Here is a 57,671-nt window from a genome sequence, read left to right as displayed (position 1 = left end):
TTCTGCTAGTAAGGAAGTAATTTCATTTAAGGTATATACAGCGACATCTAAAAACCCAAGATTAACCTCTTGTGCTTTAATAACATTATTGGCATTAATCACTCGCTCTATAGTATATAAGTTCCATACAGAGGTTCTCATCGCTGGCTGTAAACAGTGCCGTATTAGCCAATTGTCTAATACTAGCAAAAAAAAGTCTTCGGTTCGATCAATCTTCTTCAGCGCTTCTTTCAATTCGGCTTCAGAAGAATTCTCATTTATTTTAACACGTCTAACTTGTTTTTGTTGTTTCTCGAACTGAAGTTTAATATCCAAAAAATGTCTATACTGTTCTCTCATAATTTCCTTTAGCCGTTGCTTCTCAAGAGGATAGTTCGGTATTTCTTGTAAAACTTCTGGCATAGGTTTTATCTTATCGTTACAGTACCTCTTCCCAACTTCTTCTAAGCTTAACTGTTCAGTATACGCAATTTTGGCTCCACCTTCTGTGGAATTAATGACATGTAACTTCTTGTTCGTAATTTCTAATTCAAACCACGTTCGAAATGTATTCCAAATTTCTGTAGTAGCAACTCTCCCTCCGTAATAACCCTCCGTTTCCAAGAGGTCAAATGAGGAGTACATGCTACTTGTTAAATCTTTGTCATCATAGATCGTGCCTCCAGCATGCGTCTCTCCAACCGTATCCCCGTAAGCCAAATCCTGCCCCAGCAATATAATTGGAGAAGCTCCAATGTGCTCAGCGACACCAAAAGCTACATGAGCACAAGATAGACCGATACTTATAGAGCTATCGTCCCCTAACCCTAAGACTTCTTTCAACCATATAAACTCTCCTACATTTTCACGCATAGGTATAACAAGTTTACCAGGGAACTCTTCCAATATGTTGGGGTACAGAACTAGGGGACCAACAAGTGTTGATTCAACAGGATACTTCTTGCCTTCATAGAAATAAGTGTAGGTCTCTATTCCTCGTTCTACCGAACAAATAAAGTCAGGAATAATCCCTTCATCACAAAGACGTTGAGCAATGGTATCCACAGCAATAATAACGACTTTATCTTTCAAGTCATGTAATTGATTGATATTTTTATTTAAAGACGGACCGGCAGCCACGACTACAGCTGGCACGTTACGCATTGTATTCTTGAGTAGTGAAACATCTTTCGAACGAGTAAGATGCTTGAGGTTTTTCATATGATTTTTAAATCCTATCAAACTATCTTCTACAGAGTTACCGTACAACATTGTTTTATAGCTTACGGACTCTTTAATTATTTTAACCACAGCCAAACTGGACTGAAGATCTTGTTCACGATACATATGAGTAAAATAAAATTTGATCGTCTTCACATAGAAAATAGCATTAGTTAATAGATATTTATCTAAAAATCGAGATAGATTACTTATTTTATCAGCGAACAAAACCGCTCCCGGTCTTTGAAGGAATGAAAGATCCTTTTCTTGCAACGAATAGCTAAACAAGGGGAGATTAGGTTCAATGATGACTAACAAAGACTCGTCGCCCATCAATGTAATAAGTTTTTGAATTTCTTCTATAGAATAAATTCCTAGAACAAAAATCAGTTCCCGTTTTAAAGGGTTGGGCTGATTGGAATCATCGAATTCATTTTTTAAAAAAAACGACTGCTCTCCATTGATGAATATTTCATTCCCGTTACTATCCACTTCAAAGGAGATTTGCTCTAACTCACTTTCATCAGGCATTCCAATCCAGTGATCGGCGTTAGCTGATAGAATCTCAATATTCCGATCCATTAACTCCATTCTGCTTGCTCCCTTATGCATAATTTTCTTAATAATCAGAGATTCACTACAGCACCTAGTATAGCAAGAAAGCCCCACCAAGTGGGGCTTTCTTGAACTGATCAGAAATCATCTTAGTACAGACTTCTGTTAAAGCTTCAATTATCTCAACAATTGCAGTACGCCTTGTGGTTGTTGATTTGCTTGAGCCAACATAGCTTGAGCTGCTTGAGCCAAGATGTTGTTCTTCGTTTGGCTCATCATTTCTTTTGCCATGTCAACGTCACGGATACGGGATTCAGCAGCAGTCAGGTTCTCGGAAGCTGTTCCCAAGTTGTTGATTGTGTGCTCCAGACGGTTTTGTACAGCACCCAGTTTAGCACGTTCGCTGGAAACCAGGGAAGTCGCTTTGTCCAGAACTGCGATTGCTTTAGAAGCATCTTCACGAGTGGAGATGTTCAGAGCAGCTTCGCCTTTAATATCGTTAGAGCCGTTAGTAACGTTGTTATCTTTCGTGAAACCAGCTTGTCCAGCATTTCCTGTGATACCCAGTGCTGCTGCACGAACATCGTTAATTTGCAAGGACATCGATTGGCCTGTATTTGCACCAATTTGGAACTTCGTGGAGAAGCCTACTCCTTGTGCTCCAGCACCTACCACTTGTTGAACGTTACCGATTGTTGCAGTGCTCGCAATACCCAGACCTAATGCAGTAGTACCAGCGCCCACTTTAATATCTTTACCTGTCTCGGACAGGAACTGAAGTTTGTTATCTTTAGACAAGGAAGCTGTAACTTTGCTGTCCATGCCAGCTGCTTGCAAAGATGCATTCAAATCTTTAACGAGTGATTCCATAGCAGCTTTAGCTACGTTAGCATCAGCATTTGTAGTATCATATGTTTTTGGAGTAGTGCCTGTGTTCAGGTTAACAGTCACTTCACTCTCAGAACCAATTGTGAATTTGATTGTTGAACCAGAAGCAATGGAAACAGCTGCAGCAGTAAGGGCAGTAGCACCTTGGAGTCCTGCACGTTCTACTGTTGAAGGGTCTCCTTTAACTTTAATCGAAGTCGCAACACTCGCTCCCAAAGCTGTAGCATTTACGAACTCCATTTTGCTTGTTGCGCCTGAAGACTTAGCAGTGAACTCAAGTGTATTACCAGCACCTACTTTAATGTCTACCAGATCAGACAATTTAACTCCACCAGATGTAGTAGCATCCAACGCAGTTTTCAATGCTTTAGCGTTTTCTGCCGCAGTGGAAGTTCCTACGCCAGCAGTCACAGCGGAAAGTGCAAATGTTTTATCATCAATCGTAATTTTTGCACCCGCACCAAATGTAATAGCACCAGTAGCGATTGCAGTACCCATTGCTTTTTTAGCGTTTGTAGCTTGAGTCAGTTTCTCGCTGTCACTTGAACCAATACCACCGTTAAGCAACTTTTGAGTATTGAACTCAGTAGTGTTACCGATACGGTTAACTTCGGAAGTCAATTGGTTCATCTCGTCTTGCAGTGCTTGACGGTCGGAATCTGTGTTTGTTCCGTTCGCGGATTGGTTAGAAATCTCACGCATACGTTGCAGGATGGAGTGAGTTTCGTTCAATGCACCCTCAGCTGTTTGGATCAAAGAGATACCATCTTGAGCGTTACGGGAAGCTTGGTCCAAACCACGGATTTGGCCGCGCATTTTTTCGGAAATTGCCAAACCGGCAGCATCGTCACCAGCACGGTTGATGCGAAGACCCGAAGACAATTTTTCGATGTTTTTGTTAGTGTTGCTAGTGTTGATGGACAATTGGCGGTGAGTGTTCAACGCCGGAATATTGTGGTTGATAATCATTGAGTGTTTCCTCCCTGAAATAAGTTAGTTCCACATCCTTGTGGTAAACGCCGCGACATTAAGGTCGGCCGCCCTGCCGAAGCAGCGTCTAAATTATATATCGACGGGAGGTGAGCAACTGTTTATAGCAAATGGGAAATTTTTAATCTTTTTTTAATCCATTATTTCGAAGACGTTCCATGAATGCTTCAACATCGGCAGCCAGCGGTGTAGCAGACTCCCGGTTTGCGTCCTGAATTGCGGCATAAATCTCTTGGCGAAAGATATCAATATGCTTTGGTGCGGATATGCCGATTCTTACGGTATCCCCTTCCACAGCAAGTACCGTGACTTCGATCTGATCCTGGATGACAATGGACTCACCCTTTTTCCTGGACAAAACGAGCATATTACACTCCACCTTTCACGGATCTCGCATCTTCTTCCTCTTCGGCCCAGATCAGATGTCGTGTATCGTATCCGGACTGATGAAGTACAACTTGTTTGCCCAGTTGTTTTTCCGGATTAAGTACGACTGGTGCCAGGAGATTCATTGTCGATTTATTGGCTTGCGAATGGATGGTAACCAGAGAGAATACGGCGACTTGTTCGTCAATCTGCAACTCTTCTTTATCCACTTCACTCAACTCAAAGCTGTAGTCAGGCGCAAACGTAAAAGGACTCACTAACAAGAAAGACAACTCCTTCTCACGCACAGATTGCAAATAACTAAACGGTGTGTCTTCCCACGGGATTAGTGCAAATTCTGTTTCTTCTTCAAATCCAGGTAATCCTTTGGGAAATTGATAGATTTCTTTCTCCTGAACTTCAACTTCTCCCCACATGCTTGTCTGAATAAAAATAATAAACGCCTCCTTGGCGATGATTTTGTACAAAAAAAGCCATAGAGGGCTTCGTCCGAGACCGTCTATAGCTCACATTATAACTTATAACGCCATATCGATGGCTGGCGGTGTGTATTTAACGGATGCATATTGCTTCACATAGATGTCCAGCTTGCCTCGTTGATACTCAATCTCCGGTTTGTTTACCGTCACATTCAGCTCAGAAACCGCCGGATCATAACTAATATCGGGTGGCCTTGTATTGATGCGGATCTCCACGTTATCAAAAGAAGCAGGAGTTCGCGTCTCTGGAAACGGCTGAGGCATCCAATCGCTGCCCACAATGTTCGCAATCGTATTGCCTGGTTTGTGAATAGCAGCGAGCTGGTTCCCTTGTTCTACTCGCGCAGCGAGATTTTGAAGGAAATTTTGCTGAATTCCCGAGTAGATTCGGGCATTCATATCAATCATATTACCGCCTGTATAGGCGGCGAATGCTTGGCTTTGATCTACATTAAGCTCAATCGGATGACTCTGAACCGTAAGTTTAGCCGGCTTAGTCTGAAGCTGTACATCGGCTTTGGGCTGACGGATAGAATATTTTCCAGGGTCGGCATCAATATTTAATATAGAAGGGGTTGTCTGAATCTGTACCACAGGAAGGATCTTCATACTGCACCCACTCCTCTTATCTCAGGAAATCCACCAGAGAAGGTGATATGATTTTTGCGCCAACAGACAACGAGGCGTTATAGATATTTTCCTGGATTTTAGATTTCAAAGACAGTTCTGCAATATCGGCATCCTCGACTTTGGCTTGCAGATCCGTCAGGTTAATACCCAGATCATCCAAACGCCCCATCATCAGATCAACACGGTTTGTTTTTGCTCCAATTTCGGATCGGATCGACAATATTTTCCCCATACGAGAATCCATGATGTCCAGTTGATTAGACAATTCCTTTTGGTCGCCATCTTGTAATGCTTGCATAACGGTATTCATGATCACAAATAGATTGTCTTGTTCTGTAGCTGTACCGAAAACTTCATTCCCGCTTACATTGATAGGCAGTTGCACACTTTCACCTACAATGAAATTGATCTTCCCTTGGTCCGTCACTACCGAAGCAGCATTGGTCGTATCTAGCGTACCATCCGCATTAGAAGGAAAATCATAAGGTTTGACATCATAGGTCTCCCCATTAAAAATGTATTTCCCATTAAGCTTACTATTCGAAATATCAATAAGCTGTTCCTTCAGCTGTTTTACCTCTTCATTAATGCTATCGAGTGCGGTCTGAGGATTAGTTCCTGTTGTCGCTTGAACCGTCAATTCACGCAAACGCTGAACAACGTTACCAGCCTGATTCAGCACGGTATCATTAAATTCCAACCAGGAAACGGCACTATCCACGTTTTTCTGATATTGCTCATTAGATGATAATTCAGCACGGTAACGAAGGGAGTACGTGATCCCTACCGGATCATCCGAAGGCTTGTTGATTTTACGCCCCGTAGCCAGTTGAGTCTGAGTGTTGTTCATCTGTTGTGCATTCCTGTTGAGGTTCATTAGCAGTTGCGCACCCAACATATTATTTGTAATTCTCATGGTCTGTCATGTCACTCCCTTCGATTATCTGCCTACCATACCCGTAGAGTTAATCAATTTATCTAACAGTTGATCGTATGTGGTCATAAAACGTGCTGATGCACTGTACGCATGCTGGAACTTGATCATGTTCCCCATCTCTTCATCCAGTGATACACCACTGACGGATTGACGCCGTGTATCCACTTGCTGTACCAAAAACTCGGAGTTGGAAGTCTGACGTGCGGCTTCCTGCGATTGAACACCTAACTGTCCCACAATGGCACTAAATTGAGCACCAATCGTTGCACTACTTAGACCATCTGCCGATTTCATCGGCGTATCCTTAAGGTTTGCGATCAAGTTCGCAAGAGTGTTGTTCCCCTTAATCACCGTTTCCGTGCCGGAAGCCGTTGTCGTCCGCAGGGATGTTGCAATTTTACTTGGATCAGCCAATATTGCAGCATTCAAGGAGATATTTCCGGCAGTAATTGCAGTTCCGCCTCCAGCCGCAGTAAAGAACGGTAATCCTCCATTATTCGTTCCATCCATGCTGTAACCCAGTTGATGCAATCCGTTCAGCCCTTTTACTGTAACCTTCATGTCACTGGTCAGTGTCCGCGCTGCGCCCGTAAGGCCCAACGAATTGTTTTCCGGCAACACGGAGCCCGCAGGTATGGTGATATCAATATCTCCATTGGCCAGCGTATTCGCTAAGTCATCCATCTGTTTACGATAATCACTCACCAGCGTATCTCTGGATCTGATCATACCGTGAACTTCACCGTTGGTGAGCGTACCCGCTGTATAGGCATTATTCAAAAACGCTGAATCTACAGTAGCTTGAACAGCCCCACCCGTTACAAGCTCCTGTCCATTCATCTGAATCTGGTAGCCCTGTGGTGTATCGGTAACGGTAATATTCATAATTTTGGACAGCTTGTCTGCCATTAAGTCACGTTGGTCACGCAAATCGTTTGCGTTATCGCCAAGGGATTCAACCTTTACGATTGCACTATTCAGGTTTGCAATGTTACCCAGATAACCCTGAATTTCATTACTTTTCACCGCAATATTACTATCCAAATCCTGACTTAGAGAGTCTAATTGGCGACTAATCTGGTTCATCGCGTCGGTAAGAGCCAGAGTGGTCTCTTTAACAATTCGGCGAGCCGTAACGTCTTCCGGGTTTTTACTTAGATCTGACCAGGATTTATAGAAATTATCCATAACCGTACGAAAACCAGTTTTGGAAGGTTCGTTGACAATTGCCTCAAGTTTCTCCAGTGTATCCCGTTGAATGGACCAACTCCCGAAGTTGGTATTTTCGTTGCGATATTGGTCATCCAGAAATTTCTCGCGAACACGGGTGATCGAGTCGAACTCTACCCCCGTTCCGAGTTGCCCTGGTGATGTACTATGCAAAAATGCAAACGGCTCCATAGGAATGGATGCTTGCATATTTACTTTCTGACGTGAGTACCCCTCCGTGTTGGCGTTGGCTACGTTATGACCTGTTGTGCTAAGAGCGGTCGTCTGTGCAAACAAACTGCGTTTAGCCGTTTCGATTGAATGAAATGTAGATGTCACCTGGTTTCCCCCTATTTAATCAGGCACGCGTGTCGAACAGACCGATTCGTCCTGGATTGCCGTGCTTATCAGCAGGATGCTGATAAGTTGCATCCTGTTCAGGCCTCGAAGCAAAGATGTCCATCGATAGATCAATAAACATTAACGATTGTTCAATTAACTTTTGATTGAGTTGATTGATATCTTTCAATTCTTGTAATGTTCCCGCCAGCTTCTTCTGAACTTCAAACAATCGCTGTTTGTCAGCCGGATCAAAGATCAGCTTGGAAATCTCGGTAATATTCAGGTTCAGCATGGACTTAATGCCACGCTCCTGAAGCAGTTCGTGGACAGCGTGTAGTCGTTCTGTTTCAAGCGGCTCCTGCTGTTTCATAAACTTGGATTCCTTATTCATGATAGCAATAAGCTGGTCTACATCATTTTTGACGATAACTTCTCGTTTAACCTGACTGAGTGCCAGCATATCACGGTGACTTTGCTCCATCTGCTCTAAAACTGCAATTAATCTGTCCAGTGCTGCCATTACATAATCACCTATTCCTTATCAAAAGACTTGAAATACGGTAGCAGCTTGTCAGCAAGCTTGCTACTGTCCACCTGGTATGTTCCCGAGCTTACCTGCTCTTTCAACTCCTGAATTCGTTGCAGCCGTCCTGCATCTTGCGTACGTCCTTGTTCTTCGAGCATCTTCATCGCCTCCGGAGAAATGGATACTTCATCCTTACGGCGGCTTTTCTTGGTCTCAGCCTGCTGATTGGATTCAACATTCCTCTGATATGAATTGATGGCTCCAATTCGACTTGGTTCATTGATTTTCATTCGAAGTGCACTTCCTTTCACCTGAATTTTTTTCGTTGATATACGTATTTCTTTCTTTATCTTTATGTGTTCGAAATGAGTAGGATAATAAAAAAAACCGATAATCTTTAATAAGTTTATCGGTACGTTCCAAAACATTTGTTATAGCATTATTCGTATTTAAGACCACGTTCCTATGAATTGCGCAGTTTGTCGACGGCATTGTAGGTTCGTCCGCCTACTTGGTTGTTATCCTTCTGGCCTACTTCACGAGCTGCCCCAGCCAAGTCTTTCGTTAGTCGAGTACGGCAGGAATCGCACATATGGCCTTCACGAATCAGCATTCCGCACACTTCACAAGGATACATCATATTCGGGGCGTTTTCGATGGAAATCCGTCCCTCTCGAATAAACTTCGTGATGGTTTTGATTGAAACTTCTGTCGCATCCGACAGTTCCTGTATGTTGGCGCCTTTATTCTCGCGCAAATAGTCTACACAGATCTGGTATTCCTGCTCCATTTCCTTGATACAGTTCGAGCACACATCACGAAAATTCAATGCATACAATTTGCCGCAACGAGGACAATTCCCTAAATTCATCGCTAAAACTCCCCTCTCAAACTTCCTTTTCCGACTAGATAATATCTATACATTACCTTATTTTCTCATATGAAGTCCATAGCTTATTTACGAAATAAAAACGAAGACAGGATGCACGTTTACGCAAACCCGTCTCCGGAATTGTAATTATTATATATCATTAATTCAAGGTTCTAATACTCACAATTGAAGACCATACACTCGTATTCTGATCATTAAATGCCCGAACACGGTATCTATGCACACTTGCAGGTAATAAATCCAGATGTATAAATGCTGGATCACTAACAATCGCAGCAATCTGTCCGTCTGCTTCAATCTCATAGGATGTGGCACCCGCTACATTGTCCCATGTAATTGTAATGCTTGTCCGATCTACTGTTCCCTTAGGTACCGCTGCACTCAATTGAGTTACTCCCGTAATCATTTCGCTCCATGCTCCGACACCGGAAGCATTCTTCGCTCGAATACGGAAAGAATGCTCTGAATTGGGTGCAAACCCACTCTTCGTGTAGGCAACAGCATTGATCGCCACGATTGTACCGTCAATCTCCAGATCATAGCCGGTTGCTCCGATTACTGCATTCCATTTTAGCGCAATTGCTGCGGTTGTTGCAGAATTCACAGTTAGACCGGGTACACTTCCTGGCAGTGTTGTTTGGGAGACCACGGCTGTCCATGCACTCACATTGGTATCGGTCAGCGCTCGTACGCGATACTTGTGTGCAGTTCCTCCGAGCAGCTCGCTGTGAGTGTAAAAAGGGTCACTCACGGTTGCTACGCTGTTTCCGTCTGCCTCAATTTCATATTTGGTTGCCCCAGCAACTCCAGTCCATGTCAAAAGAATCGAAGTTTCTTCTGGCACCCCTTTCAAAGCGGTTGGCAGATTTAATTGCGTAGAGGCATTCAGCATTTCACTCCAGCTACCGATTCCGGCTGCATTTTTGGCGCGGATGCGGAAAGTGTGATCGGTGTTCGCCGCGAGGCCGCTCTTCGTATATGCTGTCCCGGTTACCGCCACAACGGTGCCATCGATCTCCAAATCATAGCCGGTAGCTCCAGTGACAGCTGTCCATTTCAATGCAATAGCTGCATTGGTCACGGTGTTAATCGCCAGACCACTGACGGATGCTGGAATAGTACTTTGCGTCAGAACCGTTGTCCATGCACTTGTATTTGTTTCCGTTAACGCACGAATACGATATTTATGCGCTGTACCTGGCAACAGGGAGGTATGGCTATAGCTTGGTTCTTCCACCGTCGCTACGACTGCGCCATCCGCTTCGATCTCGTATTTCGTTGCATCGGCAATCGCTGCCCATGTCAGGTTGATCGCTGTTTCTTCCGACACAGCTTTCAGAACAGGCGTATTCAACTGTGTTGTTGAACGGATCAGGTCGCTCCACGCACCTGCACCTGCGGCATTCTTCGAACGAATGCGGAAGGTGTGATCGGTGTTCGCCGCAAGGCCACTCTTCGTATAGGCTGTGCCGGTAACCGCTACAACAGTGCCATCGATCTCCAGATCATAGCCGGTAGCTCCTGTCACAGCTGTCCATTTTAACGCTATAGCTGCATTGGTTACCGAGTTAATGGCCAGACCACTGACGGATGCAGGTATCGTGCTTTGCGTCAGTACCGTTGTCCACGCGCTTGTATTTGTTTCCGTTAACGCACGAATACGATATTTATGCGCTGTACCTGGCAACAGGGAGGTATGGCTATAGCTTGGTTCTTCCACCGTCGCTACGACTGCGCCATCCGCTTCAATCTCGTATTTCGTTGCATCGGCAATCGCTGCCCACGTCAGGTTGATCGCTGTTTCTTCCGACGCAGCTTTCAGAACAGGGGTATTCAACTGTGTTGTTGCACGGATCAGGTCACTCCATACGCCTACACCTGCGGTGTTCTTCGAACGGATGCGGAAAGTGTGATCGGTGTTCGCCGCGAGGCCACTCTTCGTATATGCTGTGCCCGTGACTGCTACAACAGTGCCATCGATCTCCAGATCATAGCCTGTTGCTCCTGTCACAGCTGTCCATTTTAACGCTATCGCTGCATTGGTTACCGAGTTAATGGCCAGACCACTGACAGATGCAGGAATCGTGCTCTGTGTTAGAACGACTGTCCACGCGCTTGTATTCGTTTCCGTTAACGCACGAACACGATATTTATGCGCTGTACCTGGCAACAGAGAGGTGTGGCTATAGCTTGGTTCTTCCACCGTCGCTACGACTGCGCCATCCGCTTCAATCTCATATTTCGTTGCATCGGCAATCGCTGCCCATGTCAGGTTGATCGCTGTTTCTTCCGACGCAGCCTTCAAAACAGGCGTGTTCAACTGTGTTGTTGCACGGATCAGGTCGCTCCATACGCCTACACCCGCGGTGTTCTTCGAACGGATGCGGAAGGTGTGATCGGTGTTCGCCGCGAGGCCACTCTTCGTATATGCTGTCCCGGTTACCGCCACAACGGTGCCATCGATCTCCAGATCATAGCCCGTTGCTCCTGTCACAGCTGTCCATTTTAACGCTATCGCTGCATTGGTTACCGAGTTAATGGCCAGACCACTGACGGAGTCAGGCAGTGTAGTTTGTGATTTTACTGCAGTCCAAGCACTGATATTGTTGCTATTAATGGCACGCACACGGTATTTGTGCACTGTTCCCGGTTTAAGCGCTGTATGCGTGTAGATCGGTTCCGTTACCCCTCCGATAATCACTCCATCTGCCTCAACTTCATAGGAAGTAGCTCCTTCAATTGCTGGCCATACAAGGATAACTTCTTCTTGTGTTGCATTCGTTTGAATAACCGGTGTGCTCATCTGTGTCGTTCCTGTGATGGCCTCACTCCAGCTTCCAGGTCCACCTGCATTTTTAGGTCTGATTCTAAATGTATATTCGGTATTCGGTGTCAAACCTGTTTTATTGTATGTGGTGCCAGTGACAGCAACGATTGTACCGTCAATCTCCACGTCATAGCCTGTAGCCCCTTTTACTGCACTCCAAGATAATGACAGTTTGTTTAACGTAGCATCCGTTATCTTCAATCCATCTGCACGATCAGGTACGGTCAACTGTTTTACAGTTGCGCTCCAATCGCTCTCATTCGTAGCCGAATAAGCTTTGAGCGTATACGTATGCGTAGAGTTGGCTTCAAGCCCTCCATGCTCATAGGAAGTAACATTACCAAGCTCAAGCGGTGTTCCGCCGTCGATCTGTAATTGGTAACGGTCAGCGTACTCGACCGCATCCCATTGAATTATATTCTTGCCTTCCTCTGCTGTTACTGTCAGAACAGGTTTCTTCAGCAGTGTGGTCAGCGTATAAGGTTCACTCCATTCACCTGTTCCAAGTTTATTCACCCCGCGTACTCTGTAGGTATATGAAGTGTTTGGGGATAGTTGAGTGCCGGCATAACCAATACCATAAAATGGCCCTTTAACGGTCCCATTCTCTTCAATCTCATATTGGACAGCCTGTTTAGCAGCACCCCATCCAAGATTGGCCGCAACATCACTAGCGGCGGCACTTAAGTTCAACGGAATTTCCGGGATAGATGTAATTGGAGGATTGGTAGCCGATTCCTTCACAAAACTATAGGATTCTGCTTTGCGGGTGTAATACGGGTTAAGGTTGGAGACAAAATCGACAACAACACCTGTATCCGCATTAACAACCAGACTAAGCTGAGTCGCTTCGAAGTTTTGCACATATCGTGGCGTTTCATATCCAAAGACATCCACATGAGATATATCCCACTGCCCCACGCTTGTACCGGATTGTCTATATTCCATCACCGTGTAATAGTGCCAGATTTCTGAAAAATCGATCATGATCGCCTTTTCTACTTTTCCAGCATAAGTAGATGTGTATGTACCGAATGCTACGTTCGTCATTTTTGGAACTGTTGCCGTAACGGCCTGTCTTCGAGAAAATGAATATCCGGACGCATTCAATTTATATTCTCTTGCCCATCGGAGATCAATTGCTTTTTGATTGACACGAAGATTTCCATCTTGCTCTGTAAGGACATAATGGTAGTCGTAACTGCTGGAAACTACCCTGTTACTCGTTGCGGCATGTGCCTGGTTCCCCCCGTACACACCAAAATGTCCGAATACCAGCATCAATACTAGTAAACGGACAGTCCATAAATAAACACCTTTTTTTCTTGTCCCTGCAACCAATGTTGTTCTCCCCTTCAAAAGATATGTTTGCCCCACTCCTACAATCACCTGTGGTGAACGGCAGAACTATCTATTCTACGAAGTAACATCAATTCCTCTTTTTAACATGTAAATTTTTTCTTGTAACACTTTCAATCGAAATATCATCAAACAACTGGACTAATAAAGCTCAAATATACAAAAGGACAGTTTTACAAGTAAAAAGTTATTAATATTAGAATAAACGTTCTTATAGTACGTACTTCTCCTTATAAGGAGAGGCTACGATCTGGCTAAAGTGAGTGTATAAATTTCCAACGTTACGCTCGCTTTACTTGCGGCATGTAAAATGACATGCCCACAAGCATCTAACGTACTTCCAGTCGTGTAGATGTCATCAATTAAAAGTAATTTAAACGGCTTGCTGTAATTCCTGAGCAGGCTGAAATCAAATTCATCAAGCTTGATAGAAAAGGCATGTTTCATCGTCTCGAACCGCTCCGCGCGAGACTTGAAGCTTTGTTTCCCTGTGTTGATCTGGCGTTGCAACAGATCAACACAGGGCAAACCAGCGGTGATGGCAAGCCCTGCTGCCAGCCGCTCCGCCTGATTAAAGCCGCGTTCGGCCAAGCGCTCGTCGCTCACGGGCACATACGTGACCGCATCCGGTCGCCATAGCGGCTTCCTGGTTTCTTTTTCACATATAAGAGTCAGTTCTTCACTCATCGCTTGAAAAGCTTGAGTTAACATAGCAGTTAGCAGCGGGGCGTAGCGCTCATAGCCTCGAAATTTGTAATGCTTATCCAATCTTTCATGAGATCGTTATACTGAACGGCGCTACGATTGCAGAAGAAAGAGCGATTCTGCATATGCGGGCGCACACAGTCAGGGCATCCTACACCACGCCCACAGCGCTGGCAACGGATCGAACGAATCCATGGAATCTGCTGTACACAACGCGGGCATATCCCCGGATAACGTGAAGACAACACCGCACGGGTTCCACAGGTCAAACATGGTGAACCCGGCGGGCCAAGTAACTTATGGAGTTGTCCTCTTAAACGCTGAACACGCTCAAAGAGATGAGAAATATAACTGAACATGAGGTGCTTCTCCTTTCTTAACGAAATAACGAGACCGTATCGAGCATAAAGTATGTAATACACGTTCGGTTAGCATGTGCGAAGAGCACTAGTGCTCTTGTGAAGCAGTGTAATGGTTTTGATTGGAAGCTGGACACTGAAGTAAATCATTGTTCGCATAAACGATTAGTCTACAGTGATCCTTTTCAAGCTAAGATGATTATGTTGATGTAATGATGACTATGATCTTGGAACCGGCGGACGCAGGTAACCTTTGCGGCGGGCGATGGCGTTCATTTTGCGGATCTGGGATACAGCTTTCACTTGGGAACGGGTACGGCGGGATGCAGCAAATACGACACGGCCTGCCGGATCATCCAAGGAACGCCCTGCCCGGCCTGCCATCTGTACTAACGAAGCCTCGTCGAAAAGTCCGTTGTCTGCATCCAGAATAAACACATCGCTACGCGGGATCGTCACGCCCCGCTCCAAGATGGTGGTTGTCACGAGCAGTCGGATGGAGCGTTCCCGAAACGCAATGACTTTGGCCGCCCGCTCCGCATCCTGTGATGAAGTTCCTTCAATCGAGATCGTAGGAAAAGTCCGGCGCATCAGTTGCACAAAGGCCTCAATCTGGGCGATACGCGTTACAAAAACAAACACCTGAGCATCACGTTGTAAGGAAGTTCGAATACTCCTCACAATGGTGGGTGGAAGTTGTTTGCGCCTGATGCATTGCGCCACAGCAGGCATGTTGATCAGCTTCGGTACAGGCAGCGGATGTCGATGGAAGCGGACAGGCACTTTGGCATGAGCAAGCTTGCCCAAAGCGACCTCACGTTGCAAACGGGTTGGCGGCGTAGCGGACAAATAAATGAAATGCCCCTCCGGTTTGCAGCAAGATGTAGCGGCGTGGGCCAGCATGGGATCGTTATGATAAGGAAACGCATCAAGTTCGTCGATAATCACCAGATCAAAACCTTGGTAAAAACGCATGAGCTGGTGTGTAGTCGCCAGGGTGAGCTGGGCATCTTTCCAGCGCTCCGAGCTTCCGCCATAGAGCGTTGCGAGCGAGGTGTCTGGGAATGCTTTGGCAAGGCGCGGAGCCAGCTCCAGCACGACATCCCTGCGCGGTGTAGCGACCAGCGCTCGTCCCCCTTGATCCAGGGTGTGCTGGATTAAGGGGAAAATCATCTCGGTCTTGCCGGCCCCGGTCACGGCCCAGAGCAAGAACCGCCCCGGCCCATCCTCTGCGGGCGGCCGGGCCAAAAACGCGAGCGCCGCGGCAGCAGCCGCGCTCTGCGCTGCGCTTAGCCCCCACCGGGCGAGTCCGCCGCCGGTGGGGGCCAGGGCCGTGCCACGCGATGCTTCGCCGCGTGCGGGCACGGCCCCTTGCGCTGCACTGCGTAGCAGCAGCGCACAAGCACGGCTGCGCCCTAGCGCGAGGCATGCCTCGCAGTAGGCGCACGCCGTCAGGCCGCAGGCAGCGCAGGGCACGCGCTGCCTGGCTTCGCTGCCACAGCGGTGGCAGCGGGGCGCGCTTCGCGCGCGGCCGGGCCACGCGAGCCGGCGGCGCGTGGTAGGCCCTTCGAGGGCGGCTGTCATCTGCAGCCGCCCATGCAAGCGTGCGAGCTGCGCAGCCGCGCGCCAGCCCCCAGGCGGCATGGCGGACTCCGCCGCCAGCAGCGCCTCGGCCTCGGCCGCCAGTAATTGGCGGCCGCTCATCCGCTCAGCCAGCAGAGCTGCGCACTGCTCCAGCTGAGCCCAATACTCGGCGGGATATGGCTTCGGCATCCCGCCAACCCTAGCTTCAAGCGTAGCAGCAGTCCCTCTGCGCGCCCCTAATCCAATTCCTGTTCCCGTACTTGTCCCTTTCCCCCTCCCTTCTTCTAGTCCCGAATACGCTCCCGCCGCCATTCCTATCCCTGGCCCTGCACCCGCTCCCGTACCTATTCCTGTCCCTCGCCCACCATCCCTGCCAATCCCTTTTCCCCTTTTATCGTCTGCCCCTCTGTCCAATCCACTTCCATTCTTCCATCTTCGCACTTCCACCTGTTCGGCTAACGCTCGCCTTGCCTCTATTTCACCCGAGAGATGCTCATACAAGTCCAGCTTTGTATTCAAGTAGCTTTGCCACGCCTCCATACGCCACATATTCATGCTGCGCTCGGGTACGAATTGATCTACCAGCCACGAAGCCTGACTTAACGGAAGTTGCATGCTTAACACCAGCCATTGTTGCACACGCCATCCACTCATGCCCTCCAGCCACCACATGACATCCACCTGGATGTCGAGAGACATGACCATACCCCACTTTTCCCCCACCCGGTACACGTAAAGCCCAACCTGCATCGGTTCTTCCCTCCCCTGTTCGTATCCGAAAAAAAGCACACGCTGACCGACGACTTCGCCGGAGCATGTGCTTCATGTCCATTCTTCATATCACAGTATTTCTACTTCCCTAATTTACAAGGATTTCGCCTAAGAACAATCCCTAGTTCCCAATCCCACTTTGGTAACCCTTTTGTGCTAGATTGAATATAAATCAATTCTCCTGATTGTAGTGCCTGTCCATTCACTTCAGAAGTAAACGTTGTTTCCGGCGAATTGCCATATACACCAGCAATCTCAACGTATCACGTTCCTTCAGTTGCTGCTTTATCCACACTTCTGATCACTGCACACGCCAAAACACAACAGCAATAACTTTCAAATATGTACTTGATTCATGATCTGTTGCCATTTCCTGAATCATCTTCGAAATGAATACTTCTTCAAGAGTTCGACTCTATCATCCTGAATATTCATATAAAGCAAGTATATGGTTTTACTTTCTGCCCGTCAATACAACCTTAACGTCACGTAGGCTCTCCCTTAAAAATTCGGAATTTTTCCTTTGTATATGCGCAACTTTTTCCAGTTTTATTAGTCTATACTTTTAAGTTAAGACTTCTGACTTCAAAATGCTTCTTCAGCGTCATCCGAAGTAATAAATCCAGTCTTTAACCATAGATTGCAATAAAACCCATATTCAATTTAAAGGCAGACTTGGCTACAATTACAAAAAAAGATTACAGCACCAAGCTGTAATCTTTCTCATCTCGAATCGGCATATCAACATCTGTAAATTGTAAAATGTGAGGATTATCTGCACCCATCTTCATCACTGGATCTACGCAGATCAATGAGGCGATAGCCGCCATTCCTCTGCCCGGCATGTTCAAGCTCTGCTGGCACAGCTGGCAGATAAGACAACTCCATGCCTTGTCTTTGTAAGATCTTTTCAATAATCGTGATCGTCTCTTGCTCTTGTTGCTCGGCGACCACCGTTAATGTAAAGCTCTTGCCACGATATAATAATTCCAGGCAAAGTGATCGAATGATGCCCTCAATCCGTCCTACCTGATTGGAAGGAATGAGCAAAATCTGCTCGAAGCCTTCGGACTCCGGGCGGGAAGTATGGCGCTGATGCATAAGATGAACGGCCATTGCCGCCAGGAAGTATATGAGCAGAATCATAGTCAGATGAGCAACCATGGCAACTGCACCTCCTCGGAAGGTCATGTTCACCCATGGCGAACATCCCTGTATACCGCAGTATATGCTGCGTATTCCGAAGGGTTACAGCCAAACAACCCGTCGACGCTCGCCTGAACCAATGTTCAGTACATCTTTACACTTTGTCCATGTACAGTGATAAAGTCCATCAGCCCGCAAACCATTCCAGCTATTGGAAAGGACGCGAGTGAATAGATCATTAAACATTACAAGATTAGAGCGTAACCCAGCCATATTTGATAGAGTTAATAACGGCCTGTGTACGGTCGTCGACTTCCATCTTCTGCAGAATGCTGCTGACATGGTTTTTAACTGTTTTTTCACTGATGAACAAAAATTCACCAATCATCTTGTTGCTCTTACCCTCGGCCATCAAACGCAATACCTCAGCTTCACGACGTGTCAGCGGGTTATTGTCTCCAGCAACAAATTTAACGCCTGCTTCCTTCGAAGCACCTTCGCTCATCGCACCCGTTTCGTTAAGATACGTCATACGACGAAGTTGCATAATCAGTTTACCCGTTACTTTAGGATGGATAAATGCATGACCTTCATGAACGGAACGAATCGCGTTGATCAGTGACTCTGCTTCCATATCTTTCAACAAATATCCGTTTGCTCCCTTACGGAGTGTTTCGAATACATAACTTTCATCATCATGAATGGACAAAATAATAACTTTTACATCCGGGAACAGCTCGCGCAGTTTCTCAGTAGCTTCAACGCCGTTCTCAACAGGCATGTTAATGTCCATCAGAACGATATCCGGTTTATCCTGATTACAGAATTCGAGCACTTGAATGCCATCACCACATTCCCCGATGACCTCAATGTCGTCCTCCATATTTAAAATGCGTTTCAAGCCCTCTCGGAACAGCTGATGATCATCAGCCAAAAGGACTTTAATTGATGTTTTTCCAGTATCACGGTTTTCCATCCTGCTACTCCTTTCCCTTATCCACGTTTGTCGGGATATGAATGACTATTTTGGTTCCCTGGTTCTCTGCGGATTCAATCTCTATTCTTCCTTCTAACAGTTCAACCCGTTCTCTCATCCCGATCAGACCGAAGTGGTTGTGATCCTTGCTTTTCTTGGCAAGAAGCTCCGGTTTGAACCCAAGCCCATTGTCCTGTACGACAATTTTGACGAGCTGAGCCTGGTATGTAATTTCTACGACAACATATGTGGGATAAGCATGCTTGGCAGCATTGGACAGACCTTCCTGCACGAGACGATAGATCGCAGCCTCCATTGCAGAAGAGAGACGATGTTCCTTGCCTCTTGTTTCAAAAAGCGACCGAATTTTTGTTTTTACTTCAAAATCCTGCACATACTTCCGAAGCGTAGGAATCAATCCCAAATCATCCAGTGCCATAGGACGCAGATTGAATATTACTTTTCTCATTTCTTCAAGACTTGAACGAACCTGGCCTTTCAAATCTACTATTTCGGCCTGAACCATCTTAAAATCCTGCTTCATGAGCATTCTTTCAACAATTTCCGTCCTAAGCACTAGATTGGCAAGCATCTGCGCAGGCCCGTCATGAATCTCGCGGGCAATACGTTTCCTCTCTTCCTCCTGGGCCAAAATTATTTTCAAACCAATCATTTGTCGATTCTTGGCAGACTCGATAATCCGGGTCACCTGACCCAACTCTCCTGACAAGTATTCTAGCACAACACCCATCTGTGAACCAATGGTCTCGGCACGTTCTACAGAAGCTTCCACATTTTTGGCACGCTTCTGCAGATCATCCCGACGGGCTTTTAGATACATTTCCTTCTCACGATAAATCATCAGATCCAGCTGCAGCTGCGTCGCTTTTTCATACGCCTGCTTGATATCATGCTCCGAATAACGGACAAAGTCGCGGCTCACCTCTGTAAGCCGGATCCGGGAACGGCGGTAATTCAGTTCCAATTGATCTACTTTCTCGATCGTTTCCGCCGTTTCCTTCAGCACTGACTTGAGCTCCTCATTGAGCGTCTTCAGCTCATCGCGAGTGGAGTCCATGATTTCAAACATTTGATATTTGCTGTTTTCCATGACTTGTATGGCGTTTTTTATGACGCGGTCTATGGCATCGGCTTGTAAATCCACGTTTGTTCGACTCCATTTCTATCGTTTCCGGTATATATCATACCATATCACGATGAGATGGTAACGGTCTTCGTGTTCTGTTCCCATTTTACAGTCAGCCCAAGTTGCTCGGATACGAGTCTGAGAGGGACTAAAGTCCTACCCCCGCTTACGTAAGGTGCAACCGTTGCGCTCTGTCTTTTGCCATTGAGAACAAATTCTTTCTGACCTACCACCAGATCGATCAGCTTGCTGCCGCGGATTACAGTAATCCGCTGATTTTTGCTGTCCCAGTTCGCCTGTCCGCCAAAGGCATCCAGTACGTGTTTGATCGGTACATACGTTGTTCCATTTTTAAGGACCGGTGTTGCATCAATGGTCTTTGTTGTCCCGTTTACTGTCATCGACTTCTGTCCAAGTACCAATGAAGCTGTACCCGTAGGCAATCCAACTTCGCTGGATTTGGAAGGCATGGTGAATGCAATGTTGTCAAACGCAACCGTTCCTGTCATCGCACGCTCATCCTGTCCCTCTTCCACGTTCACGACATATACACGCTTCAATTTTGCCGGATAAGCCATATTTAGGCCATTCAGGTCTACGCTAACCTTCTTCCATCCGTTCCAGTCAATCGCTTTGGAAAGATCGGCATATACCGTTTTGCCTTTGGCATCTGTGAATTCCGCACGCAGCCAGTTCAGGCTCTTGTCGCCCATCACATCCATCGACATGGAGGTTGCCGTTGCTGATACATCTTTGCCTGTTGAACCGTTCAGCTGAGCATAAGCATACATTTTACCCGTTCCACCCGTCATATCGTAACTGAGTTGCAGTACCTTCGAGCCAGCCTTCTCATCGGTTCCTGCCACGACTGCGGCCGACCCTGTCACCCCTGCTGCATTTGTTGTGAAGTTAATCGGATAGTTCACGTTTTCGAAGTTTTCCCAGATGGTTTCGCTTGCTGCTGTAGAGAGTACAACAACCGTGCTGTAACCATCGTAACGGCCAATCGCATAACCAACCTGTGCTCCGTCATTAACAGAGGATACGGTTAACTGATCTCCAGCGACTTTACCTTTAAATCCGATGAATTCCCATGTCAGGGAATCGGCTGGTACAGTCACGCTTTGTCCGCTCTTTGTTGTAGCTGTCACCGGAATGGAGACGGTTGTTCCCGCTTGGAGTGAGCCAAGACCAGATCCAGCAGTTAATGAAGCCAGTTCGTTGCCACCCAGCACTGTTACTTTGATGGAAGAAGAAGCCCCGTTGCTTGTTGCCGTCAATGTAGCTGTACCTGGCTTCACACCTTTGATCGTTCCGTTGCTGACGCTGACAATGCCGTTATTGCTGGATTTCCAGGTCAATGGAATATTACCTGTGGCAATCGGGTTATAGTACGTGTCATACCCTTTCGCAGCATACTTCCCCTCCTGACCTGCGAGCAACGTCTGGTTACCGCTTACTGCAAAACCTTTCAGTTTGCCTTCAGGTGCCGTTGAGAACACACCAAGAGTATTAACTACTTGACGCTGCTCGGTACCGTACTCGGTATTAAATGTGAGGCTTGCGGACTGTTCACCTAGCGGACGTGTAACCATGGTTGTTGATCCGCCGCCGTCCAGGTTCATGCCTTTCCATACCCCGATACTGGTCATAAATGACTGCAGTTCGGTCAAAGACAAGCCGCTGCTGTTACTGTTTTTCTCGGCTGCAATAATATACACATATCGCCCATCCTGAGAGTATCCGACAGCCGTTCTGGCACGGACACCTCCGATCCCCGAAGAAGCAATATCCCTTGAAAAGGACGCCGCTTTGCCTCCGTTGACCAGAATCGTGTGACCACCAATCATCATCTCCAGATTACTTGGATCAACCGACTGTCCTGTCGTTTTGGCGACCAGCTTGTAATCTGCTCCCAGTGTCTGCCCAACAGACAAGTGGCTCATAATCCATGTGGCCGCTGTACCGTGTGCACGCAAAATATACCCGTCTGACGGTACAGTCATATTTAACGCCTTTTTATCCGAAATTTGCGTGATGACATTATTCTGTACGAGCACCTCCGTCGGCGTGGTAGAAGGATCATTCGGACGTTTGGTCGACGTCCATGCAGGTGTATAAATATACATGGAGTTCGCATGGCTGTATGTACCCGATCCCGTTTCAACCGTATAGTCCTCCTTATTTATCCCACGCAGAGCGAAGGTTGAACCATCCTGTGCCTTCACTGTGCCGTCAAATGAATATTCATCGATCATCGGCTTTCCATCTTTAGTTACCGTGAGGGCGTACATGCCCTTCAATTCCGAAGGCGTAGACACCAGTACTCCGTCAGAGACTTGACCGCCGATCGGTGACATTTCTCCAGACACGTTAAAATAATCCCCGTTCACCGCAGCGACTGCGCCGTTTTCCTTTGCCATACCACCAGTGCTTTGTTTACTGTTTAATTTATTCCCTTTGCCTGTCATTACATCTAACTTCACGTACGGATTTTGTAGATCCACCTGGATCACATCGGCAAGCACATTCACCTTCGAACCTGAACGTGTTGTCGTATATCTGTATTTCATGAGCTTCGCACCCGAAGTCAAAATCTCTTCGCTCAGCTTGCTCGTATTCGTCGATGCCGCCTCGGCTACGGATTGCCATGAAGTTCCTGACCACAGCTGTCCACCTGCACTCATCACAGGTGCAATCCAGATTACACCTGCCAGCGTTACAATTGCCCATTTCTTTGCCTTGTTGTACTTAACGTCTTCCAGCTGTTTCCCATGTTTCCCCAGCATGTTTGAAACGTCTCTCCCATCTTGTATATCAATCTTAGATATCACACAGATCCTGCCGAGTGACAGTCTCATAGCGTGATCCCTAGTATACTCTTCTATTAATAGACTGTTTTTTGTAGAAAAAGTTACGTTAATCATGAATATTAAGGGCTTTTCTGGTAAAAAAATACCCAGGTATCGAGTAAGTCCTCCATACCTGGGAATCATCCTGTGTATTGATATTTAAACCCAGATATTGAATAGGTTTTGAATCCAGCTCTATATGTCTACAGATAACCAATCCGATTCAACATTCGTTTTAACATCACTGCTGCTTGTTCTCTGGTCGCTTTACCCAAAGGCTTGAACGTCTTATCTTGGTTTCCTTGGATGATGCCTGTTTGCACAGCTTTGGCTACAGAATCCTTGGATCCTTTAATCTTGTCTTTATCCTTAAACACCTTCAGTGTATCCTCTGCCTTTTCCTGAAGTGCCGGAGGCTGCCCTACGTAATCCATGGCGTTGACTAGCATAATCGCCATCTGTTCACGCGTAATCGGGCTGTTTGGCTGAAACTTCCCGTTGCCTACACCCTGAATTATACGTGCCTTCACGGCAGCACCGATATATCCATTGGTCTCAGTTCTTCTACCAAGGTCAGTAAATTGTGTTGCAGAAGCATCCGGTTTGAGCCCTAATCCTTTTGCTACGAATTCAGCAAACTCGGCACGGGTGATATTGGTTTTGGTATTATACTTGTCCAGATTATCTGAAGTGATAATCCATTTGGAAGCGAGTTCCGTTAATGCTTCCCTGGACCAATCCGATGCTTTCGGGAAGCTGACCAGATGGGTAATCGGTGCGATCACGCGATTTCCATCCAACAAACCACGTGCTACGATCCCTGTCGGAGAGGTCCGGTAAGCCGTCGGTATATATGATAACGATTGTGAGTTAGGATCAATCGCTGTCAAGGTCGTTAACAGTGTGGATGTGTTTCCAGGCACCTTGGTTATATATTGACTTTTAATATTTTGCTCTACACTCTTCTCCGTGTTTCCATTAAAGAGCGTAACATAGGTTTCTGTTGCTTCTCCCAGACTCTGAGCGTTGGATCTCGATAACATGAAGTCCATGGCACCTGCTGAAAGTCTTGGTACAGGCTCCATCTGTACGTACAGGGTAGCTGTCCCTGGAGCCGTTGTGATTCCCGCACTTTGTCCCATAGATACAAACTTCAGATCTGCTAGAGGAACCATCCATACATTGTCTTTATATTTGACCCCGATCGTACCCGTACGATATTTCCCTGCCAGTTGGGAGAGCTTATGAAATGGAATACCCACATAGGCTGCTTCACTCGTTGTTGGGACCTCAAATATGATCGGTTGATTCAGCTTAAAGCTGTTCGACGCATAATTGAACGCCTGTTCAAGTTTATTTTCATCCAGAGTGTACTGCTGTGTTGTTCGGTTATAACGAGATGCTGCCGTTTTAGCTGTTGCTGCATCTGTACTCAGAATTAACATACTCTGAGCAAAACCGGAGTTATTTGCGTTACGCTCCGTAAGCCAGGCTGGGAGTCCTACCGATGTATTATCCGTTGGCGTTGTACTCGCTGTCTTCTCTTGCAACGTCAATGGTCCGAACGCGGCCACTTCTGTATTCAAAGCATCTCTAAGCTGAACACCGCCTGGGGTGTACGTCACTGTAGCAACCTGTCCGGCCTGAGTAGCTTTAGAGAGTTTAATTGTCACAACAGACCCGTTAACCGAGGCGGAGCTAACCGGAACGACTTCATTGCCAATCTGTACTCTGAATTGTGAGGGAGTTAACACCGCTTCTGATTTTAATGCGTTTCGAAAGTTAATCTGAATAGTATCCCCCTGCAGAATGCCGGACAGAATTGTACCGTTTCCGAAAGTCTGTGTCACAGGTACAAGATCCAGCAACGCGGCCTGATTGTTCCCCAGATCCGTCAAACGAGAGGCTCCCGGTACATAAGATAATGTCACCACTTGTGTACTTGTCACTGGTGTTGCCAGCGTGAGTGTCACCAGATCATCATCGATGTCCACATTGTTCACAAAGATCGCTTTGCCATCTGCCAGTACCGAATATTGATTGTTCATCGGTTTGTTTAACCGGTTTAGCGGCTCATTGTAATAAATCCACAGCTTGTTCGCGTTAACTTCAGCCTTCTGGAAGACAGGAGGCTTCGAATCATTGCTATTACGTACATAGAAACCGCTGAACCCTGCAAGCGGCTGCCCGCGACTATCTTTTACAGGCTGGTCACCTGGCTGATACGATACTCTTACCACCTCACCATTGCTGATTGAAGAACCAAGGCTCAACGTAACTTGTGAGCTAGTGTTGGTTGAAATGCTGCTTACGCCAATGTTCTTGCCATCGGCAGTAACACTGAACTGTTTATACGCATCACTCGAGTTGATATATACTGTCTCCGGATAATAGAGAACGATGCTATTTGTATATGCCATACCTTCACGAGGTTTGGACATGATGGAATCCAGCCCATTCTCCACATCTCTTGCCGAGAAGGAGGCCGCTGCATTCAGGGACAAGTCCTGAATTCTGCGTGTAGTTGTCGCCGGGGCTGTATAAGATACTTTCACAACTTGCCCCACAGCGACACCTGTATCCAGCACAACATATACGCTATCCCCTGAAACATATGCCGTACTTGCACTACGGTTTTCTCCATTGACCGTCACTGCAAAGCTGGAAGGCAGCGGGTCAAACGTAGATAACCATTCATCATACGTCAAGCGAATAATCGTGTTGCTGTACATTTTTGCCGTTTTAAGTTCTGGTGGTGTCGTGTCAGCAGACAAGGTTCTGAACGTCCACGAGGTTGTCCCGTTTAAACCTGTAAATACATTGCCGGAACGATCCCGGAAGACGTTACCCGGAATATCCACCGTATACGTCGTGTTACTCGTCAGACTGGATTGTGGAATGATACGCAGTTGACGGTTGTTCGAGCTGTTAATAATCGTTGTTGCGTTCACCGTACCCCCGTTCGAGCTTCTCAGGATGGCTTGTGCAGAATAACTCGTATCCAGCTCTTTGGTGAAGGTTACATTCAGCTCAGTGTTAAGAGCGACACCTGTTGCTCCATTCGCTGGAGACAGCGTAGCTACCGTGATAGCTGATGGATCAGAGATCACATTGAAGCCCCAGTCGATTCGCTGGATCGCGGCAATGTCATTGCCAAGCGCATCACGGAAAAAACCTTCGGGTATAGCTATGTATATGGTGCTATTATTTGCCCAGTTTCGAACAGGGTCAATCGTCACAATGGTTTGTGAACTGTTAAAACTAATTTGCGAAGAATTCGCGTCCACCTCTTCGAACACTTCATTTCCTTGATAAATTTGCAGCTTCCCCGTACCTCTAGACATCGCTTGATCAAAGGTCAATGTGAGATTTGCTGAAGGCGATACGCCCGTAGATGCCATTTGCGGTGATCGATTCAGCAGTTTGGCCGGATTTACAGCAGCTACATGGAAGGTCCACTCCTTATCCATTCCTTCAAAAAAAGTCTGACCATCCGCATATACAAAAGACCGATTGCCAATGGAAACATAGAAACTGCCACCTGGCAACGCAGAACTAGGCGTAATTGTAACGACCTTTCCCAGATCTGGATCGACAGCTACATTATCAGGTGTAATACTTACTGTTGGATCAGTGATATTGATTTCACGCACCATGGAGTTATCTGAAAGTCGGTGAATGATGATTTTCTCTTGTGTCCCAATTACCTTTCTCACCGGATTGCTGAATTCAATCTTCAGCGGCTGCGTTCCATCCACCTGTGTCGCGTTTAACAGCGGTATCGTCGCCCCGATCCCTTTCGCAGGCAGATCTCCTGCGGCATAAGCGGTATTTCCACCTGTCCAGCCGCCTAGCAAACCCTGTGTCATTAACATAACGATTAATAGTGCAATCCATCCCTTACGGGCCCAATTCTTCACAAACACCCATCCTTTCCCCTCAATCCTTAGTCCTTATGTCTGTATACAGACCTCTATATGTATGTCGGCTATAGAAGGAATAACTGTTAGTTATTTGGATGTATTTTACATTTAATTTATAACTTGTTGGGTGCAATTATCTTTCAGTATTACTGGGCTACAAAAGTCCACGATTAAAAAAGATTTTCAGAAATTCATGAAAAAAAAGCCCACGGTTCCTGAACGGAACCAAGAGCTTTATGTTTACCCGAACGTATTACAGACCCGCTTGTGCTTTCAACAGTTCTGCTTTGTCCACTTGTTCCCAAGGAACATCGAGATCTGTACGGCCGAAGTGACCGTAAGCAGCTGTTTGTCTGTAGATCGGACGACGCAGATCCAGCATACGGATGATGCCAGCCGGACGAAGGTCGAAGTTGTTGCGCACCAGTTCCACCAGCTTCTCTTCGCTGACTTTGCCTGTTCCGTATGTATCTACGTTAATAGATACCGGATTAGCTACACCAATCGCATAAGCGAGCTGGATTTCCACTTTGTCAGCCAGACCCGCAGCAACCAGGTTCTTTGCTACATAACGAGCCGCGTAAGCTGCAGAACGGTCTACTTTTGTTGGATCTTTACCTGAGAACGCACCACCGCCATGACGTGCATAACCACCATATGTATCAACAATGATTTTACGTCCAGTCAGTCCTGCATCCCCTTGTGGTCCGCCAATAACGAAACGCCCTGTCGGGTTGATAAAGTATTTCGTCTGCTCATCCAGCAACTCTGCTGGAACAACAGGCAGGATTACCTGCTCTTTGATGTCTTTCTGGATTTGTTCCAGTGTTGTTTCTTCAGCGTGCTGCGTGGAAACAACGATTGTATCCACACGTACCGGCTTGTCACCATCATATTCGATCGTCACTTGTGTTTTACCATCTGGACGAAGGTATTCCAGCGTACCGTTCTTGCGCACTTCCGCCAAGCGGCGTGCAATACGGTGAGACAATGCGATTGGCAGTGGCATAAGTTCTGGTGTTTCGTTTGTTGCAAAACCAAACATCAGACCTTGGTCACCTGCACCAATGTTCTCTGTTTCACGCGCCATTTGCTCTGGATCACGATGCTCCAGCGCAGCATTGACACCTTGTGCAATATCAGCGGACTGCTCGTTGAGTGACGTCAGTACCGCACATGTATTATAATCAAAACCGTACTTGGCACGTGTGTACCCAATTTCTTTTACTGTATTCCGTACGATTGCCGGAATGTCCACATATTCAGACGCAGAGCTAATCTCGCCAATAACAAGTACAAGACCTGTTGCTACCGAAACTTCGCACGCTACACGAGCGTTTGGATCGTTCGCAAGAAACGCGTCCAATACGGCGTCGGAGATCTGATCGCAGATTTTATCCGGATGTCCTTCGGTTACAGACTCTGATGTAAATAGATGTCGGCCTTTAATAGACATGAAGTTTCAACCTCCCATAACGATAGTATGGCGATTGCCCGAACAAAACATAACGGCGATTCGTTCACTATACCCTCGAAGAAGCTTACAGTATAATAAGGACACTGATCCGCAATAACGAAGACAAGGATTTTTCAGGTAATTGCCTTAACAAAAAATCAACCTTTCCCTAGTGGAAAAGGTTGCATACCTCAACTGCCATCTTATCGTATTTGTCAAGTGGTGTCAATTCAGGGTACGTTACGTATGAGTTCTAGAGGTGTTGCTGTGCCTGACGAATCAAGCGTTTTGTAATCTCTCCACCGACCGATCCATTCTCCCTGGATGTGAGATGTCCCCAGCCTTTATACTGCCCATATGAATGATCACTCATCGCGCCGAGTTCTCCCCCGAACTCCGTATCTACACCAGTCAGACTCCCACGCCCACCATAACCTACATTCAAACCAAACTCGGCAGCAATTTCGTACTTCATCTGATCGAGCATTTGACGACTTTCCGGTACGACCTTCTTATTATTTCTAGCCATGTTCCTGCACCTCCGTTTGTTGGTTGTCTACAAGTATAGAGTGAGCAGAGACAAGCCCGGCTAGCCGTATTAATGATTGTTAGAACTGGTTAATCTGAGCAATAATAAGTAATGAAAAAGAATAATTCCACATCAAACTGCACAACCTATTTCAACGTATATCCACCACGTACCATGACGGTCAAGCTGTATTTGTTACCATCCAGAACCGTAATGCCACGTCCGTCCCTTGGAAAAGAAAGCAGGTGATTGGTCGGTGCTGCCTGACCATTCGTCAGGTCTACCCCATCCGTCAGATCGGCTACACCATTTGTACCCTCACTGACGATCACAGCTTTACCGCTACGTACAATGAACTCCGCGCCAGATTTGCCGAGCAGCTGTTGACCCGGCTTCACGGTTACAATCTCTACAGCATCAGTTGCACCCGATACCAGCGGCGGTAATCCCTGATTGGTGCTCGATCCGCCTGTGTTGCCTGTTCCTGTCGAGCCATTGTTGCCAGTGGATGTGCCTGGACTTGTACTAGCACCTCCACCCAGCGCCTTCTGAATCTGCTGATCCACATAACTCTTCGTTACCACTGGATCATCTGCCGTTCCCGGCTGACTTGTGCCTGCGCCAATGGCTGTATCATTATATACCGCCCCGACCCACACGCCAACACCAATCGCCAGTGCAGCTAGAGATACTTTCATATAGGGTTTCATCTTTAATTTGTTCCTCCTCTGGTAATCTATTAACTTTAACTATAGAGAAAAAGGTACGATGGGACAAGTAAAACCTCGCTTCCCTGCATGGGTAAGCGAGGTTTCTGTTCTTGAATATCAAAATTGCTCGTTATCAAATCACTTCTTTTGTAACTAGAATACCAGTTTTTATCATTTCAAATCGATCTATTTATAGATCATTCTGACGCATTTGTAGGTTCTTCCTTTGGCAGCTTTGTCAGGTCATATCCGTAGGTTTGCTCCGCGAGACGTAAACGCTGTCCTTGGAACTGATCATCCAGACTCAGACGATATGAACCTCCGCGCAGCTTCTCGAAGAAGCTATCTTCAATACTCCATGTCAGGGTTTGGTTTTTGCCAACTTTAATGTCCGTTCCCAATGTCAATTCTTTCTCATACGATTTACCAGCTTGATCCGTAAGTGTGAGAATTAGTTTATGTTCATTCTCAGCCATCTCTGTCTCTTCGTTACGAGTAAGTGTATAGTTCATTTCAATCTGTACAGACGTACTGCCTGCCAGATAAGCACGCACACTATTCGCTGTCAGATTATACGGGTAGAGATCAATGTTGCTGAGGGAACCTAGTACATTAACAGAGACTGGCGGAACTTCAAATGACATAGCATTAACATAAGCTGATGCTTCTCCTTCACCCGTTACAAATTTACCATCAGCGACTCCTTCACCTACGACCAGCTTCAAGTCAGAGAATGTAATAGATTTCGGTAGTTTGGCCCAGAAGGTTACAATCGACTTCTGCCCAGGTCCAGGCAGACGTTCGGATTGTTTTGCTGTAGCTTTATAGTACTGACCATCTGCTGTTTTATAGTAAGCAACCAGCTTACCAAGGCCACTCTGACGCAATGATTTATTGGTCATCTCAAATTCGGTATACACAATATCCGACGAAGCCCCTGGATAACGGATCGTTCTGCGTGCACCCATCTCCGTTTCTTTATCGCCTGTACCAGATGTGTACGTTTTGCCTTGGGCAACAAAGGATACAGGTTGAATGAGTCCAGAGGTATTCAATGTGATCCATTCATTGGTTTCTTCTTCGCTCACTTTTTCGTTCAGACTGAGTTCCAGACGAGACATCCGTAGATCCGATGGGATTTTAGTTAACAGATAAGCTTCAGTTGTCATACCTGCGCCCAACAGTTTGCCGGATTGCGTGTAAATTAACTTTTTATCTCCATCGATTTGAGCTGAATCGATTGTAAACATTGCCTCCAGTTCAGGAAGTTGTACCGTTTTGGTTGATGCGTTACGGATCGTTACCTTAGCTGCAACAATATCACTATCCAACCATGGCAGACGTTGTAACGAACCGATTGATACGCCAAATGTTCCTTTGTTATTTTTGATGACCGTTTCTGTAGTCAGAGCATCTCCGCTGGATGGTGATTCAGGCAAAGTATAGACCCCAACAGGATAAGAGAAGACCAATCCGTTCGCCGGAGTTGCCGTTGTCGTATCCGTGCCCTCGGTCTTATCCTTAGGGCTCATCACATACAACTTCATCTTGCTCGTGTCTCCATCCCCTTGGAATGTTCCACTCAGCTTAATCGTTTTGATATCGCCTGGGTTCAATTTCAAGTTGTCCAACGCTTTCGTTTCAATTGGATTAACCGTTCCATCTTCAGTACGGATCTCGAATGAATACGTCGGCACTTTTATGACCTTTTTTCCTTCGTTTTTCAGCACCATCTGCATATTTAACGTATATTCCTCATCTTCAATCCGAACTCTGGATGAGGTTAGCAAAGTAGACAGAGGCTGTCCATCAATCGAAATAATATTAGGCTGGTTTGCTACTACATTGACATTGCTTTTACTTGCTTCTGGAAGCTGCATCGCCGCTACAGGAAGCACACTTTTCTCTTCACCCTGTTCCTCTACGAGTAATAACTCGGATTTCTGAAAATTCACGGACGTAGGAAGCGAAGCCATCAGAACAAGAGACTTGTTAGCCTGGGCCTGAATGCTCACTGTTGCACTTTCTTTGTCCGGAGTTAATGGATAGTTCACACCACCCGGTGTACGCATAATCCATTTGATATTTGGATTTTCCAGCAATTTATAACTAATGTTGTTTAAATTCACACCAATTTTCACATACTGATTCTTATCTTCACCTGGATAGACTTTGATGCCAGAGACTTTAACCTTCACCGCAGAGTCACTCAGCCGAACCGTCTTTGGCTTACCCACAGGTGTAGTAATGCTATAGGAGGCAGGCACATTAAACTTTCCCAGTGTTCGCTCATAGTTAGCTTGACTAAAATCCCATTTCACGATGAGGAAGTTCAGATCACTGATCTTCACTTCACGTCCCGCCTTCATGACATAAGTCAGTTCTACCGTGGAACCAGGGGATATCGATTTCTTTTCCTGATCCTTGGCAATCAGTTTAGGGGAAAACACTGTGCCTCCACTTGTCTTTACCTTACTCCAATAATCAATCATCATCAGAGGTTTACTGTCATTATTCTGATACGACAGCGTATATGTCACGACGTTACCATCATCCTGAGCCAGAATGTTCACATCCGTTAATCTTACAGTACTGCGTGCAGTCACTTTAACAGGGGCCAGGTTCCCCAGAGTATGTACAACCTGTTTTTTCGGTGTTGTTGTTTTCTTCGTTGCACTACTACTACTTGCGGCAGATGATTTCGTTGTTGTATTTGCAGCCATCGCTACACCAGCCGTTGAACTGATCAACATCGCACTTGCGAGCAAGCTCACAACCATTTTCTTTTGATCCACTTCCAAACCTCCCATAAGTTGCTTGTTGCTATATAGTATAAACGTTTGAAGAGGAAAGAAAGTTACGATGTTGTTGTGAAATATCAATAACTACCTAAAATAATAAAAAGTGGCCTAGAGAAAAATCTCTAGACCACTCTTCATATTGTGCGATAGATTATTGAGTTCTAACTGCACCTTTAGCTTTGATTACATTACCTTGAGTATCTTGGATATACTTAGCGTTATCTTTGATCTCAATGGAGTAACCAGCTGGGCTACCGTTAGCGTCAACGATTTTCACGATGAAGTAAGGAGCAGCCGGAGTAGTACCTGCTACTGCATCAGTAACATCCACAACTTCATAGTAGAAGTCATTTTGAGTAGACAAAGCTGGTACAACTTTGTTATCAGACAGACGAGTTACAACCAGATCTTGTGCATAAAGATTAACAAGTGCAGCATCTTTTTTCAAGTTCTCTGTAACGTTAACTTTTGCACTGTAAGTTGAACCAGTAACAGTTGTAGCATAAATGTTTTGGTTATCTGCTACTTCAGGTGCAACTTCATCTTTAATGTTGGAGTTGATTGTTACAGCACCAACGAACGTGATTTCGTTTTGAGCAGCACCGATGAATTTAGTATTAGCATCGAATGCAACAGTCAAGCCTGCTGGTGAGTAGATATCACGATCAACTTTGATTGTGATTGTATCTGTATCGTTAGCAACAACATCAGTTACATTGTAACCAGATACTTTTACAGCATCTTTGTTAACAACACGAGATACGGATTGATTCAATTTAACTTTGATATCACGTTTTCCTGTCAGGGAAGCAGTGTTACCGTCAGTGTTGTAATTAACAGTTGCAATGTTAGCATAATCACTCAATACCAACTCTTTGTTGAAGTTAGCAATGTAGTTACCTGCTACATCTTTAACGCCTTGTACTCTGATTTTAGTCAAACGATCTTTAGTAACGTCTTTGTTGCTGATTGTTACTGGCAATTCGATTACAACTGCTTTGCCGTCTTGTGTTACAGACAGATAAGCATCGCTAGGCAGACCAATTTCAGTGCCATCGAATGTCAGAGAGTAATTAGCACGATTCAACAAGGATTCTGGATCCATTTTCTCGTCGAATACGATTACTGCACGACGTGTGTTGTCAGAAACGTTGAAGGATACCGAAGCAACCTTAGGAGCTGTAGTGTCACCTACATTAAATGTAGTGTTGTAATCCAGCATTACGTTACCAAGAACAGTAGCGTCTTTAACTCCAGCAATATTCAAAGTGTTAGTTCCTTCTGGAAGATCCGAGAAGAAGTCAACCAAGAGAATATTTTTAGTTGAAGAATCTTTGAAAGATACGTTAGAGATTTGACGAACTTTACCGTCTTTATCTTTAACAGTGATCAATTTCAAGAAATCTTGATTTGCAAGTGGCTTGCTGAAAGTCAAAGCCAATTGTTTTTTGTTTCCAGTCGTTACACGTGCATCCAGAACTTGTGGACGCTCTGTATCGATTTCAGCTTTAACCAGCTTGGATGTTTGAGTAATTTCGTTACCAGAGAAGTCTTTTACTTTCTCTACGAAAATTGTAGTTTCGTAAGAAGGCAATGCTTTATCAGTATCGAAGTAGAACTCATATTTGTTAGCAGACAATCTTACGATTCTGCTAGGGTTGATTTTGGAATCACCACGTTTGTGATAAACGTTAGCTTTGTCCAGTGTAGAATCATCGATATCCTCACTGAATGTTACAGTCAGTTTTTCCAAAGTTGCAGTAGCTTCTGCGATTGTTGGAGCAGTGTTATCTTCAACAACGGAGAACTTGTGGTCGGATTTCAAAGATTTGAAACCTGCGAAATCTTCAACGCCAGTTACTGTCAGAGTGTGCTCACCAACAGTCAAAGCAGAGCTGGATTTCAGAATAACCTCGCGACCTTCAACATTTGGAGAGCTGTAGAAACCTTGACCATCAACTTGGAAGTTGTTAGTGTAGGATTGTTTTACAGGCTCGCTGAAGATGATTTTGATTGCTTTAGTTCCCAAACCAGTTACACTTACAACTTCAGGAAGCTTGTTGTCTACTGGAGTAAACTCAACATTGCTTGCTTCAATTGTTTTAGTACCAGCTTTAACGCCAGTAACTGTTACAGTGTATTTTTGTTGGTTTCTGAAAGCTTGGTCTTGATCCAAAGTCAATACCACTTGGTTTCCAGAAGCACTTAACACTGCAGATTTAACTGTCAGGTTACCATTCAATCTGTAGTTGTCTTTCAACTCAGAAGTAGACTTATCAACTTTACCGTCGAATGTAAGTGTTACTTCTTTCAAGTTGTCAGCAGTTACGGATTGCAATTTAGTTGCTTCAGTTACTACATAAGTAACTTTCTCAGTGAATTGCTTTTCTTTGTAAGTGAATTTCACTTCAGTTTCTTTGTTAGCTTCGAGAGCTTTATCCAAAGTTACTTTAACGGATTCACCATCACTGATTTTGAAAGTAACAACTTTACCAGCTTCGCTTACTTCGTAAGAAGTAACTTTAATGCTTTGAGCTTGATCCACTGCATAAGCTGCACCTACCAACAATTGGCGGGAAGCGTTAGCTGTGAAGTTAGCGTTAGCATCTACCAGACCAGCGTTGATTGCTGCTTGAACGTCTTTTTTAGCCCATTCTGGAGCGTTGTTGTTTGTTTCAGCTGGAACTTCCAGGTCAAGCGCACGAGTAAGGATAGTCGCCATTTCAGCGATTGTCACTTTACCGTTGAAGTCAAAGATTTTTTTAGTTGTGTCTTTACCTTGCATGATACCCGCAGCAGTTACCGCTTCGATGTAAGGTACAGCCCAGTTTTTAGCTGTGTAGTTTTTGTCTTTGTAAGACAATTGACCAGTTACTTCTTTCAAACCAAGCAATTTAGTGATAACTTTTGCGAATTGACCGCGAGTCATCTCTTGATCCAATCCAGCTGTACCGTTAGGGAAGCCTTCGAAGATACCTTTTGCTTTCAATGCATCAAATTGTTGTTGCGGGGAAACTGCTGTATCACCGAATGCTACAGAAGCAAACATTGAGAATGCCATTGCTGTAGACAATGCTACGGATAAAATTTTCTTCATAACCTTTTTTTCTCCTCCTTGGGTGTTCATAACATTTAAATTTTCTTTAATAGGGTCGCTCGTGTTCCTCATATATTGTTGCACCCCCTTTCCAGAGTTCTGAGCAAGTTAATATAAATGATGTCTGTGAGCATATCACAGAAACTTGTTACCTAGAATAATAATAGAATCACACGTAAATAGAGTAGTTTCCTAATCCTACCTTACGTATTATACAATGGGTCTCTCGTGCCGTAAAGCAATTTTTTCTAATAAATAGACAAGATTCTTCACGAGGTCATTCTTGGTAAGTTCCCCAATGTTTTTGACTCTACATCTTAAACGCAGTAGATTTCAAAAAGTTGCGCATTCTTCAAAAAAAGTTTTGAACTTATTTATGTATTGATGCAATGCGGGTTTCTAGCGCGTTCAAAACCAGTCGTAACGCCACTTTGCTGATTCATTCCTTGCAACATGAAGGAGTCAGAAATGCAATGGACGTTTATTTATACCCTCTATTTTTGACAATGAAGCGACAAATTCCACAAAATTCTAGAGTAAAGGGCTGGTATGACCCAGCCCCTCCTCATCAAACCGTACGTGAGGTTTTCCCTCATACGGCTTTCCGATGTTTTTCATCCATGGGCATGCAAATTACAACATCGTTTTTAATCCATATTAAGCAGCGATATATTTGACCTCTGCTATTGAACCCATCCATTTTCTGCGTTGCCTGTTCTTCGCGTACCATCGGGTTAACCGTTGCAATATATACCAGTCCAGCTTCGCTAATCTTTTCTGGCTGTAATTCGTGTAGTAGTAATTTCTCCATCCTTGGATCTTCGGATTGAGCCATTTCACCTGTTCCTCAAACGATTTGGATCGCATACTTGGCGGGCATAATCGCTCTTTAACCACTCCACGAATACGTTCTTCTGCCTTTTTGCTTAACCATTGTTGCGTGGTGTAATATCCCTTCCCTTGCAACGTTTCTGCTTTTGTTTTTCGGTGGTGCATCCCTAAGAAATCGAATCCTTCCTCTCCTGTCCATAGGCCTACCATGCGGGTTTTAGTCGGGTGCAGGGTGAGTTCCAGACGCTCCATGATTCTGCGTATAAGTTCATACGCATGTTCCGCGTCCTTTTTCGTTTTGCACACCACCACAAAATCATCTGCATACCTTGTCAATTCTCCCACTCCACTTCCGTGTTTCTCCCACAATCGGTCAAGGTAGTTCAAATAGATATTCGCAAGCAGTGGAGAGATGCCCCCCTTGCGGTGTCCCTACATCAGCGCGCCGTACGTTTCCTTCTTCCATGATTCCCGTTCCAAGCCACTTCCGGATTAACTTCAAGATCCTCCGATGACTGATGCGCATCTGCACCAATTTCATCAGCTTCTCTTGATTTATGTTATCGAAGTACCCTTGGATATCGACATCGACTACCCAATTCCCTTTGCGGTTACAGGCTTTCCGTATTCGTTCCAGCGCTCCTTTCGCACTCCGTTTCGGACGAAATCCAAAGGATACATCCTCAAAATCCGCTTCAAAGATGGGCTCAATCACAAGTTTTGTTGCCATCTGGATCACTCGGTCACGCACAGTGGGTATGCCCAGCGGTCTTTGCTTCCCATCTTTCTCTGGGATATAGTGCCGCCGTACAGGCTGCGGATGGTATTTGCCTTCTTTCAACGCTCCTTCACAGTCCTTGAGAAAGGTCTGTTCTCCTTGTTCCTCTATGTCTGCCAGCGTCACCGCATCTACACCTGCCGCTCCTTTGTTCGTTTTCACTCGTCTCCAGGCTTCGTGCAAGATATCCCACCGGTAAACTTTGTCATACAACGCATGGAATTTATGCTTGCTGTTCTTCTTGGCCACATGACCTAGCTTTTCTTGGAGTTGTTGAACTTTTTCCTTTGGTGTTGTTAGCCGTTTGGCACTCACTCACTCGTATTTCCTCCAAAAGCATAAACAAAGCAGGCTCCTTCCCTCCCCAAGGTTATGTTGTCCTTGGGTTCTTCGGTACTATGAGCCCCTCGGACTCCCTTCCCACTGACGGTTCACTTCGTCTTTTTGACTTTTAGAATGTCTCTTTACGAATTCCTAAAAAAAATCCGTGTGGGGGAGGATCTTCCCAGTTCACTGCATCCTCTTTCATTCCATGCTGCTCCCTATACGCCGGAGGATTCTTCGCTGCTGTTCCAAGTTCTTCGCAGCTTCCATGGCCTTCGTCCAATTTTACGAGACTCGGCTTCCTCTTGTCCCTCTTGCGAGGCCTTTTTGACGACGCGGCAAGATTCACTTCATGTTACAGCCTGGACCTGTTGCTCGCCCTGTCTCTGACAGGTACTTTCGTCGATACGCTTTTGCGCACAGATTTCGCCATACGCAAGTATCCTAGCTACGCAGAGGCTTGGCCCCTCCTGCGACCGGACTTTCACCGGCTAGAAGATGCGTGCTTAGCTGGGCACGCCAAAATAAAAAAAGAGAGCCAGTTGGCCCTCTTTCCTGTGTCGTTTTGTAGATTATCGAATTTTCATTGCCAAATCAATAATGTGTGCACGCATTTTTGGATCACTATTTAGTTTCAAATACATGTCATCAATCGCGATACGGTTCTCACGATACGTCTTCTCATGTTTCATTGTTGTATGAGACCATTCGATCAGTTCGTTTTCCGCTAGAACCAGATTATTATACGCATCATGGAAGCCGGTCGTCTGAACAAGCCCTTCCATCACTTCCTGAGATATCTCCTGTGTCTTACGTGTATCTTCCAGTTTTTTCTCCAGAAAGACTGCTTGCTTCTCAAACTGTGTCTTTGCCTTCATGTAGCCCAGTTGGGCCTTAGAATAAATCGGTTTCATAAGCTAACTTCACCCTCTAGATCATTGTGTATTTACCGCTATTGTATCTTAATCTCTAGCAAATTACAAAAATAGTTATTGGTAAAAAACCGTTTCCTTCTATTATAAATGCATTCTATACAATCTCATATTTACCCATAAAAAGAACCTGTCCCTTCTTGTTAAAGGGACAGGTTCTTCCTAAAACATTTCCATATCGGATAAATTAGCTTAGCGTTTTAGGGAAAAGTTTGGTACCTTTCTTGAACAATTCTACAGCAATTTTGCCCGCTTCAGCACGAGTCAGGTTACCTTTCGGATTAAAGAGGAATAACTTGGCATTCCCCTGCACAGGGCTGCCTTCCATGATTTTCGCCTTGGATACAGCCTGCACCGAAGGACGGGCATAGTACTCAATCTGATTAGAATCCTGGAAGGATTTAGACAATGTCCCCGCGAGTTTACTATCATTCGCAGCAAGCTTCATGCTCATCGCTCGTGCGATCATTACTGCCGCTTGCTCACGTGTAATTGGATCTTCCACACCAAAGAATCCATCACTGAGTCCTGTTATGATCCCTGCTTTGGCTGCTGTCTCAATGGAAGCATAATCCCACGTATCGCTTCTGGTTGTTGGCGAAACGTCTGAGAAGGTCTGTGTATTCGAATACTTCAATGGAATATCCAAACCTTTGACCAGCAAGGTAGCAAACTCCCCACGTGTCGTCTGATCATCTGCACCAAACGCGTTAAAGCGCAAATTGTTCATGATGCCTTTGGAATATAGGGCATTTAGAATATTTCTTGCCCACGGGTGATTCGTAATATCCGGGTAGCTCTTACTTTGCTTCATTACTTTGTAATAACCAAACTCGTCGAAAGAAACGGTAACAGTATGTTTCTTGGTATCCACAGCTCCACCAATCGGTTCCCACTGTCCGATATTGCTCTTATCGGAGTAACGGAATACGCTAATGGTCGAACCGACTTCATCTACAATCGATGGATCGTAAGCAAGAGTCAACGTACCTCGGTTAGAAGGTACCAATATCCGTTCTGTCGGGAATTGTGTAAAACTTCCTTCTAGAGAGTATGGTGTTACCCCATTTGTTCCTGGCTTATATCCGCTTGTCCCTTTATCTCCAAGTTCACCAATTCCACCGTTAATCCAGTACGTATCGGATACTGGAACAAAGTTGCTTGTCGTCAGGTTAGAGTTAAACATCTCTGTCAAAATAGTCGGAACTGTGATTGGTGAAAGTCCTCCCGTACTGCGTGGATCTGCCTGTCCAATATTAAAGCCGTAGTCATTTTTCCGTTCCAGTACGCCGTCCTTCGGATCAGCAATACCAAACAAAATTTTGTTGTCCGGGTAGAATTTGATCACACCACTGCTTGATTTGGAAGCGGATTGCAGAATGGTTCCTTTCGGGAACGACAATTCCAGCTTCTTATTAAATGCAGAATATTTGTTAGCCACTTTCGGAGCCATATACTGTGCATCTACTCCAACGGTGCTTGTATAGAACACGTTAACCGTATCGTTAATCTTGCCGCCATCTCGCGTAATCTGGATTTTGATCGCATTGTTCTTATCCGGAGACAATCCTACATAGTCGAGAATAAAACGGTTATCCATATCCGGACGTTTAACAGCCGCTTCCTTACCAATCAATACCTGTGTTGCACCTTCTGCTTCAATATCAAAATGAACATAGTTCTTGTTAACGACAATCTGTTGTCCTACTGTCGCTACAGGAGACAGAATACGATAAGAAGAGGGTTCTCTTACGATCTCCAACCGTTGTGTCGTTCTTGCTCCCGTGCTGTTGATCAGCTCTAATGTGTACACATGACTGCCTGGTGCATCAAAGATATAGTTCCGAACACGGATCATGAATTCATCCTGATTCCCGGCAAAGTCAGCAATATGCCCATCATCGGTTGTCTTATTGGGATCTTGTGTATCTGAGACTGGAATTTGATAGCTGTAGATTTTCTTGGAACCGGAATACAAATTGGCAATCGTTGCTCCACCACCTTTGTAGACCAAGTCGTACCTGTCCTTGCTCGTAACATATTTTCCATCACGAATGATGAAATCTGGTGTAACTTTGAAGATGTTGACCATCTCTTCAGGCGTGTACAGACTCACATCTGGCTTACTGAATTCCACACGACCATCGGTTGGAACAGGTACTGGCATGAATTTATCAATATTGGACACATTGCTGTCTGAAATATAGATTCTTAGTTTTTTCTCAATCACCTTAGTCTTACCTGCACCGTCTTTATCCGTGCCTGTAATGGTGATGGTATTTTCTCCATATACAAGTTCTCCCGTCCCCCCAATAGTCAACGGGAAGGAGAACTTACCGTTGGTACCTGGAAAACCAGCAGGAGTTCTGGCTACACCATTCACAAATAATTGACTTGTGAATGGAGGAGATACAAGTGTGCTGAATCCAACAAACTCACCATTGACCGTTAAGGACTGGGTCGTTTTTGAATTGAATGTGTAGTTCTGTCCATCATACAAGTTGGCTACGTAAATATAGCTTTTGGCAGCATACGATACGGTAACATCGTAATGTGGATCTGGGTTTCCGTAATAGAAACGAATTTTCTGCGTGCCATTGGCCACATTTTTTACCAAGTAGACCGCTTGATTGTTCGATAGACCGGTAGGTACATTCGTTCCCGTTGGTGCCCCTTCAATCGTCAGCTTGGTTGTTCCGGTTGGCAGGTACTCACCTTTTACCATTTCGCCTGCAATAGCTTGGCTAGACTCCACCAAAATATAAAAATCTGCTGTAGCAATCTGTGCATTGTCTAGTGGCACTTTATTGGTTACTGCACCACCACTATAATCTGGAAGATAGTACATATTGGTAATAGCTTTAACACCTGGAGCATAAGTGAATTTCCCTTGATATCCAGAGCTAAATGTACCATGTCCTACAACGGCGTTAACCGATTGATTCTTCAGAATTTCAGTTGGTGTCGTTGTTGATGTTTGTAACGGATACGCATTATCTGTTGTGAATGTAACAATTCGGTATTCAGGAGTTGATCCGTCTGGACCCGGGATAATGGTTTCCGTTGCGTTGCTGAACGTCATCGTTGTTCCGTTGACTGTGAACGATCCTGAATCCTTAAAAGAGCTATTGCTTGCGATATAAGGAAGCACCATCTGAACCTCAAGCTTGGCTTCTATAGCTGCATTCGAGAATGTCGGGATATTGTTCAATAGCGATTTCGTATCTGTAGTCCCACCGCTCGTTAAAGAAACATTGAGCGTAGAGAATGGTTGATCCTTGTCGTAGTAATAAACTGCACGTTCGGTAAGGATAGAATCCGAGCCGTTGGCAATTCTAAATTTTAGATTATTCAAACCAGCAGTTAGTTTTAACTGTGGCGTGAAAAATGTTCCGTTTTGAAGCAAAGACGAATCGAGTTCTTCCCCGCCATTCAAAGAAACGGTTACTTTAATTGCATTTTGTACTTTACCTTGAACAGACACAAACTGTGTATTTACAACCGTCTGTGCACCTTCATTCAGGCCATAGGATGTATTGGAACCTGTGCTTGGGTCCGTAAAGATTTTGAAGTCCTGAATAAAAGGAACCTGATCATATAACACATAAAACGTATCTGAACGCTCTACAGACCCTTGAGTACCAGTGAAGGTAATCCGGTTAAAACCTGGAAACAAGGTAATGTTGTTTGCCGTAAAATTATTATTACCACTTGTACTTGCTGTTACTGCTGTGGTATTGGAACGGGTAGCATCTGGCTCCCATTTCGTTTTATTGCTTGGTAAACTAACCGAGTTAAGCTGTTCGACTTTGACACGCATCGTATCTTTGGATACAAAAGCGTATGCACCTGTTATTGTAATTGTCCCTTGGGTCGTCTGATAAGCTCGATCCCGAGTCAAAAATCTTGCATTCGCTGAGTCTTCAATGTTCAAATCCGCTGTTTGACTAATCGCGGTATTATCTGGTGTAAAGTAGGTAGTCAGTGCGTTGGCAGCCGAAGCAACGGACCCACCGAATAGACCTTGTGGGAACAACGAGAGCACCATGGTGACCAACATGATCCAAATCAACGGCCGTTTCCTTTGTTGCATTACGTATCATCTCTCCTCTTTTTAAGTCAGTTACCAGTATTTATCGGCAAAAAGGTTCCAATTATTTAGTAAAAATCTCAAAAAAAACAAAAAAGCCTTATCCGCAATCGGGATAAGGCAAGGGTCTAATTATAATATTGAAGGATAGCAGGGAAAGAACTGATTTATTTTTAGGATTTCGAACGGGTCTGTGGATTAAGCTTCACGCGCATACGCATCAGGAAGTTGATCACCGGTTTTCTCGTTTTACTTACAAGTCCAATGACCTCCGCCCCTACTTGCAGGAAGAACATCATGATACAAATCACGACGAAGGTTACCCAGTTGGCTTCAAACATCGCTGCCGAAGACTGAATAATGGCCAGTACACCAAAGAACGCTGCAATACCATAGATAATCAGTACTGTCTGACGATGGCTGAAACCAAGTTCACGCAAGCAGTGATGCAGGTGGCCTTTATCCGGTGAGAAGATCGGTTTCCGTTGCACCGCACGGCGAATAATCGCGAACAATGTATCCGAGAGCGGTACACCGATAATAATCAGCGGTGTAATGAAGGACACGACTGCAATCTGTTTAAATCCGAGCATCGAAAGCATCGCAAGAGAGAAACCAAGGAACAGTGAACCGGTATCTCCCATGAATATTTTCGCTGGGTGGAAGTTAAAGAACAGGAATCCGATAATGCTGCCGAGCAACACCAGACACATTAGAGCAATCATCGTATTACCCATCAGGAAAGACATCACCGCGATGGTTCCAATGGCAATCCCTGATACACCGGCAGCCAGACCATCCAGTCCGTCAATCAGATTAATCGCGTTGGTTACACCCACGATCCATAGAATCGTCAGCGGAATAGACACCCACGTTTCGAGTGAAGAATACGCATCCTGAAACGGAATGTTCACGAAGTCTACGCGGATGTTAAATCCAAATACAACGACGGACGCAGCCAAGATCTGTCCAAGCAGTTTCACTTTGGCAGACAATTCAAAACGGTCATCCAGCGCACCAATCAACACAATGATGGAGCCCCCGACCAGAAATGCACTGACAAAACTCATATCGCGAGTTGTAAACCAAGCAGAGACAAACGGAAGCAGTGCAGCAACCGTAATAATAAATGCCAGAAAAATACCCAATCCGCCAAGACGCGGCATAATCCGGGTATGCACTTTGCGCGCATTCGGTGTATCCATTGCACCGATGCGGACTGCGAACTTTTTAACAAGTGGTGTAAGAGCTAAAGCAAGTCCCATTGACACCAGAAATCCAATGATAAAGATCGCTACCATTTGAACATTCGACCCCCAATTATAATACCTTCACAAAATTATAAATCCCCTGTTCTCTTTTTCTATATATGAAGAAACATTGTTTTTCACTTTTGATGAAAATTTATTGTTGATTCTGAGGCAACAGTTACACGGTACGAAGAGTGCAAGGGAAAACCTGTAGAAGCGCAGCGTTCGCAATTATCACCGAATTTCATCCTTAATAAGGATAAATAGAAATTTGGGGATAAGGGCGATCGGAGGGTTCTCTTGCAATCGTAGTATTGAAGTGTAACAGCTCCTTTAGCGGGAGTGCCTAGTGCAACCAAAAAATGTTTTCATTTGAGTGACACACGTATGTGCCGGAATGAATTATACGCTGATCATTTCTGAAAAGCTATCCTCAATTTCTAGCAAAAACAAGCATTTATCTCGTAATTACCTGTTTTTAACGGACTTTTGTCACGTTTTCTTTGTCCCGCATCACTTTCACTGCGAATTTCGGGAGCGCAAGCATCCGTCCAGCCCGGCTAGGTTCACGAAGCAAACGATAGAACCATTCCATTCTTAACTTTTGGAACAGTTTAGGCGCCCGTTTCATTTTGCCTGAGATGATATCAAAGCTGCCTCCAACCCCCATCATGACAGGAACTTGCAGGCTATGCTTATATTTGTGAATCCAAGGTTCTTGGGTGTCCGCTCCGCGAGCAACGAATAACAGATCAGGCGCAGCCTGCCGAATAGAGGTCACCACCTGCTCATCCTCAGCCGAACCGAAGAAACCGTCGCGGTAACCCACAATACGAATAGCCGGATACTGCTGTTGTAACCGAACCGCCGTTTCTTGAATCACCTCGGGGGTCGAACCGAGCAAATACACGCCCCATCGATAGTTTTCTCCAACCCGCAGCAATTCATGTAAAAGTTCAAAGCCCGGCACTCGTTCTGCTACAGGATCACCACAGTAATTAGCAGCCCATACCACGCCGGTTCCGTCCGGAACAATCATCTCCGCATCCTTCATCACCTTCATGATCGCGGGATTCTCTAGCGCAGCCATCACCATAATCGGATTGGCAGTGATAACCTGATGCGGCTGTTTGGACAACACGGCTTCTTCAAGCACCTGCACCGTTTCTTTCATCGTTAGTTTGGAAAAGGGGATACCATAGATGGAAACGGTAGGGATTGATCCGGTCTGACTCATTGTTATCTCATCCTTTGCGGCCTAAATAGGTAATAATTTGCTTGGCAGGCTCTCTGGCCTCCTGCTTCAATACAGTAATACGATCTTCATGTTGCTTCAGCCACTGTGAGCGCTGTTCCAGCAGTCCAGCAACCATCTCTGCAAGCTTATCCCCATCCAGTGAACTGGTATTGCCCGCAGGCTCGCTTTCCAGTCGAAGCAGGAACTGATCGATTTTGGGATCATACGAAATCCCTACTGGCGGAACATACTGCGAAGCGGCATAAATCAAGCTATGCAGACGCATACCGATCATCAGATCACAGCGGCTGACTTCCTCTAGCATTTGTTGAGGATCCGTAAGATCCTCCGTCATGCTAATCTGACTGCCTTTGCTTGTCACATCGCCGATCATTTCCATAATAAAACGGGATGCCTGCACGTCATCGGGCAGATGAAACGGCATAAAGCGCAGATGAACCGCCTTTTTCGCAGCCAGCTTCTTCAATCCAGCCGCGATAGCTGTCAATTCCTTGCGATCCGCTTCCCAGAAACGAACAGACACGCCAATCACTGGCAGTCTGGCATGAGCTTGTTGCTCCCCAGCAGTGGAATTGTCTGCTTCATCCCGTACTGGTGATGCTACATCCGGCAAAGGTAACCCCATCACTGGATCAGGCACGACATGAATCTGATTCCACTTTAGTCCGAGACGACGCAGATAATCTGCGGATTGCTCGTCCCGAACCGATACATAGGTACAGGATTTGAATACCGATTTGATCATCGGGTTAAAGATTTTACGGTGAACAGGGCCAATACCCTGCGCATAAATAAAAGTCGGTTTTTTCAACCACTGAGCGAGCTTGATCACACCCAGATAATAAGGAATGGACTTCAGCCCCGTTGCATCCTGCAGCAGACTTCCGCCGCCACTGATGAGTCCATCACTTTCCTTAAGTGCCTCACGAACTTCCTTCAGCTTCATGCGATGTACAGCACGAACGCCGTACATCGAGGTTGTCCATTCCGGATCAATGGAGAGTACAATCGGTTCAATGATAACATTGGACCGCTGGCTCTCTTCCTGGAGAGCAGTCAGAATGGATTTCAGTACAGCTTCATCTCCACTGTTGCGGAAACCATAGTATCCTGAGATGACTAACTTTTTAGAAGTGGTGACCATTTTTTCCAACATCCTTCCGCGACTTGCCACACACCCACAGCAATGATACCAAAGATCAAGCCAAGTCCGAGTCCCATCACCCCACGAATCAGTGACAGTACAGCTGGTGTATGAATATGCGCAAACGTATCCACCATAGACAATTGACCCATCGTAGCGATGATTAGCGCAAAAATCACTTTACGGTATTTTAAAGCGGCGAACACGCCAACGATAAACAGCGGGTGTCCCAGCACAAATTCTTTGAATCTCGGCCGTACGCCAAACGTATCCTCCAGCGTGGTACGCAGGAACATCTCAAATGGTGTAACGGAACCCGCGTTGCCTGTACGGCTCAAATAATAATATCCAACAGCAGCAGCAACAAGCGCCAATATAACCATCAAAATGTTAATTGGCATACGAAGCATATCTTTCACTTGTTTCACAGAGATTGAACCGGAACCGCGATAGAATACAATATAGATCGCAACCAGACCAATTGGAGCGAAGTGCAGCAGACTGACTCCACGGAACTGGTTAATAACCAAGCTGTACGTAATGCTATTCAATAATGCGATCACAAACGGTACAGCGACGAACGAAATGATCGATGTTCTTACATATAAAACAAGGGTCTGTGCCAGACGGCGACCCGCAGGGGCATCCGGTTGACGCAATTGTGTTGCATTCACTGTACGAACAGCCAGTACCATCGCAATAGTTGGTGCGGCAATGGCCGCCAGCAAGGCAATTCCTTGCTCCAGCAATGTAGGTTTCAACAGGAACAGACCCGCGCTTCCTACTAATCCAAGAAGGAACACCGCAATGGTGAATACCGGTGCAAAATAAGAAACCATCAGTGTAATCAAAGCGATTGCCCCGATAAGAGCGATCAGCTTCGCATACCGTTGAATGGACGAATCTTTCACAGTAAATGCTTCAGCTTGTCCGAGCTCAAAGCCATGTTTGGCCATACGTTCAACGGCATGTCCTGGCTCGCCCAAACTTTTGATCAGATTTTCGATCGGATCTGTGATCTCCGCTTTGGCCGTATTCCGGCTTGGTGAAGCATTCATATAGATCATACGAATATTACGGTCCTTCGTTGCCAGCACAAAACGGTCAGCAATGGTATCTTCTTTTAGATTCGCATCCGAATCGCTTAGTGAGTAGAGACGAGTTACGTTGTAATCAATTTTGTAAGCCAGCGTCTGGAATCCTGCCTGCGGCTTCTTCAGATTTTCGATCGCCGCCAGACCAATATGATGTTTGTTCAGCAGCTGAGCAAACTGATCCAGACTTTTCATCTCTGCATTATCATTGTACCCTTTCACTGCATCCCCATCAAACAGGATACGTGTTACGCCATTCTCTTCGAAGAAGGCGAGCAAACGTTCCATCGATTGTTGGTTATAAGGTACCGTGTCAGAGATACGGGGTAAAATATGAAAACCTTTATCACGCAGCATTTTCACCGCAACCGGGTCAGGCTGCATCGGCTGCATGTTGGCATTCTCCGGCGGTGTCTGCAATATTAAGCCGCTGCGACCTTCATACTCCCACGGTTGAACCGGGATCTGACGCTCAGCGAACGTTTGTTCAATAATAGGGGTATAGGTCTGCGCATTCTCTTCAGATGTGAACAATACATAGGTATAGTTCGCATTCGAAGGAATCACTTCTTTTGTCATATTCGCAAGATCCTGACCTGAGTAAACCATCAAGCGGCGTGTTTTTTTGAGTTCGTCCAGCGTACTTTCAAACACAGCCATCGTTGTCACGCCAGCGTCTTTCAGACGTGTCATTTGTTGATCAATGAAATCTTGCGGGTGAGCCTGGTACGCGGAAATATCCAAGAGTCCTCGGTAGTTGAAGACCAATTCTACTTTGTTCGCAGAAGATTCTGTCTGCACCCGATCACGGATGACCGGAATGGATGCCACCAAACCAATAATAACGATGAGCCACAACCACTTCCGGGAAGCGTTATTCCAATAAAGCCATTTTTGACGCACTACGTGTACCTCCTCAGTTGTTGGAACCAAATGCCCGTTCTGCTCTTAAAATTCTTACGTTCAGCATGTGTTAACACACTCTCTAATATGCCAGCACACTATCCATTTTATTTCAAAGAAAAACCCCTCCGCCAACCAACCTTACGGTGCGGAGAGGCCTTCTGCATCTTTTTCTTACAGTACCATTTGTTTTATTGTGCGTCTACACGCGACATGACTTCCGAAACCAGCCGTTCGATCTGACCCTCTGCATCTTGCAAGCTCTCACCGCGCACAGCAAAGTACACTTTGATCTTCGGCTCTGTACCAGAAGGACGCAGGCAGAACCATGATCCGTCCGCCAAAATAAATTTCAGCACGTTCTCCTTCGGCAGACCGTCCAGGCCCAGGGAGTAGTCCAGCACATCCTGCACAGCAATGCCAGCAACTTCCTTCGGCGGATTAGAACGCCAGTCGGTCATTTTCGCCTGAATCTGCGCGACTCCGTCTTTGCCTTTTAGTGTGCGGGACTCCAGTTTTTCGAGGAAAAATCCGAACTGATTGTACAGCTCCTGCAACACATCGTAGAGTGTTTTGCCTTGACTCTTATAGTAGGCAGCCGCTTCGGCAATCAACATCGAGGCAAGGACAGCGTCCTTGTCACGGGCATAGTTGCCAGAGAGGTAGCCATAACTCTCTTCATATCCGAAGAGGAAGGTATGACTTCCGGTTGCTTCGAACTGGTTCATTTTTTCACCGATATATTTAAAGCCTGTCAGGGTGTTCATCACTTCTGCACCGTAATGCTGAGCGATGACTGCACCCATCTCACTCGTTACAATCGTTTTGATTACTGCACCGTTACTTGGAAGTGTGCCTGTCTCTTGAAGACGACTGAGCAGATAATGTACCATAATGGCACCCGATTGGTTACCAGACAAGACGAAATATTTGCCATCCTTGTCTTTCACGACAGCTCCCATACGGTCCGCATCCGGATCTGTACCGATCAGAATGTCAGCGCCAACGGATTCTCCCAGCTTCATCGCCAGTGTGAATGCTTCACGCTCTTCCGGGTTAGGGGATTTCACTGTAGAGAATTCGGCATCCGGTTGCTCTTGCTCAGCAACGATATACAATTGCTCGAACCCGATCTGCTCCAGTACGCGGCGAACCGGAAGGTTACCTGTACCGTGCAGCGGTGTGTATACAATTTTGAACTCACGGCCGATGCCGGATTGGATCAGTTCACGGCTCAGACTGCGGCTTGCCACCGTATCTGCGAAAGCCTGATCTTCCTGCTCTCCAAGCCAGATCAGCAAACCTTGTGCTTCGGCTTCTTCACGCGTCATTTTTTTCACATCTGCGAGAGAAGGAACCTCTTGAATGTACTGAATCACTTGCTCTGCTTCATGCGGCACCAGTTGTCCGCCCTCATGGTTGTACACTTTGTATCCGTTGTACTCCGGTGGGTTATGACTCGCCGTTACAACGATACCACCTGTAGCTTGCAGATGGCGCACACTAAAGGACAGTTGTGGTGTAGAGCGCAGGGAGGGATACAGCTTGGCTACGATACCATTAGCCGCCAGTACCAGTGCTGCATCCAGCGAGAATTCAGGTGAGAAGTGACGGGAGTCATGTGCGATGACAACAGAAGGTTTGCCTTCCTTGTCTCCATGTTGCTCCAGCAAATAACGGGCAAAGCCTTGTGTCGCACGACCGACCGTATATTTGTTCATCCGGTTGCTACCCGCACCTATAACACCGCGCAATCCGCCTGTACCAAACTCCAGATTTCTGTAGAAACGCTCCTCCAGCTCTTTGGGTTGATCCTTCAGATCACGAAGCTCCTGTTTGGTTGCTTCATCAATAGAAGCATCCTCCAACCATTGTTGCAACGTCTCAGCAGCTGCTGCGCTTAACTGTTCCATATCCAATAAGCCCCTTCCGTCTATATAAAAATTCTAGTGATCAGCATATTCATTCTTATGCCTATGTAATCAGCTTGGGTCTGACAGTGCAAACATGATTTCGCCTTCAGCAACAATTTTGTCGTCCACGCGAGCAGTAGCTTGACCTTTACCAATCGAACCTTTCAGACGTGTAATTTCCACTTCCAGAATCAACGTATCTCCAGGCACAACTTGGCCACGGAACCGGAAATTGTCGAGTCCCGCCAAGAAACCAATTTTGCCTTTGTTCGCTTCTAAATTCAACATAGCTGCTGCGCCAACCTGAGCCAAGGCTTCTGTGATCAATACGCCTGGCATTACCGGATACTCAGGGAAATGTCCGATGAAGAACGGTTCATTAATCGTTACGTTTTTCAAACCAACGGCACGTTTGCCGTCCTCCATCTCCAAAATTCTGTCCACCAACAGGAACGGCGGGCGATGCGGGATAATGGATTGAATTTGTTTGATATCAAGCACAATTTAATCTCCTCTCGGGGTGTTTATACGAAGGCTCTCCATCATAGCGTTTTTATGTGCTCACTTGGGTCGTTCCGGAAAGAGATCGTTCTATGATCGCCATTGTCCCTGAATTTTCTTGATCCCATTGTAATGGGTAAAATTCTGGGACAAACGCGTACGCTTTGCTTCTTTTGAACGATTCTCTTCCCTCCACTTATCGTGATCACAAAAAACGGGTATGATCAAGTCGATCCTCATATAAATGAGTTTTCATTTTAATGTTGTATGAAATGTTGTTTTAGGGTTAACACTAGTTATATCCTTCATGACTGCAGTAGTGAAGGTTGAGATAAGGGGTCTCTCTTCGCGATGACAAGCAATGTCTTTCGCAGGGGAGGCCTCTTCTGACGTTAAACGTCATCCATCATTATACTGTTTTCAACACCAAAAAGAAAACTCCTGCCTGTGCAGGAGTTTTCGCTGAACTCGTTATCTTATGGAGCAAATACCAGATCATAGACATGTTTCCAGGTACTCCATTGCCATACGGAACCGATATCCTGTTTGCCCAGTACCACATACCCAGCGACCATTCCGCCAGCGAGGGCAAGAACAAGCAAAATCGGAATCAGAAACCATCTTGCGATGCGCCACCAACTCTTCTTTTTTTTCTTGACTTCCTTCTGTTCCGGCTTGTTGTTCTGCTGCTGTGTTTCTGTCATCCCATTCACCTTTATGCTCTCATATTATTGGCAAGACCCGCCATGGAATCACTGGACGTGAGCGCCCGTGCCGCCAGTTGATAAGTCCGCTGACCTTGCATGAGCAGTGCCATCTCCTGTGTCATATCCACGTTGGATTGTTCAAGGAAACCGGTGCGGATCGATGCCTGAGGTACACGTGTTGCTGCATTAGCCCCGAATACATCATTCTCGGTTAATCCTGCATCCAAACCAAACAGATTGTCAGCTAATTGCACCAATCCTTCAGGACGCTCGATATCCACCATCTGCAACTGTCCTGCAATCACAGCGTTGCCGTTACCCTGACGTACCAGCAGATTACCTTTTTCATCAAAAGCAACCGTGCTGTCCCTCGGAGCCGTAACCAGCTGTCCCTGACGATTCAGTGCAAAATGGCCATCGTCGTTGACAAGTACCATCAGGTCAGGATCGTTCGGATTTGCTTTTGGACGCATATCGGGTACAAAATGGAATGCGCCTTGACGTGTCCATACTTTCTGACCATCCGCCTGAACAGCAAACATCGCATTTCCCTCAATAGCAAGGTCTGTCGGGTTGCCTGTCTCCTTCATGCTACCTTGTGACATATCTCTGGTGAGATTGACCAGACGTGCTCCAAAACCAAGGTTATATCCCATCGGTGTCGAACGTCCATCCTGCTTGTACTTGTCATCTTGCTGCTGTGTACGGGTCAATACATCTTCAAAGCTTGCCTGCTTACTTTTATAGCCTGCCGTATTCACGTTGGCAATATTATCGGAAATGACATCCAGCCTCTGCTGAATTGCAGTCATGGACACCTTGGCACTAATCATGGAATTATTCATGCGGTGGTTTTACCTCCCCTGCTTTGCTCCGCAAAGGGCTTATCGCCCATCATACGCGGTTATATGGTTACAATTGGTGTTAGACACGACCAACTTCGTTAACAGCCTTTTCCAAACTGCGATCATAGAACTGAATGACCTTCTGGTTCGCTTCATAGGCACGAAATGCCGCATTCATGTCAACGGTAGCCTGAGAGGCATCTACATTCGACCCTTCCAGATAACCTTGATGAATCTGTACATTATCAGTAGCCCCCATCGTCCGAACCGTTGCACCATCATCTTCATTCAGGCTAAAATTACCGTCACCTTGGCGAACAAGCTGATTCGGCTGGTCAATAATACTGATTCCAAGCGTAACGCCTGTTGGAACACCTGTAACCGCATTAACAAGGCGGCCTTGCTCATCCACTTTAAATTGCTCCACAGAACCTGTCAATACAACCGGTTGCCCATTACTGTCCAGCACCTGAGAACCAGTAGAGCTGAGAAGTTGTCCTGTTCCATTCACTTCCAGATGACCATCGCGTGTATAACGAGTGTTGCCTTGCGCATCGCGAACGGTAAAGTATGCTTGCGGCTGGTACGTGACCGTTCCATCTGCTCGTACAAACTTGCCGGAAGCATCAAACGGAACCGGTTGGTTGGTCTGCGGATCATTCACACTCAAATTCGATGAGATTGCAAAATCACTTGTACGCTTCGTTTCCATAAGAGCGCCTTGAACATTCATGGATAAACTTTCCTCGGCGAATACGCCCGAGTTGAGTCTGCCCAGCCGCTTTGTTGGAAGATTCGCATCCCCGCCCGTTAAAGTAATGAGCATTTCAGGGAAGGAGCGGTTTACACTATTCACCTGTTTGTATCCCGTTGTGTTCATATTTACGATATTTTGTGTAGCAGTGTCATGGCGGCGTTGCTCTGTAATCATTCCCGCAGCAGCGGTGTACAGACCTCTTAACATGAATGAACCCCTCTCCTCAAACGCTTGTCCCTGCATAACAGGTGGCTGTTTGTCCGTTCTGTTCACCTTTTCGGTGAACCTGCCTGCTTTTTATATCGGCAGACTAGAACTTTTTCTTAACCACTTGATCCAAATTATTCAGCATAATGCCTGTCCCTTTAACAACGCAGTGCATCGGATCCTCTGCAACCCATACCGGAACATGCAATTCATTGGACAACAGTTCATCCAATCCGTTCAGCAATGCGCCTCCACCAGTCAAAACGACACCACGGTCAATAATGTCCGCAGACAGTTCCGGTGGTGTGCGCTCCAGTACCGACTTGGCCGCAACGATAATGGATTGCACGGAATCCCATAGCGCTTCCTGCACTTCACTGCCAGACACCGTGACTGTAACCGGCAGACCGGTTACCATATCGCGGCCGCGGATGTCCATCTCCGCCTGATGTCCAGCCGGGTTCACGGAACCAATTGCAATTTTAATATCTTCCGCTGTGCGTTCACCGATCATGAGCTTATACTTGGCTTTGATATACTTGGTTATCGCTTCGTCAAACTTGTCCCCAGCAACTTTAATAGAAGAGGCGGTGACTACGTCGCCCATAGACAGGACTGCAACGTCAGTCGTTCCGCCGCCGATATCCACGACCATATTGCCGCTCGGCTGGAAAATATCCATACCTGCTCCGATAGCAGCCGCTTTCGGCTCTTCTTCAAGAAATACTTCTTTGGCACCGCTGCGCTCCGCTGCTTCACGGATGGCCTTCTGCTCTACGGAAGTGATATTCGTTGGTGCACAGATCAAAATTCGCGGGTGGCTATACCAGCTTCTTGCCCCGACACGACTAATGAAATGTCTAAGCATGGCTTCCGTAATTTCGAAGTCCGCAATAACGCCATCGCGCAGCGGTCTAATGGCAACAATGTTACCCGGCGTACGCCCCACCATACGACGCGCCTCTTCCCCGACAGCAAGGACCCGCTTCGTATCGCTTTCAATGGTCACGACGGAAGGTTCATTGAGCACAACTCCGCTTCCTTTCACGTGAATAAGCACGTTTGCCGTGCCGAGATCAATACCGATATCCTTGCTAAACATAAAAGAGCCCCCAAAGTGATATTATTTGGTCAGCGTATCCTGTGAAAAAGTGTCTCTTATCACGTCACCGCTCGTTCGACAAAGTGCAACATATATATGTAAAAATCGGGCTGATAAGATGTCATAATTCGATCCTGTACCAGCTTTTAACATATCATACTTCAGGGGAGGGATTCAATCCATGCTGTGAGCTTTTTGGCCTAGTTCTCGAAGAACTTGCTTATGATTTGGCGGAAGCCAGCACCTCACGTTTTTTTCCACTCGTTTTTTTGTACTTGATTTTGGTCGCTTCACCGCCCCGCAAATGACGGATCGACTTATGGTATTCCAGAATGTGTTTGACCTGGTCAGCAAGATCAGGGTTGATTTCCGGCAGACGCTCCGTCAGATCCTTATGCACAGTACTCTTTGACACGCCGAATTCTTTGGCAATGGTACGGACCGTATTTCTTGTCTCAACAATGCAGCGACCAATTTTGATGGTCCGTTCCTTGATGTAATCGTGCACGCTCCCGCCTCCCTACTGTGTGGATAGTTTGGTACATTATATGAGGAGCATGCCTATATATTCGCGGTTTAGAGGTGTGACAAGCTTCGAAGGTCCCATTATTTTCTGAAAAGCATAAAAAAGCAGAGGTTATTCACCCCTGCCCATCATGTTAGTGCGGTAAAAATCATTTATTTTTCCGGAAGATATCCTTGCGGGTTTACAGGCTGACCATCTTCATAAACTTCAAAGTGAAGGTGGTTCCCCAGGTTTTTGCCAAGCTCGCTCACACCAGCAGATGCAATCGCATCTCCTTGCTTCACTTCATCATCCTGTTTCACTTTGACGTCTGCAAGGCTTTGGTAAACGGTTTTCAGGTTATCGCCGTGAGTAATCTCCACCACTTGACCTGTAAGCGGATTTTGCTCAACACGTGTAACTTTTCCGCTGAGTGCTGCTTTGACCTCGAATGATTTGTTATCACCGCGTGCCAGATCGACACCCGTATTCGGAATAAATGTGTCATTGTACTGCACCATCGCTGCCTCATGCTCTTCACTTGAAGCCTCGTTGTCATAGAATGGTTTCACGACCGAAATCTCGGACGGGGATGCTACTGGCCATACGAAATTTTCCGACTTTGCAACAACTTCCACACTTTCCTGATCCCCACCTGTAACGGCTCCCTCATTGCTCGCTGCACCTGTTTCTACTGTTTCTTTAGGAGAGTCCGGGTTCAGTGCTTTATCGCCTGTTCCCTGATAGACCCACACTAGAGTTAGTATAATGCCTGCTGCTGCGATGTAGACTGCCGGGAAAACCCAACGTTTGGACATTGCTTTTCTCCATGAAGAGGGCTGAGCTGCCGGTACTCCTTGAGTTGTTTTAGGAGTTTCTTCTTGGATTGTTTTTTTGTTGTTTTCATTCATCTTGATCACCTCAGTAACAAGTGTTACCGGGTGCAACTCTTTTATACACGCGCGACTCTAAAAATTTTCACACAGCTTTCAAAGAATGCTATATATGGGTAGTTAGTGCGTGCCCCGCTCCGCATATATAGCCAAATCTTAAAAGCTCCGTAATGGGAGGTTGGTAGAGAAACATCCACCATATTTATCCCTCCTACTTTGAGGCTAGCATCTTGGATGCCTGTCCGAAGGAAATTCCGGTGTAATAATGTTTCAAAATCTCGGTAGCCGTGCGCCCCTCTTGCGCCATACCATTCGCTCCCCATTGACTCATACCCACCCCATGACCATAACCATACGTTGTAATCTGTACTTCATCACCTGTTGTTTTCCAGCTGAACTGGCTTGATCTGAGCCCGAGGCGTTTGCGGACTTCCGGGCCACTGAACGTTTCGCCTGCAATCTGGATTTCTTTAATACGATGTCCTTTGGTCGTAGACAACACTTTGATCCAAGAACCATTCTGATCTGCTGAGACCGGAATTGCATCCAGGTTCATCTTCTGCAATATTTCACTGCGCTTCATCGTAACGGTTTCTTCAAAACCTGGCGCAAGCTGTTTGTCCCATGGGCTAGCTACACTTTTTAAATAGGGAACAACGTTGCCCCACACATCCTCTGCATTTTCCGTATATCCGTTGCTAGTTGAAAAAAATGATGCTGTGATCGCGCGGCCTTGATACGTCATAACTGCGTCGCGACTTTCACGAACAGCCTGCTGAAGTTTTTCCCACTCCTTCGCTTTACCCAGCCTTGTCCAATCAGCCTTTACCTCATCGGGTGGAATGAAGACTTGATGACTAATCGTGTCCGTGACATCTGCTGCACCTGAAGGTACGCCACTTGTATCATTTGCAACAAGTCTTCTCACGATAAAAGTGCGAGCGGCTATCGCCTGAGCCTTCAAAGCTTCCAGTCTGAACTCAGCTGGCATCTCGGCAGCAACTACTCCCGTCACATATGACTCAAGTGGCAATTCTAACGTTGTCCCGGCAGCTGACAAGTAAACACGCACATTCGGCTCAGGATAGCTTACAGGCGTTGCAGGTACAGGACTAGGAGTATTTAGACCTTTGCTAGGGTTCGCATCTGTAGGAGCAGGCGTTGGTTTTGTCTGCTCGCCTGCTCGCGGCCACACCAGGATGACCGGAATGCATATCGCCAGAACAAGCAGTGCTGATACCGCTGTGGCAGGATGCCAAAGCCCTGGGTGACGTCCCCAGTGGCGACGGCGACCGAAGGTACGCATAAGGCGACGTTTCACCTTACGAAATGCATCCAATTCAATAAGTGGGATATTTATATGCTCTGTGGCTTCCTGTTTCAGTTCCTCTGTAACATATTCCCCAGGTTTAGCATGTATCGTTTCTTGCTTACTCCCTATTACTATGTGCATTTTCGCCACCTGTAGCGGGTTACCTCTTTTCTTCTCAGTAGCGAGCCTGTCTTTCTCTGCATCCTGGGTTGAACTCTCCTCTGATCCCAGCATTCCGGGCCGCGGGACAAGAGGCACTTTCACCTGTACACGAGCTTCTTTCATCCGTGATACCCCTCCGTTGTCGATAACCAGATCATGGCTGGTTCTTTTCTCAAATCCATAGTTTAAGATATGAGTTCACTCGATCTGATAGAACCGGATTTAAGAGAAACGAGAACCGTTGTTATCTAATAATCAACTCGTCCTTTGTTAGTGTAGATGCTTGAAAGCACTGTTACTACGCAGGTTACACAGTGCATCCCGATCAATCGGTATGGAATAACCGCTCTTTCATATGGTCAAAATAGAACCAAACTTAGATGTTATGTTATACAGAGTTAGGATCAGGTATTAATAGAATCAGGTCTTTAACAGACCATCCTCATATATCGTTCGAACTTGCATAAAGAACACAAAAAAGCCAAGCCCGGAGGCTTAGCTTCATCATACAAATATGATACGTTATTTTAATCCTGCAATCTCCACAGTAGAGTAGCGATACAGAAATAAACGCTATGTGATATAAATGAGGATTTACGCCCAAGTTGGTTGTACTTTGAACATAGAAACTTCTTCCTCAACCTTTTCGCTAGGCGCTTTTACAGCATCCAGCTTAGGCTCTTCCACCGAAATCCGGTAGATATCTGCCCCAAGGCCATTTAACTTTTCTGCCAAATGTACATAACCACGGTCGATGTGATGTACGCCACCTACCTCAGTTGTGCCTTCAGCGACCAAGCCAGCAATAATCAGAGCAGCCCCTGCACGCAGGTCTGTAGCTGTCACTTTAGCACCTTTCAGCTTAGCATTGCCTGTAATGATAGAG

General features: G+C 45.9%; 41 protein-coding genes and 1 pseudogene (2 of these 42 running past the window's edge). All 42 read right to left on the bottom strand.

Annotated features, from left to right (window positions below; all coding sequences use genetic code 11):
* Window positions 1–1,791: the 5' portion of a motility associated factor glycosyltransferase family protein gene (locus EC604_RS17295; protein WP_161556968.1), read on the bottom strand. Its footprint begins 24 nt before the window's first position; the window shows 1,791 of its 1,815 coding nt (coding positions 1–1,791); the start codon lies at window positions 1,789–1,791; the stop codon falls past the left edge of the window.
* A gap of 141 nt (window positions 1,792–1,932) precedes the next feature.
* Entirely contained in the window at window positions 1,933–3,612 is a 1,680-nt protein-coding gene (locus EC604_RS17290; RefSeq protein ID WP_123065342.1) for a flagellin, read from the bottom strand.
* A gap of 142 nt (window positions 3,613–3,754) precedes the next feature.
* Window positions 3,755–4,000, bottom strand: a complete 246-nt coding sequence (gene csrA, locus EC604_RS17285) for a carbon storage regulator CsrA (protein ID WP_123065341.1) — start codon at window positions 3,998–4,000, stop codon at window positions 3,755–3,757.
* A gap of 1 nt (window position 4,001) precedes the next feature.
* Window positions 4,002–4,487 (bottom strand): flagellar assembly protein FliW, encoded by a 486-nt coding sequence (fliW, locus tag EC604_RS17280; protein ID WP_240036980.1) that lies wholly within the window; start codon window positions 4,485–4,487, stop codon window positions 4,002–4,004.
* Between the two features lie 51 nt (window positions 4,488–4,538).
* Window positions 4,539–5,108: a DUF6470 family protein gene (locus EC604_RS17275; RefSeq protein ID WP_123065340.1), complete on the bottom strand. Its 570-nt coding sequence runs from the start codon at window positions 5,106–5,108 to the stop codon at window positions 4,539–4,541.
* 16 nt (window positions 5,109–5,124) lie between these two features.
* The gene (gene flgL / locus EC604_RS17270; RefSeq protein ID WP_123065339.1) at window positions 5,125–6,045 is read right to left on the bottom strand and encodes a flagellar hook-associated protein FlgL; all 921 of its coding nucleotides are present in this window, start codon (window positions 6,043–6,045) and stop codon (window positions 5,125–5,127) included.
* A gap of 24 nt (window positions 6,046–6,069) precedes the next feature.
* Window positions 6,070–7,614: a flagellar hook-associated protein FlgK gene (gene flgK / locus EC604_RS17265; protein WP_123065338.1), complete on the bottom strand. Its 1,545-nt coding sequence runs from the start codon at window positions 7,612–7,614 to the stop codon at window positions 6,070–6,072.
* Window positions 7,615–7,633: 19 nt separating this feature from the next.
* Window positions 7,634–8,137, bottom strand: a complete 504-nt coding sequence (locus EC604_RS17260; RefSeq protein WP_123065337.1) for a flagellar protein FlgN — start codon at window positions 8,135–8,137, stop codon at window positions 7,634–7,636.
* A gap of 11 nt (window positions 8,138–8,148) precedes the next feature.
* A complete protein-coding gene (flgM, locus tag EC604_RS17255) occupies window positions 8,149–8,433 on the bottom strand; it encodes a flagellar biosynthesis anti-sigma factor FlgM (protein WP_123065336.1) in 285 nt (94 codons plus the stop codon).
* A 173-nt stretch (window positions 8,434–8,606) separates the two neighbouring features.
* Window positions 8,607–9,014, bottom strand: a complete 408-nt coding sequence (locus EC604_RS17250) for a TIGR03826 family flagellar region protein (protein WP_123065335.1) — start codon at window positions 9,012–9,014, stop codon at window positions 8,607–8,609.
* 160 nt (window positions 9,015–9,174) lie between these two features.
* On the bottom strand, window positions 9,175–13,143 hold the full coding sequence (locus tag EC604_RS17245) for a fibronectin type III domain-containing protein (protein WP_151458087.1): 3,969 nt from the start codon (window positions 13,141–13,143) through the stop codon (window positions 9,175–9,177).
* Window positions 13,144–13,464: 321 nt separating this feature from the next.
* Entirely contained in the window at window positions 13,465–13,908 is a 444-nt protein-coding gene (locus EC604_RS17240) for a ComF family protein (RefSeq protein WP_151458086.1), read from the bottom strand.
* A gap of 596 nt (window positions 13,909–14,504) precedes the next feature.
* Window positions 14,505–16,409, bottom strand: a complete 1,905-nt coding sequence (locus tag EC604_RS17235; protein ID WP_240036986.1) for a DEAD/DEAH box helicase — start codon at window positions 16,407–16,409, stop codon at window positions 14,505–14,507.
* A complete protein-coding gene (locus EC604_RS30585; RefSeq protein ID WP_240036988.1) occupies window positions 16,363–16,695 on the bottom strand; it encodes a hypothetical protein in 333 nt (110 codons plus the stop codon). The genes EC604_RS17235 and EC604_RS30585 overlap by 47 nt, the downstream gene beginning before the upstream one ends.
* A gap of 716 nt (window positions 16,696–17,411) precedes the next feature.
* Window positions 17,412–17,804: a hypothetical protein gene (locus EC604_RS17230; protein ID WP_123065331.1), complete on the bottom strand. Its 393-nt coding sequence runs from the start codon at window positions 17,802–17,804 to the stop codon at window positions 17,412–17,414.
* Between the two features lie 235 nt (window positions 17,805–18,039).
* Complete coding sequence (locus EC604_RS17225) at window positions 18,040–18,762, bottom strand: response regulator transcription factor (protein WP_063567747.1); 723 nt, start codon at window positions 18,760–18,762, stop codon at window positions 18,040–18,042.
* A gap of 4 nt (window positions 18,763–18,766) precedes the next feature.
* A complete protein-coding gene (locus tag EC604_RS17220) occupies window positions 18,767–19,927 on the bottom strand; it encodes a sensor histidine kinase (protein ID WP_090922925.1) in 1,161 nt (386 codons plus the stop codon).
* 47 nt (window positions 19,928–19,974) lie between these two features.
* A complete protein-coding gene (locus tag EC604_RS17215; protein WP_123065330.1) occupies window positions 19,975–22,698 on the bottom strand; it encodes a stalk domain-containing protein in 2,724 nt (907 codons plus the stop codon).
* A 266-nt stretch (window positions 22,699–22,964) separates the two neighbouring features.
* Window positions 22,965–26,681, bottom strand: coding sequence for a SwmB domain-containing protein (locus tag EC604_RS17210; RefSeq protein WP_151458084.1), 3,717 nt, complete (start codon window positions 26,679–26,681; stop codon window positions 22,965–22,967).
* A 256-nt stretch (window positions 26,682–26,937) separates the two neighbouring features.
* Window positions 26,938–28,140 carry a methionine adenosyltransferase gene (gene metK / locus EC604_RS17205; protein ID WP_123065328.1) on the bottom strand — a complete coding sequence of 401 codons (1,203 nt, stop codon included), beginning with the start codon at window positions 28,138–28,140 and terminating at the stop codon, window positions 26,938–26,940.
* 253 nt (window positions 28,141–28,393) lie between these two features.
* On the bottom strand, window positions 28,394–28,669 hold the full coding sequence (locus EC604_RS17200) for an alpha/beta-type small acid-soluble spore protein (protein ID WP_123065327.1): 276 nt from the start codon (window positions 28,667–28,669) through the stop codon (window positions 28,394–28,396).
* Between the two features lie 146 nt (window positions 28,670–28,815).
* Window positions 28,816–29,379 (bottom strand): hypothetical protein, encoded by a 564-nt coding sequence (locus EC604_RS17195; protein ID WP_123065326.1) that lies wholly within the window; start codon window positions 29,377–29,379, stop codon window positions 28,816–28,818.
* A 197-nt stretch (window positions 29,380–29,576) separates the two neighbouring features.
* Window positions 29,577–32,174 carry a hypothetical protein gene (locus EC604_RS17190; RefSeq protein WP_123065325.1) on the bottom strand — a complete coding sequence of 866 codons (2,598 nt, stop codon included), beginning with the start codon at window positions 32,172–32,174 and terminating at the stop codon, window positions 29,577–29,579.
* 157 nt (window positions 32,175–32,331) lie between these two features.
* On the bottom strand, window positions 32,332–35,349 hold the full coding sequence (locus EC604_RS17185; RefSeq protein WP_123065324.1) for an S-layer homology domain-containing protein: 3,018 nt from the start codon (window positions 35,347–35,349) through the stop codon (window positions 32,332–32,334).
* A 585-nt stretch (window positions 35,350–35,934) separates the two neighbouring features.
* On the bottom strand, window positions 35,935–36,144 hold the full coding sequence (locus EC604_RS30580; protein ID WP_240036984.1) for a group II intron maturase-specific domain-containing protein: 210 nt from the start codon (window positions 36,142–36,144) through the stop codon (window positions 35,935–35,937).
* Between the two features lie 183 nt (window positions 36,145–36,327).
* Window positions 36,328–36,847, bottom strand: a pseudogene (locus EC604_RS30575) (reverse transcriptase domain-containing protein); the annotation flags it as partial.
* 935 nt (window positions 36,848–37,782) lie between these two features.
* The gene (locus tag EC604_RS17175) at window positions 37,783–38,124 is read right to left on the bottom strand and encodes a hypothetical protein (protein ID WP_123065323.1); all 342 of its coding nucleotides are present in this window, start codon (window positions 38,122–38,124) and stop codon (window positions 37,783–37,785) included.
* 205 nt (window positions 38,125–38,329) lie between these two features.
* Window positions 38,330–42,235: an S-layer homology domain-containing protein gene (locus EC604_RS17170; protein ID WP_123065322.1), complete on the bottom strand. Its 3,906-nt coding sequence runs from the start codon at window positions 42,233–42,235 to the stop codon at window positions 38,330–38,332.
* Window positions 42,236–42,405: 170 nt separating this feature from the next.
* The gene (locus EC604_RS17165; protein WP_123065321.1) at window positions 42,406–43,533 is read right to left on the bottom strand and encodes a glycosyltransferase family 4 protein; all 1,128 of its coding nucleotides are present in this window, start codon (window positions 43,531–43,533) and stop codon (window positions 42,406–42,408) included.
* A 427-nt stretch (window positions 43,534–43,960) separates the two neighbouring features.
* Complete coding sequence (locus EC604_RS17160) at window positions 43,961–44,719, bottom strand: WecB/TagA/CpsF family glycosyltransferase (RefSeq protein ID WP_123065320.1); 759 nt, start codon at window positions 44,717–44,719, stop codon at window positions 43,961–43,963.
* A 7-nt stretch (window positions 44,720–44,726) separates the two neighbouring features.
* Window positions 44,727–45,884 carry a polysaccharide pyruvyl transferase CsaB gene (gene csaB, locus EC604_RS17155; protein WP_123065319.1) on the bottom strand — a complete coding sequence of 386 codons (1,158 nt, stop codon included), beginning with the start codon at window positions 45,882–45,884 and terminating at the stop codon, window positions 44,727–44,729.
* On the bottom strand, window positions 45,860–47,881 hold the full coding sequence (locus EC604_RS17150; protein ID WP_123065318.1) for a DUF5693 family protein: 2,022 nt from the start codon (window positions 47,879–47,881) through the stop codon (window positions 45,860–45,862). Before EC604_RS17150 ends, csaB begins: the two co-directional genes overlap by 25 nt.
* A gap of 191 nt (window positions 47,882–48,072) precedes the next feature.
* Window positions 48,073–49,794, bottom strand: coding sequence for a phospho-sugar mutase (locus EC604_RS17145; RefSeq protein ID WP_123065317.1), 1,722 nt, complete (start codon window positions 49,792–49,794; stop codon window positions 48,073–48,075).
* Between the two features lie 69 nt (window positions 49,795–49,863).
* A complete protein-coding gene (gene fabZ, locus EC604_RS17140; RefSeq protein ID WP_090922893.1) occupies window positions 49,864–50,295 on the bottom strand; it encodes a 3-hydroxyacyl-ACP dehydratase FabZ in 432 nt (143 codons plus the stop codon).
* Between the two features lie 476 nt (window positions 50,296–50,771).
* Window positions 50,772–50,999 carry a DNA-directed RNA polymerase subunit beta gene (locus tag EC604_RS17135; protein ID WP_123065432.1) on the bottom strand — a complete coding sequence of 76 codons (228 nt, stop codon included), beginning with the start codon at window positions 50,997–50,999 and terminating at the stop codon, window positions 50,772–50,774.
* 11 nt (window positions 51,000–51,010) lie between these two features.
* On the bottom strand, window positions 51,011–51,847 hold the full coding sequence (locus EC604_RS17130) for a flagellar hook-basal body protein (RefSeq protein ID WP_123065316.1): 837 nt from the start codon (window positions 51,845–51,847) through the stop codon (window positions 51,011–51,013).
* A 79-nt stretch (window positions 51,848–51,926) separates the two neighbouring features.
* Window positions 51,927–52,811 carry a flagellar hook-basal body protein gene (locus EC604_RS17125; protein WP_123065315.1) on the bottom strand — a complete coding sequence of 295 codons (885 nt, stop codon included), beginning with the start codon at window positions 52,809–52,811 and terminating at the stop codon, window positions 51,927–51,929.
* Between the two features lie 103 nt (window positions 52,812–52,914).
* On the bottom strand, window positions 52,915–53,913 hold the full coding sequence (locus tag EC604_RS17120; RefSeq protein WP_123065314.1) for a rod shape-determining protein: 999 nt from the start codon (window positions 53,911–53,913) through the stop codon (window positions 52,915–52,917).
* Between the two features lie 220 nt (window positions 53,914–54,133).
* Window positions 54,134–54,421, bottom strand: coding sequence for a sporulation transcriptional regulator SpoIIID (gene spoIIID, locus EC604_RS17115; RefSeq protein WP_024632710.1), 288 nt, complete (start codon window positions 54,419–54,421; stop codon window positions 54,134–54,136).
* Window positions 54,422–54,591: 170 nt separating this feature from the next.
* The gene (locus tag EC604_RS17110; protein WP_123065313.1) at window positions 54,592–55,329 is read right to left on the bottom strand and encodes a M23 family metallopeptidase; all 738 of its coding nucleotides are present in this window, start codon (window positions 55,327–55,329) and stop codon (window positions 54,592–54,594) included.
* 193 nt (window positions 55,330–55,522) lie between these two features.
* On the bottom strand, window positions 55,523–56,908 hold the full coding sequence (gene spoIID, locus EC604_RS17105; protein WP_123065312.1) for a stage II sporulation protein D: 1,386 nt from the start codon (window positions 56,906–56,908) through the stop codon (window positions 55,523–55,525).
* A gap of 471 nt (window positions 56,909–57,379) precedes the next feature.
* A protein-coding gene (gene murA / locus EC604_RS17100; RefSeq protein ID WP_192895125.1) for a UDP-N-acetylglucosamine 1-carboxyvinyltransferase crosses the window boundary here: on the bottom strand, window positions 57,380–57,671 show its end. The gene runs 1,055 nt beyond the window's last position; 292 of the gene's 1,347 nt are visible here — the last part of the coding sequence; its start codon lies beyond the right edge, outside the window; it ends in the stop codon at window positions 57,380–57,382.

It is taken from the genome of Paenibacillus amylolyticus, assembly GCF_003719335.1.
GTDB lineage: Bacteria > Bacillota > Bacilli > Paenibacillales > Paenibacillaceae > Paenibacillus > Paenibacillus amylolyticus_D.
The sequence above is the reverse complement of the archived record's forward strand: the minus strand, read 5'-3'. Positions and strand labels throughout refer to the sequence as shown.

Coding starts and splice junctions, on each gene's coding strand:
- EC604_RS30585 (WP_240036988.1), bottom strand. CDS start 16,695: ATGAAGCACATGCTCCGGCGAAGTCGTCGGTCAGCGTGTGCTTTTTTT.
- EC604_RS17240 (WP_151458086.1), bottom strand. CDS start 13,908: ATGAGTGAAGAACTGACTCTTATATGTGAAAAAGAAACCAGGAAGCCG.
- EC604_RS17145 (WP_123065317.1), bottom strand. CDS start 49,794: ATGGAACAGTTAAGCGCAGCAGCTGCTGAGACGTTGCAACAATGGTTG.
- EC604_RS17195 (WP_123065326.1), bottom strand. CDS start 29,379: ATGAAACCCTATATGAAAGTATCTCTAGCTGCACTGGCGATTGGTGTT.
- EC604_RS17215 (WP_123065330.1), bottom strand. CDS start 22,698: ATGCTGGGGAAACATGGGAAACAGCTGGAAGACGTTAAGTACAACAAG.
- EC604_RS17165 (WP_123065321.1), bottom strand. CDS start 43,533: ATGGTAGCGATCTTTATCATTGGATTTCTGGTGTCAATGGGACTTGCT.
- EC604_RS17130 (WP_123065316.1), bottom strand. CDS start 51,847: ATGAATAATTCCATGATTAGTGCCAAGGTGTCCATGACTGCAATTCAG.
- EC604_RS17245 (WP_151458087.1), bottom strand. CDS start 13,143: ATGCTGGTATTCGGACATTTTGGTGTGTACGGGGGGAACCAGGCACAT.
- spoIID (WP_123065312.1), bottom strand. CDS start 56,908: ATGAAAGAAGCTCGTGTACAGGTGAAAGTGCCTCTTGTCCCGCGGCCC.
- EC604_RS17235 (WP_240036986.1), bottom strand. CDS start 16,409: ATGGAGGCGTGGCAAAGCTACTTGAATACAAAGCTGGACTTGTATGAG.
- csrA (WP_123065341.1), bottom strand. CDS start 4,000: ATGCTCGTTTTGTCCAGGAAAAAGGGTGAGTCCATTGTCATCCAGGAT.
- EC604_RS17110 (WP_123065313.1), bottom strand. CDS start 55,329: ATGAATGAAAACAACAAAAAAACAATCCAAGAAGAAACTCCTAAAACA.
- flgM (WP_123065336.1), bottom strand. CDS start 8,433: ATGAAAATCAATGAACCAAGTCGAATTGGAGCCATCAATTCATATCAG.
- EC604_RS17185 (WP_123065324.1), bottom strand. CDS start 35,349: ATGAGGAACACGAGCGACCCTATTAAAGAAAATTTAAATGTTATGAAC.
- EC604_RS17225 (WP_063567747.1), bottom strand. CDS start 18,762: ATGGAAAACCGTGATACTGGAAAAACATCAATTAAAGTCCTTTTGGCT.
- flgL (WP_123065339.1), bottom strand. CDS start 6,045: ATGAGAATTACAAATAATATGTTGGGTGCGCAACTGCTAATGAACCTC.
- EC604_RS17135 (WP_123065432.1), bottom strand. CDS start 50,999: ATGACAGAAACACAGCAGCAGAACAACAAGCCGGAACAGAAGGAAGTC.
- csaB (WP_123065319.1), bottom strand. CDS start 45,884: ATGGTCACCACTTCTAAAAAGTTAGTCATCTCAGGATACTATGGTTTC.
- EC604_RS30580 (WP_240036984.1), bottom strand. CDS start 36,144: ATGCGATCCAAATCGTTTGAGGAACAGGTGAAATGGCTCAATCCGAAG.
- EC604_RS17175 (WP_123065323.1), bottom strand. CDS start 38,124: ATGAAACCGATTTATTCTAAGGCCCAACTGGGCTACATGAAGGCAAAG.
- EC604_RS17200 (WP_123065327.1), bottom strand. CDS start 28,669: ATGGCTAGAAATAATAAGAAGGTCGTACCGGAAAGTCGTCAAATGCTC.
- EC604_RS17250 (WP_123065335.1), bottom strand. CDS start 9,014: ATGAATTTAGGGAATTGTCCTCGTTGCGGCAAATTGTATGCATTGAAT.
- EC604_RS17125 (WP_123065315.1), bottom strand. CDS start 52,811: ATGTTAAGAGGTCTGTACACCGCTGCTGCGGGAATGATTACAGAGCAA.
- EC604_RS17170 (WP_123065322.1), bottom strand. CDS start 42,235: ATGCAACAAAGGAAACGGCCGTTGATTTGGATCATGTTGGTCACCATG.
- EC604_RS17275 (WP_123065340.1), bottom strand. CDS start 5,108: ATGAAGATCCTTCCTGTGGTACAGATTCAGACAACCCCTTCTATATTA.
- metK (WP_123065328.1), bottom strand. CDS start 28,140: ATGTCTATTAAAGGCCGACATCTATTTACATCAGAGTCTGTAACCGAA.
- EC604_RS17230 (WP_123065331.1), bottom strand. CDS start 17,804: ATGGTTGCTCATCTGACTATGATTCTGCTCATATACTTCCTGGCGGCA.
- EC604_RS17120 (WP_123065314.1), bottom strand. CDS start 53,913: ATGTTTAGCAAGGATATCGGTATTGATCTCGGCACGGCAAACGTGCTT.
- EC604_RS17160 (WP_123065320.1), bottom strand. CDS start 44,719: ATGAGTCAGACCGGATCAATCCCTACCGTTTCCATCTATGGTATCCCC.
- EC604_RS17290 (WP_123065342.1), bottom strand. CDS start 3,612: ATGATTATCAACCACAATATTCCGGCGTTGAACACTCACCGCCAATTG.
- EC604_RS17260 (WP_123065337.1), bottom strand. CDS start 8,137: ATGGCAGCACTGGACAGATTAATTGCAGTTTTAGAGCAGATGGAGCAA.